This is a genomic window from Nostoc sp. (assembly GCF_036917395.1).
Classification (GTDB): domain Bacteria; phylum Cyanobacteriota; class Cyanobacteriia; order Cyanobacteriales; family Nostocaceae; genus Nostoc.
The window spans coordinates 57,672-115,342 of the sequence record NZ_JBALDI010000004.1; the positions used below are offsets into that span (position 1 = coordinate 57,672).

Annotated in this window: 45 protein-coding genes, 1 other RNA gene and 1 pseudogene (2 of these 47 cut by a window edge); 21 read left to right on the forward strand and 26 right to left on the reverse strand. The window is 42.9% G+C overall.

The genetic code is table 11. The features are described 5' to 3' along the window. From V7K46_RS02630 to V7K46_RS02645, 4 genes are all read right to left on the reverse strand, one after another. Positions 1 to 164, reverse strand: the 5' portion of a protein-coding gene (locus V7K46_RS02630) for a M23 family metallopeptidase (protein WP_335110771.1). Its footprint begins 751 nt before the window's first position; 164 of the gene's 915 nt are visible here — the first part of the coding sequence; it begins with the start codon at positions 162 to 164; its stop codon lies off the left edge, out of view. 233 nt (positions 165 to 397) lie between these two features. Beyond that, positions 398 to 835: a DUF6918 family protein gene (locus V7K46_RS02635; protein WP_335110773.1), complete on the reverse strand. Its 438-nt coding sequence runs from the start codon at positions 833 to 835 to the stop codon at positions 398 to 400. Positions 836 to 1,354: 519 nt separating this feature from the next. After that, on the reverse strand, positions 1,355 to 4,696 hold the full coding sequence (locus V7K46_RS02640; RefSeq protein WP_335110775.1) for an efflux RND transporter permease subunit: 3,342 nt from the start codon (positions 4,694 to 4,696) through the stop codon (positions 1,355 to 1,357). Between the two features lie 490 nt (positions 4,697 to 5,186). Then, complete coding sequence (locus V7K46_RS02645) at positions 5,187 to 6,839, reverse strand: mechanosensitive ion channel family protein (RefSeq protein ID WP_335110777.1); 1,653 nt, start codon at positions 6,837 to 6,839, stop codon at positions 5,187 to 5,189. A gap of 563 nt (positions 6,840 to 7,402) precedes the next feature. Between V7K46_RS02645 and ahcY the strand changes: the two genes are divergently transcribed. The 3 genes from ahcY (at position 7,403) to V7K46_RS02660 (ending at position 9,880) form a co-directional block, all read left to right on the forward strand. Next, positions 7,403 to 8,680 (forward strand): adenosylhomocysteinase, encoded by a 1,278-nt coding sequence (gene ahcY, locus V7K46_RS02650; protein ID WP_335110779.1) that lies wholly within the window; start codon positions 7,403 to 7,405, stop codon positions 8,678 to 8,680. Positions 8,681 to 8,920: 240 nt separating this feature from the next. Beyond that, positions 8,921 to 9,271 carry a hypothetical protein gene (locus tag V7K46_RS02655; RefSeq protein ID WP_335110782.1) on the forward strand — a complete coding sequence of 117 codons (351 nt, stop codon included), beginning with the start codon at positions 8,921 to 8,923 and terminating at the stop codon, positions 9,269 to 9,271. Positions 9,272 to 9,445: 174 nt separating this feature from the next. Further along, complete coding sequence (locus V7K46_RS02660; protein ID WP_335110784.1) at positions 9,446 to 9,880, forward strand: hypothetical protein; 435 nt, start codon at positions 9,446 to 9,448, stop codon at positions 9,878 to 9,880. 221 nt (positions 9,881 to 10,101) lie between these two features. Here the strand turns inward: V7K46_RS02660 and V7K46_RS02665 are convergent, their stop codons facing one another. The 5 genes from V7K46_RS02665 to V7K46_RS02685 all read right to left on the reverse strand — a co-directional run bounded on the left by V7K46_RS02665 (position 10,102) and on the right by V7K46_RS02685 (position 13,993). Beyond that, positions 10,102 to 10,524: an HNH endonuclease gene (locus V7K46_RS02665; protein WP_335110786.1), complete on the reverse strand. Its 423-nt coding sequence runs from the start codon at positions 10,522 to 10,524 to the stop codon at positions 10,102 to 10,104. Positions 10,525 to 10,529: 5 nt separating this feature from the next. Beyond that, entirely contained in the window at positions 10,530 to 10,847 is a 318-nt protein-coding gene (locus tag V7K46_RS02670; RefSeq protein ID WP_335110788.1) for a hypothetical protein, read from the reverse strand. 96 nt (positions 10,848 to 10,943) lie between these two features. Then, a complete protein-coding gene (locus tag V7K46_RS02675) occupies positions 10,944 to 12,203 on the reverse strand; it encodes a bifunctional sterol desaturase/short chain dehydrogenase (protein ID WP_335110790.1) in 1,260 nt (419 codons plus the stop codon). Positions 12,204 to 12,330: 127 nt separating this feature from the next. Next, complete coding sequence (locus V7K46_RS02680; RefSeq protein ID WP_335110792.1) at positions 12,331 to 13,275, reverse strand: fatty acid desaturase family protein; 945 nt, start codon at positions 13,273 to 13,275, stop codon at positions 12,331 to 12,333. A gap of 94 nt (positions 13,276 to 13,369) precedes the next feature. Beyond that, entirely contained in the window at positions 13,370 to 13,993 is a 624-nt protein-coding gene (locus tag V7K46_RS02685) for a Uma2 family endonuclease (RefSeq protein ID WP_335110794.1), read from the reverse strand. A gap of 265 nt (positions 13,994 to 14,258) precedes the next feature. Here V7K46_RS02685 and V7K46_RS02690 point away from each other — a divergent pair, with 265 nt between their 5' ends. Further along, entirely contained in the window at positions 14,259 to 14,453 is a 195-nt protein-coding gene (locus V7K46_RS02690; protein WP_335110796.1) for a hypothetical protein, read from the forward strand. A 16-nt stretch (positions 14,454 to 14,469) separates the two neighbouring features. On the opposite strand, the gene V7K46_RS02695 is transcribed toward V7K46_RS02690, so the two are convergent. Then, positions 14,470 to 14,847, reverse strand: a complete 378-nt coding sequence (locus tag V7K46_RS02695; protein WP_335110798.1) for a hypothetical protein — start codon at positions 14,845 to 14,847, stop codon at positions 14,470 to 14,472. A gap of 124 nt (positions 14,848 to 14,971) precedes the next feature. On the opposite strand from V7K46_RS02695, the gene V7K46_RS02700 reads away from it, so the two are divergent. Together V7K46_RS02700 and V7K46_RS02705 are read left to right on the forward strand one after the other, a co-directional pair. Further along, positions 14,972 to 15,169, forward strand: a complete 198-nt coding sequence (locus V7K46_RS02700) for a hypothetical protein (protein WP_335110800.1) — start codon at positions 14,972 to 14,974, stop codon at positions 15,167 to 15,169. A 236-nt stretch (positions 15,170 to 15,405) separates the two neighbouring features. Beyond that, positions 15,406 to 16,392 (forward strand): alpha/beta fold hydrolase, encoded by a 987-nt coding sequence (locus tag V7K46_RS02705; protein ID WP_335110802.1) that lies wholly within the window; start codon positions 15,406 to 15,408, stop codon positions 16,390 to 16,392. A 347-nt stretch (positions 16,393 to 16,739) separates the two neighbouring features. Here the strand turns inward: V7K46_RS02705 and V7K46_RS02710 are convergent, their stop codons facing one another. Together V7K46_RS02710 and V7K46_RS02715 are read right to left on the reverse strand one after the other, a co-directional pair. Further along, a complete protein-coding gene (locus V7K46_RS02710; RefSeq protein ID WP_335110804.1) occupies positions 16,740 to 17,666 on the reverse strand; it encodes an NADP-dependent oxidoreductase in 927 nt (308 codons plus the stop codon). 17 nt (positions 17,667 to 17,683) lie between these two features. Next, positions 17,684 to 18,244, reverse strand: coding sequence for a DUF1269 domain-containing protein (locus V7K46_RS02715; protein WP_335110806.1), 561 nt, complete (start codon positions 18,242 to 18,244; stop codon positions 17,684 to 17,686). Positions 18,245 to 18,641: 397 nt separating this feature from the next. Between V7K46_RS02715 and V7K46_RS02720 the strand changes: the two genes are divergently transcribed. Beyond that, positions 18,642 to 18,929 carry a hypothetical protein gene (locus V7K46_RS02720; protein WP_335110808.1) on the forward strand — a complete coding sequence of 96 codons (288 nt, stop codon included), beginning with the start codon at positions 18,642 to 18,644 and terminating at the stop codon, positions 18,927 to 18,929. Between the two features lie 219 nt (positions 18,930 to 19,148). On the opposite strand, the gene V7K46_RS02725 is transcribed toward V7K46_RS02720, so the two are convergent. The 3 genes from V7K46_RS02725 to aroF all read right to left on the reverse strand — a co-directional run bounded on the left by V7K46_RS02725 (position 19,149) and on the right by aroF (position 25,211). Next, positions 19,149 to 22,517: an efflux RND transporter permease subunit gene (locus tag V7K46_RS02725; RefSeq protein WP_335110810.1), complete on the reverse strand. Its 3,369-nt coding sequence runs from the start codon at positions 22,515 to 22,517 to the stop codon at positions 19,149 to 19,151. Further along, the gene (locus tag V7K46_RS02730; RefSeq protein ID WP_335110811.1) at positions 22,514 to 23,944 is read right to left on the reverse strand and encodes an efflux RND transporter periplasmic adaptor subunit; all 1,431 of its coding nucleotides are present in this window, start codon (positions 23,942 to 23,944) and stop codon (positions 22,514 to 22,516) included. The genes V7K46_RS02725 and V7K46_RS02730 overlap by 4 nt, the downstream gene beginning before the upstream one ends. A 394-nt stretch (positions 23,945 to 24,338) precedes the next feature. Beyond that, the gene (aroF, locus tag V7K46_RS02735; protein ID WP_335110813.1) at positions 24,339 to 25,211 is read right to left on the reverse strand and encodes a 3-deoxy-7-phosphoheptulonate synthase; all 873 of its coding nucleotides are present in this window, start codon (positions 25,209 to 25,211) and stop codon (positions 24,339 to 24,341) included. Between the two features lie 844 nt (positions 25,212 to 26,055). Here aroF and V7K46_RS02740 point away from each other — a divergent pair. The 3 genes from V7K46_RS02740 (at position 26,056) to dnaN (ending at position 28,872) form a co-directional block, all read left to right on the forward strand. Then, positions 26,056 to 26,550, forward strand: a complete 495-nt coding sequence (locus tag V7K46_RS02740) for a hypothetical protein (protein ID WP_335110815.1) — start codon at positions 26,056 to 26,058, stop codon at positions 26,548 to 26,550. Positions 26,551 to 26,837: 287 nt separating this feature from the next. Next, a complete protein-coding gene (locus tag V7K46_RS02745) occupies positions 26,838 to 27,485 on the forward strand; it encodes a pentapeptide repeat-containing protein (protein ID WP_335110817.1) in 648 nt (215 codons plus the stop codon). A 223-nt stretch (positions 27,486 to 27,708) separates the two neighbouring features. Then, positions 27,709 to 28,872 (forward strand): DNA polymerase III subunit beta, encoded by a 1,164-nt coding sequence (gene dnaN / locus V7K46_RS02750; RefSeq protein ID WP_335110819.1) that lies wholly within the window; start codon positions 27,709 to 27,711, stop codon positions 28,870 to 28,872. A gap of 240 nt (positions 28,873 to 29,112) precedes the next feature. Here dnaN and V7K46_RS02755 read toward each other — a convergent pair whose 3' ends face one another. The 7 genes from V7K46_RS02755 to V7K46_RS02785 all read right to left on the reverse strand — a co-directional run bounded on the left by V7K46_RS02755 (position 29,113) and on the right by V7K46_RS02785 (position 39,598). Beyond that, entirely contained in the window at positions 29,113 to 32,985 is a 3,873-nt protein-coding gene (locus tag V7K46_RS02755; RefSeq protein ID WP_335110822.1) for a GAF domain-containing protein, read from the reverse strand. Positions 32,986 to 33,241: 256 nt separating this feature from the next. After that, a complete protein-coding gene (locus V7K46_RS02760) occupies positions 33,242 to 34,429 on the reverse strand; it encodes a TRC40/GET3/ArsA family transport-energizing ATPase (RefSeq protein ID WP_335110824.1) in 1,188 nt (395 codons plus the stop codon). A 423-nt stretch (positions 34,430 to 34,852) separates the two neighbouring features. After that, a complete protein-coding gene (locus tag V7K46_RS02765; RefSeq protein ID WP_335110826.1) occupies positions 34,853 to 35,596 on the reverse strand; it encodes a peptidoglycan-binding domain-containing protein in 744 nt (247 codons plus the stop codon). Between the two features lie 245 nt (positions 35,597 to 35,841). Continuing rightward, on the reverse strand, positions 35,842 to 36,018 hold the full coding sequence (locus V7K46_RS02770) for a hypothetical protein (RefSeq protein WP_335110829.1): 177 nt from the start codon (positions 36,016 to 36,018) through the stop codon (positions 35,842 to 35,844). 495 nt (positions 36,019 to 36,513) lie between these two features. After that, positions 36,514 to 36,912: a hypothetical protein gene (locus V7K46_RS02775; RefSeq protein WP_335110831.1), complete on the reverse strand. Its 399-nt coding sequence runs from the start codon at positions 36,910 to 36,912 to the stop codon at positions 36,514 to 36,516. Between the two features lie 843 nt (positions 36,913 to 37,755). After that, positions 37,756 to 38,982, reverse strand: a complete 1,227-nt coding sequence (locus tag V7K46_RS02780) for an ABC transporter substrate-binding protein (RefSeq protein WP_335110834.1) — start codon at positions 38,980 to 38,982, stop codon at positions 37,756 to 37,758. A 64-nt stretch (positions 38,983 to 39,046) separates the two neighbouring features. Beyond that, positions 39,047 to 39,598, reverse strand: a complete 552-nt coding sequence (locus V7K46_RS02785) for a 2'-5' RNA ligase family protein (protein WP_335110836.1) — start codon at positions 39,596 to 39,598, stop codon at positions 39,047 to 39,049. Positions 39,599 to 39,765: 167 nt separating this feature from the next. On the opposite strand from V7K46_RS02785, the gene V7K46_RS02790 reads away from it, so the two are divergent. From V7K46_RS02790 to queF, 6 genes are all read left to right on the forward strand, one after another. After that, positions 39,766 to 40,101, forward strand: a complete 336-nt coding sequence (locus tag V7K46_RS02790; protein ID WP_335110838.1) for a KGK domain-containing protein — start codon at positions 39,766 to 39,768, stop codon at positions 40,099 to 40,101. A 201-nt stretch (positions 40,102 to 40,302) separates the two neighbouring features. Next, positions 40,303 to 40,569 (forward strand): YciI family protein, encoded by a 267-nt coding sequence (locus V7K46_RS02795; RefSeq protein WP_298908409.1) that lies wholly within the window; start codon positions 40,303 to 40,305, stop codon positions 40,567 to 40,569. Positions 40,570 to 40,606: 37 nt separating this feature from the next. Then, positions 40,607 to 40,703: signal recognition particle sRNA small type (gene ffs, locus V7K46_RS02800), an RNA gene on the forward strand. Between the two features lie 25 nt (positions 40,704 to 40,728). Further along, a complete protein-coding gene (locus tag V7K46_RS02805) occupies positions 40,729 to 41,112 on the forward strand; it encodes a phasin family protein (RefSeq protein ID WP_334726014.1) in 384 nt (127 codons plus the stop codon). 144 nt (positions 41,113 to 41,256) lie between these two features. Continuing rightward, on the forward strand, positions 41,257 to 41,655 hold the full coding sequence (locus V7K46_RS02810; RefSeq protein WP_273769104.1) for a hypothetical protein: 399 nt from the start codon (positions 41,257 to 41,259) through the stop codon (positions 41,653 to 41,655). Positions 41,656 to 41,736: 81 nt separating this feature from the next. After that, positions 41,737 to 42,147, forward strand: a complete 411-nt coding sequence (gene queF, locus V7K46_RS02815; RefSeq protein WP_334870633.1) for a preQ(1) synthase — start codon at positions 41,737 to 41,739, stop codon at positions 42,145 to 42,147. Positions 42,148 to 42,165: 18 nt separating this feature from the next. Here queF and pstS read toward each other — a convergent pair whose 3' ends face one another. The 3 genes from pstS to V7K46_RS02830 all read right to left on the reverse strand — a co-directional run bounded on the left by pstS (position 42,166) and on the right by V7K46_RS02830 (position 45,661). After that, positions 42,166 to 43,245, reverse strand: a complete 1,080-nt coding sequence (gene pstS / locus V7K46_RS02820) for a phosphate ABC transporter substrate-binding protein PstS (RefSeq protein ID WP_335110841.1) — start codon at positions 43,243 to 43,245, stop codon at positions 42,166 to 42,168. A 208-nt stretch (positions 43,246 to 43,453) separates the two neighbouring features. After that, positions 43,454 to 44,854: a cytochrome c biogenesis protein gene (locus V7K46_RS02825; protein WP_335110843.1), complete on the reverse strand. Its 1,401-nt coding sequence runs from the start codon at positions 44,852 to 44,854 to the stop codon at positions 43,454 to 43,456. Between the two features lie 66 nt (positions 44,855 to 44,920). Continuing rightward, positions 44,921 to 45,661: a cytochrome c biogenesis protein CcdA gene (locus V7K46_RS02830; protein ID WP_334726017.1), complete on the reverse strand. Its 741-nt coding sequence runs from the start codon at positions 45,659 to 45,661 to the stop codon at positions 44,921 to 44,923. Positions 45,662 to 45,846: 185 nt separating this feature from the next. On the opposite strand from V7K46_RS02830, the gene V7K46_RS02835 reads away from it, so the two are divergent. Then, entirely contained in the window at positions 45,847 to 51,729 is a 5,883-nt protein-coding gene (locus V7K46_RS02835; protein ID WP_335110846.1) for an AAA family ATPase, read from the forward strand. Between the two features lie 167 nt (positions 51,730 to 51,896). Beyond that, entirely contained in the window at positions 51,897 to 54,482 is a 2,586-nt protein-coding gene (locus tag V7K46_RS02840; RefSeq protein WP_335110848.1) for a GAF domain-containing protein, read from the forward strand. Positions 54,483 to 54,802: 320 nt separating this feature from the next. Here V7K46_RS02840 and V7K46_RS02845 read toward each other — a convergent pair whose 3' ends face one another. Then, positions 54,803 to 55,678 carry a class I SAM-dependent methyltransferase gene (locus tag V7K46_RS02845; RefSeq protein WP_335110850.1) on the reverse strand — a complete coding sequence of 292 codons (876 nt, stop codon included), beginning with the start codon at positions 55,676 to 55,678 and terminating at the stop codon, positions 54,803 to 54,805. Between the two features lie 333 nt (positions 55,679 to 56,011). Here V7K46_RS02845 and V7K46_RS02850 point away from each other — a divergent pair. The 3 genes and pseudogenes from V7K46_RS02850 to V7K46_RS02860 all read left to right on the forward strand — a co-directional run. After that, positions 56,012 to 56,161: pseudogene (locus tag V7K46_RS02850) on the forward strand (ABC transporter); the annotation flags it as partial. Between the two features lie 47 nt (positions 56,162 to 56,208). Beyond that, a complete protein-coding gene (locus tag V7K46_RS02855) occupies positions 56,209 to 57,477 on the forward strand; it encodes an HlyD family secretion protein (RefSeq protein WP_335110852.1) in 1,269 nt (422 codons plus the stop codon). A gap of 36 nt (positions 57,478 to 57,513) precedes the next feature. Next, positions 57,514 to 57,671, forward strand: partial view of an ATP-binding cassette domain-containing protein gene (locus V7K46_RS02860; protein WP_335110854.1) — the beginning only. Its footprint extends 1,840 nt past the window's final position; the window shows 158 of its 1,998 coding nt (coding positions 1-158); it begins with the start codon at positions 57,514 to 57,516; its stop codon lies beyond the right edge, outside the window.

The following is a 57,671-nucleotide window of genomic DNA, read 5'->3' on the forward strand; positions in this document are numbered from 1 at the left end:
TGAGTCGGCCATATTAAGCTAGAAGCAGGGATAGGGATTTGTCCAATTGGGGAATCGTCTGCTAACTGTGTTAGGGCAGATGTAGTTGTAGTTAATATGAGGGTTAAGGATATTAACCCAATTAGTCCATAAGTGCAGTATGGAAAAACGGTAACTTTTTTCATGAGTTGCAAGCCTATTAAAACAATAATTCAGATAGTTTCTGATTATTTGCTGTTTCAAGCTAACTCAGAAAATATCAGGAAATTAAATACTGCACTTTTTTTATTTAGTAGCTATGGCATCTTTAAGACCTTCGCCAAACACTTTGGAGCTATAAGTGTAATATCTGCCTCGTATGCCAGCCACCGACGCATCGAACGGCGGCATACGTTTATTGTGATTCTTCCCTTCTGGCTCAGGACTTCGTGTAATTATCGATTACTTTGGCTAAGTCTGGCACTGCTTCTTCTACGTGCTTTTTGGCTGAACCGCGAAGTTTTTCATAGGTTCCTCGCACGATTTGGCGCTTTACGTTCTTGGCTCTAGCATCGGTGACACCCAGTAGTGCGTCTGCTGTATGAGAGCGATTCCCATTAAGGTATTCAATTGGATCGCCTTTCTCTACGCCTTCATTCCAGATGGGATCAAGTGCTGTGAAGCACTGCGGCAGAATCTGCTCAACGACGTAAGGGATATACCCTGGCTTAACCCCCTTTAGGGCGGCGAAGGCAGTTTTCAAAGCGATGCCGCTCATACCTGACTTGGATGCAAGCTGTCCTTCGATCATCTTGCAACAGTCATTTATCACCATAGCCTTTTTGGTCGGGTTCAAAAGTCCCTCACTAAGTCCCATTTCACTCTTCCTTATCTAAGTACTTAATTTCTATTCAACTAATTTTTTTAGCAAGCAGGAAATTACAGAAAATGTTATCGCGTTTGGGGTCTTCCCAAGTAGAGGAGCCAGCCTTGTAGTGAGGCAGTCCGGTCTTCTCCCAAAGGGAGAGGCTAGCGCCAAGGGGGTTTCCCCCAGGAGGAACTGCCGAAAGGGTCTGGCGACTTGAGCGGACTGGCCTCAAGTGGCGCGTGAATTCCATTCGTCAGGGCAGGCGTATTTTTACACTCATTGAGATCCTCCTCTTTAGTGCTTAGAAAATAAGGACTTAAGTCCTTACTACGAAATTGCTTACGTATAAATTTAAACTTGACACACTACTAGCGCTGGTAAGCCTTCTTAGGTTGCCCTCATCCCCTAACCCCTTCTCCTAAGTTGGGAGAAGAGGAACTAGAGGGGATTTAAGTACTGTGGCGCGGTTAGTTATTACACAACCTTTGTGTTCGCGTAGGGTTTCGTAGAGAGGGCGAATGGCAAAAGTCAGGTTATCCCATCCTGCTGAGACCTGAGTTGTGTCTCTGGCTGACTTGAGCCAGCAGGCAGAGCTTTATGTTCAGATGCCGAAGCTCCATTAGGAGAATCTGGAGGCTTTGAACCTCCCGATCGCTTCTGAGAAAATATAGCCTGAGCCAGGGTTTTGACTAAGATGTAAAGAATTGGCACTAAGAACAAACTCAAGAACGTTGAAAGCATCAGCCCTCCAAAGAGCGCTGTCCCTAAAGACCAACGGCTGCTGGCTCCAGCCCCTTGAGAGATCACCAAGGGCAAAAATCCTAACAGCGCTGCAAAGGAAGTCATTAAGATGGGTCGCAGACGTTCTTGCCCTGCTTTCACCGCCGCCCGTGTGTAGCTCATACCCTGCTCATGCAGCTGATTGGCAAATTCCACGACTAAAATTGCATTCTTTGCTGCTAAACCAATCAAAGTCACCAGACCTACCTGGCAATAGATATCATCCACTACTTTGGGGAAAAGGCTACTTGCCATGAAAATATTGGAACGTAGCCAAATCGCCGTCATCGCTCCCAAGACTGCTAAGGGAACCGTCAGCAAAATAATCAGCGGGTCAATGTAGCTCTCATACTGAGCCGATAGCACCAGAAAGACAATTATGATTGCTAAACCAAAAATCAGACCTGTAGCTCCCCCAGATGTCTTCTCCTGCAGATAAGTCCCTGTCCACTCGTAACCAAATCCCTGAGGCAAAACCTCTGCTGCAACTTGCTCCATCGCTTTAATTGCTTCTCCAGAACTAGAACCGGGAGCAGGAGCGCCCTGGACTTTGATTGACCTGTACAAGTTATAATGCGAAATGGTTTTCGGCCCCACAAAGGGAGTAACTTTAACCAGATTGCTCAACGAAATCATCGCCCCACTTGCAGAGCGAACATACAGCTTGCCGATATCGTCTGGATTAGAGCGGAACACTCCATCTGCTTGGACATATACTCGATACTGTCGCTGTCCCTGCACAAAGTCATTCACATATTGCGACCCCAAGTAACTTTGCAATGCCCCAAAAATGTCGTTGAGATCGACGTTGAGAGCTTTGGCTTGATTGCGGTTCACTTGGATGTCAAATTGCGGAGTATCTGCGGTGAACTGAGTGAAGACTCGTTGTAAAACAGGTTTTTTATTTGCCGCCGCAATGAATTTGTTAGCAGTATCAACCAGGGTTTGAATCGGCGCACTTCCGGTTTTGTCTTGAATGATAAACTCAAAACCACCCGTAGTACTTAGCCCTCTAACCGGAGGAGCATTCACAGCGATCGCTCTTGCATCTGTAATTGCAGAGAGCTTTTTGTTCATCCTCTGAAGTATTCCATAGACAGACTGAGATTCTAGAGTTCTCTCTTTCCAGGGTTTCAGGTTAGCAAAGGCAATGCCTAAATTAGAAGCATTACCATCGAAACCAAAGCCACTGATCATAAAACTAGCTTGAACTTCGGGAAGCGATGTTACTTCCTTAACAACCCGCTCCATGACAGATTCAGTGTATTTCAAAGAAACCCCATCAGGCCCCTGGACAACTACAAAGAAGTAACCCTGATCTTCCTCTGGAATAAATCCAGTAGGCACTGCTCTGTACATCAAAACTGTTGCTACTAAACCAGTGATGAAAACCCCAATTACAATCGGCTTGACATGGGTAAGGTAGCTAACAAACCCGACATAGCGGCGTGTGAACCAGCTAAATCCCCGATTAAACTGCGTAAAAAACCAGCCTAAAGGGCCCCGTGGAGTCTGAGCTGGGCGCATCAGGATGGCTGCTATAGTCGGAGAGAAGGTTAAGGCATTGAAGGTCGAGATGCCAATGGAGCAAGCAACAGTTAACGCAAATTGTTTGTAGACAATCCCAGTAGTGCCCGGAATGAATGCAACTGGAATGAATACCGCCATGAGTACAAGTGAAGTGGCAATGATTGCTCCAGTTAACTCTTTCATAGCTTCGACAGCAGCATCATAGGGCCTCATGCCCTGCTCTAATTTGACTGCAACTGCCTCCACCACAATAATGGCATCATCAACGACGATACCGATCGCCAGGACGAAACCAAATAAGGTCAGTGTATTAATCTGAAATCCTAATACCAACAGAGCCGCACATGTCCCAATCAGGGAAACGGGGATCGCAACAGTGGGAATGATCGTGGTCCGCCAGTCTTGCAAAAAGACAAAAATTACCAAGACCACCAGAATAATCGCCTCAACCAGAGTGTGTAGAACTTCTTCTAAAGAAATTTCTACAAATGGAGTGGTATCAAATGCCAACTGTGCTTTTAGTCCAGGTGGAAAACTCTTCGATAGTGTTGCGATCTGCTCTTCAACAGCATGGGCAACGTCCAGGGCATTACTACCCGGAAGTTGATATATCCCCAAACCCACGGCTGCCTTGGGAGTATTTCCTGGTAAGGTGAATTTGGCATCAGCGAGATAGCTCTCTGCTCCCAGTTCAACTCGACCGACATCTCTGACCTTAACTAAGGTGCTATTAGTGTTGCTATTAGTGGTGCTATTAGTGTTGCTATTAGTGTTGCTATTGGTGCCACCTTGACTTACCTTTAACACCATATCCTCAAATTCAGCCGCATCTTTAAATCGGCTGGTTGCCCGTAAAGCAAATTCAAAGCTTTGATTATCTGGTGCTGGTTCCTTACCAATCGCCCCTGCACCCACCTGAATATTTTGTTCTTGCAGGGCAGTTACCACATCTTGAGGAGTTAGTTGATGTTGGGCAAGCTTGTTGGGATCAAGCCAAAGACGCATGGCATATTTGCGCTCTCCAAAAATCGTAGCTTTTCCTACACCAGGAAGCCGTTTGATCTGATCGAAAATAAACAGATCAACATAGTTACTAATAAAAATGTTGTCATACTCATTATTTTCTGAGTAAAACCCAAAGACGAGAAGCAGACTGCTCGATGCCGTTTCAACGGTGACACCTGTTCGTTGAACTGTATCTGGCAATTGAGGGTCAGCAAGGGCTTGTTTATTTTGAACGTTTACTTGAGCAATATCGCTATTGACATTAGTTGGAAAGGAGACAGTTATATTGCTAAAACCATCATTACCCGTATTAGAAGATATATAAGATACATCTTTAACACCATTAATTTGTCGCTCAATAATGTTGGTGACAGTACTTTCTGTTGTTTGAGCATCCGCACCAATATTGTTGGAGCTAACGGTGATTTGCACCGGGGCAAGGTCTGGTAGCTGAGAAATCGGCAGGATCGGAATACAGATGCTCCCCAGCAGCAAAATGATGAACGTACAGACCGTCGTCAGGACTGGACGTCTGATGAAGGTATTGACAAACATAAATCAAGGAAAAGTTCAAGACTCGTTAGTAAGGTAGTAGCTTTTTATTAATATAAGAATTTATTAAGGTTTAGTGTAGGCGATCGCGCAAAATTAGTTACAGAGTACTGGATATTGGGCATGTTTTCCCTGAAGTTGACACCAATGTACACCAATGTAAAGATATAACCTCCTACTGTGTGTTGTATCTAACCGATAAACCTCTGCCAATACGGTTTGGTTAATCATCCCACCATCTGCGGCGACCCCCTTAAAAAGTGGGTAAAAAAAGGCTTATGAGCAAGCCTTTTTCAGGGGTGTCACTTGCTCCCCTTGGAGGGATCTTCAAAATCTTAAACCGTTAACCGAACCGCATTGAAACCTCTCCAAGAAGGACAGGGATGCGGAAAAATTTTTCTTAGCTGAAAGAGGCAGATTCAAAGCCTCTCTCTGGTAAAAGAGAGGTCATTTGGGTTAATTAACTGAAAAATGCGGTAATGAATTAAAATTTCTAATTATCTTTGCTATTACCCTGAAAATTTAACAAATGATCATCATTCACCCAAATTGCTTGTTGAGGCACAGAAATGGAAATTTCAGCTTGGTCTAGGGCAACTTTCAGGCGGCGGCGAAACTCCCGTGCTACATCCCATTGTTTGAGAGGCTGTGTTTTAATCCATACACGAATAATTAAACCGCGATCGCCAAATTGATCTATTCCCAAAACTTGCGGCGGCTCCAAAATTTGAGGCTGCCATTGTACTTCTTGATTCATCTGAGAACCAACAGTTTCAATCAATTTCAAAGCCTTTTCTGTATCGGCTTGGTAGGCGATCGGGATTGTTAAATCGGCTCGTGACCAACGACTAGAAAGATTGGCAACAACTTTAATTTCACCATTGGGAATCGTGATCAAGCGCCCTTCCGAATCCCGCAGTTGGGTCATCCGCAGATTCAGATTTTCTACTAAGCCTCCCACGTCTCCCACAGAAATCACATCGCCTAAAGCGTACTGGTCTTCTAGAATGATCAAAAAACCGTTAATCGCGTCTTTAATTAAGTTTTGTGAGGCTAGAGACACTGCAACACCAACTAAACTGACACCCGCTAGCAAGGGAACAATATCTATCCCCAATGCCACCAGCGCTAGCAAGAAGCCTACTCCTACCCAGATGCCAGTAGCGATGCTTTTAGTCACGCCAGAAAATGTGGAAACTCGCAATTGCAGCCGTTCAGAACTTTCTGGTGTCAATAAAGCACCACTGCTGATCAAAGTGGTGGTGAAGCGGTCAATCAGGGCGTAGGTCAAACGGATCGCTACATAGGTTCCCAAGAACACGACACCTAATCGCAAAGGAAATTGGGCGGCTGTGAGAATTCCTAGCTGAAATGGTCGTGTATAGGGAAATAGACCCAAAATAAAGAAACTTCCACCTCCCCAAATTCCGGCTTGAGTTAGCTCAAACAATCGTCTTTTGACTTCTTGGAGATGCTGCTTTTGCCGTTGATTCAATTGTGTTGCAATTGGTTGAGCTGCTGCTACTGCTGGTGAAATTGGGGAGTTTAGGGGCCCTCTGGGGGGTTGGGAGGCAATGAAGTGTAATAAATGGTTTTTGGAACGCCTTTGCCAGCTATATACCCCCCAACTCATGATCATCATTGCCAGTCCAATGCCCGCAGCAATTTTACCTTGGTCAATTAAAGATTGAGTTTGTCTTTCTTGCTTTGCTTGTTCCAAGTCATCTGGTAACGAATTCTTTATTTGATCTGCCGATGTCCATATATCTACCTCTCGCAATCCAGCATCCTCAGAAGTGATCGTCATCAGATATTGGTCGTTGACATAAATTACTGGTAAGTCGTTTACTTTGCGAACTTCGACTTCTGTTTTTTTGGATGACTTAATGTAACTTTGGCTAATTTTCTCCAACTTCTTTTGAATATCTTCTGAACGCTCAGGAAAGTTGGCTTTTGATGCCGCTATCTGAAATAACCGCCGACCATCTAAATAAATCCAGCCTGAAACAATTCTATTATTTGAATCATTACTCACACTGCTGGGAGTTTGCAACTGCGGTAAAAAAGGAATCTGGGCTGTGGCTTTTGGCACAGATACAACGGCTATGGCCATTGAACTAGCGATCGCTAAAAATTGAAAGCGCACTTAAACACCTCCTTGAGTAAAATCTACTATTGACTGCTTCTATAACCATCCTCCGCAATTACTTTTTGTAAATGTACCTATCTAAAGTTGAAGTTTTACCATTAGATGATTAAATTGTAATATTTTTTATATTCTCTATCTTTTGATAGATGACAATATACTTTAATTAGTATGTTAAACTGAGAAGAGTCTCACTCTTACCAAAGATAAAACAAAAAGGAAGAAGCTGGGAATGAAGTTGACATTCCGCTGATCAAACGTCAAGCTAGTTTTGAGGACTATTGACCGTGCCAATTTAAGATTTTAGATTTTGGATTTTGGAATTGAAAATTGGTTTAAGCCCCACCCCTTGTGGATGGAACAAATCCAATCATCCGCTCGATAACCCGCTAACACTGCGCTATCGTCAATATGGTCTGTTTCAATCCAAAATTGCAAATCTAAAATCCAAAATTGTTTGACTAGTAGTTTGCTAATTCCAAGCAAAAATTGCCAGTAGTAGAATAACCTAGTAGAGTGCGTAAACTTTACGTAACTTTTTTAATTTTTTGAGGTAACTTTTGATGACCGCAACTTCTCCCCGATTAAAGCACGAGGTTAAAGACCTCGGCCTAGCTGCCTTGGGAAGACAGCGCATTGAATGGGCTGGACGCGAGATGCCAGTTTTGCGGCAAATCCGCGATCGCTTTGCCCAAGAAAAGCCCTTTGCTGGCTTAAAGCTTGTGGCTTGCGCCCACATTACAACCGAAACAGCACATTTGGCGATCGCTCTGAAAGCCGGTGGTGCAGATGCGCTTCTAATTGCTAGCAATCCCTTATCAACGCAAGATGACGTAGCAGCTAGCCTCGTCGTCGATCATGAAATTCCTGTCTTTGCCCAAAAAGGCGAAGATAACGCAACTTACAGCCGCCACGTTCAAATCGCCCTAGATCACCGCCCCAACGTCATTATTGATGACGGTAGCGATGTGGTTGCCACATTAATCCAAGAGCGCCAACACCAAATTGCTGATTTGATTGGCACCACTGAAGAAACCACAACGGGAATTGTGCGCCTCCGGGCCATGTTCAAAGATGGCGTTCTCACCTTCCCCGCAGTGAATGTCAACGATGCTGATACCAAGCACTTCTTTGATAACCGCTATGGTACTGGACAATCGACCCTAGACGGCATTATCCGCGCCACAAATATTCTGCTGGCTGGTAAAAACATTGTCGTAGTTGGTTACGGTTGGTGTGGTAAAGGTACAGCCCTCCGCGCCCGTGGTATGGGTGGTAACGTGATTGTTACCGAAATTGACCCGATCAAGGCAATTGAAGCTGTAATGGATGGTTTCCGCGTTCTGCCAATGGCAGAAGCTGCTAAAGTTGGCGACTTGTTTGTTACAGTTACTGGTAACAAGCACGTAATTCGCGCCGAGCATTTCGATGTGATGAAAGACGGTGCGATCGTTTGTAACTCCGGTCACTTTGATATTGAACTTGACTTGAAATACTTGGCTTCTCAAGCTAAGGAAATCAAGGAAGTGCGTCCCTTCACCGAAGAGTACAAACTACAAAGTGGTAAATCAGTTGTCGTTCTCGGACAAGGACGTTTGATTAACCTAGCTGCGGCTGAAGGACACCCCAGCGCGGTTATGGATATGAGCTTTGCCAACCAGGCTTTAGCTGTTGAATACCTTGTGAAAAATAAAGGTAAGTTAGAACCTGGCTTGCACTCAATTCCCATTGATGTGGATAAAGAAATTGCCCGACTCAAGTTGGAGGCGATTGGAATTAAGATTGATACGCTAACACCAGATCAAATTGAGTACACCAATTCTTGGACTACTGGAACTTGATGATTGATTAATTGATTTTTTGGGATAGGCTTTTGGGCTTATCCCTTTTTTTATTCGTTTTATGTTATGGATTTATTTAACGAACCACGAAGGTGTGAAGAGCGCGAACGAAGAAAGGAAGAAGAGTAAATATACGATAGCTTATAATAGCGCTGGTTTTCTCAAGATTACAAAGAATGCTGTATCACCCAATATTTCACTAGATAGACACATCTACTCACATATACCAAAATCACTCTGATGGATCTCCTTGATATATTACGTTCTAAAATTGATTCGCTTGAAGATGGAGATCATATACCTGGATTAAAAGCAGTTCTTCTTCATATTGAAACTGCTTCTCGTCATCTTCTGCGTGGTCAAAAGCAAAATGAGGAAACGGCTTTTACTGACTCAATCTACCGAACTAACCAAGCATTTGAAGGTAGTCTTAAAGAAGCTTATAGAGTTTTAGCTAGTAAAGATCCTGAAAGAGAGCGCCCTTATGATATTGAACAATATTTTGAGAAGAATAAAGTTTTTCGCCAACGAGTTTTAGCTCAGTTCACTAATTATAGAACTGAATGGAGAAATCCTTCTAGTCACGATTAAAAACTTGATTTTGATGAAAATGAAGCATTTTTAGCAATTGTTTCTGTATCTGCTTTCGCCTGTCTCGTACTTGACCAAATTTCTGAGTGTCTATCTTACAATAAAATAAAACTAGAAACTGAAACAAAACATTCTGGCATTAAAACACGACTTTCAAGTTATGAAGGGAACATTTTGGATTTAACAGCTGAATTGCTAAAAGAGTTTTCACGTCAACATTGGACTGGTAGCAATGAAAGTGCAAGACAAACTGAAGCAAAAATTATTGGTGCTTTGTCAGGGTTTTTTGCTTCAGCTGCTCCTAATCTTGAGGTTCGTTCAGAAGTAAAGCTTACATCTAATTCATCTATAGATTCACGAAAAGTTTTAAGAGTAGATTTAATTGTATCCAACAAAAAAGAGCAAGTAATCATTGAGTTAAAAGGAAGCAAACAAGGATATCGTAGTGGTCTTTTACAACTAGAACACTATATGCGTGAAAGCAACATTCTGTGGGGAATTCTCTATATCTACCTTTATAAAAGTGGGGAGTTAGATATAAACCAGCATCTTTTACCAGAAATTAATGGTCGAATTCTAGCTTTAACACCCAGTGAATGGATAAGATAACATCATGCTGTACAAAATAGCTTCTTCAAGTGTTCGCTGAATTTATCAAAAATTAATACTGACACTAACACTCAGGGAATACAATTTGCGTCTACACAGACAAAACCCGGATGGTGCGGGGGTTCAAAAATATTGTTTTTAGTCCACGCAGGTGGACTTTGTTTGTATAGCCGCGATTTCTAATCGCCAGGACTTTTCAAAAACCAAAAAAATGCTCATCATTAATCATTAGGAGGATGCCAATTTAAACTAATCCAAATTGCTCTAGCTTGTACAATATCTTCATTATTTAATCTTAAAGCTAAAACCGTTGCTCTTCCACAAGCAGTTATCCCAATAATATGAGTGCCACCATTTGCCCACTGAAAATGATATAACCATCTTTGTTGACGAGGATTAAACAAAGATACAGACTCATTATTTACAGGCTCATTAGCAGTTGTTTTTGCTCCTTTAAATTCATTGCAGCGATAACAACAAGCAGATAAATTTTCTCGTTCATCACTTCCCCCTAATGAACTAGGCAAAATATGATCCATAACTAAAGGCATACCTATTAAACGGCTAGATGTGCGACAGTATTCACATTTATATCCAGCCTCATTAATAACTTGTTGACGAACCGATTTGGGGATAGATGACACTGGGATTAATCTACTAATTGCTGAAACTCTGGAATAGAATAGCCTTGCCATTTTAAAAGTGCATAAGAGTATGCTTTTTTTAGCATTAAATAATCAGCACTTACTCGGAGCGATCGCAACAATAATCTATCTGATTCACTTAATTGATTATTTTGATTTTTTTCTAAAAGTTGTAAATGTAGTTCTTGTTGACTTTCTGTAACTTGACTTTGACCAATAGTTAATAAATCCTCAATCGTTAATTTTCGCATAGCGATTAATTCTGCTTGTAATTCCAGTGGTGCATAATCAACAGCAGGAGGAGCATTTGTTTGGTTGGTCATAATTTTTGTAAGAATTACTTAATTTTTAGTATAGCTAAACCACACTTGCTCAGGGGCAATTTATGAATTGCCCCTACCTCAAAATCAGCGTTTCGGCTATTGTTTGTGTAAGTCGTGTTCACTTTTCGCTGTCCGGCTGAAGACTCGATAGTATAGCCATGTACTAGTTTCCTTCAAGGGAAACAGCAGATAGGTGAGAGGATTTATTGTCACAATAATATTTCGGAAGTCTCGCCGAGCCAAAAATAAGATCGCACGAGCAACTTGTTGTGCAGACATCACTCCATAAGGATTCAGTTGACTCTTAAATGGGCCAAGAATTAACTTGCGAATTACACAATCCCCGTCCAAACGCTTGAGGGTAACAATATCTCCTAACGCTCTTTTGCTGAGTTCATAAAGCGGACTCAGCGCTGGAGACACCTCGGCCTCAGAAGTGTTTACCCAAATTTCCTTCGTTGCTTTTGCTTGTGAGCCTGTCACAGTTGTCAAAAATACATCCATCAACCGCAATGCTGAAAAGGTATTTACCTCATAGGAGGAGTTGATGGCCTCTGGTGTGCGGCTGGCGTAAACATTGATTCCGTGGTTGATAATTAAAATATCTACTTTCTCTAAACTATCCCTCAGTTCAGCTTCATTACCTAACTGCCAGGGAACCACTTTCACCCCAACTTGCTCTACTAATTTTTCTGGATTGGTGGTTAATGCGACGACTTTAGCATTATTCTTTACAAGTTCAGCCGTTAATGCTTGCCCCAATGCTCCTGATGCTCCGGTTAAAGCGATGGTTTTCCCCTTGAGAGACAGTCCTGTACCAAGAATTTTATCCACTAGGGGAAAGACACCACTGTAGTAAGCGTTGACATCATCAAAATGATGCCGCCAATGGTAAGACCGATTCACCCACCAAATGGATGGAATTGTCTCTAAAGGGCCAGGTAGGTGGTTGTAATCTGTATCAATTTTTCCCTGGAAATATCGCACAGACGCGCCATATAAGAAGGTGCAAGCATAAACTACTCCCAGCCATAACCCCATTTGCTGGACAATTAAGGCAATTACCACCAATACCACCAGCAGTAGACTCGACTCTAAAATGTCGTGATAGAGTTGGGATTCTTGATAAACTTTCAGCGAAACTACCGATAAATCGCGGCGATAGGCCATGTGGTGCTTGTTGTGCCATTTAGCAAGCCAATTGACTTGGTGACACAAAGCATGGTAACTGTCTCTCAAGACCTCAGCGAGTAAAAGTGAAAAAAGTCCCCAAGTAGCAAACTGTAAGCTGGCATTTAGCCAAACCCAATTAATTTGTAATCTTGCTTCAATTCCAATCAAGTTTTCAGCTAGCATTTTTATCACGTTTGTCTATACTCGTTTTTCTTAATCATTCTTCATGATCATCTGATAAAGGTGCATTAAGGTCGAGCCTAGAGCAAACAAAAATCAAATAGACTTATTGTCATCCTACCAACTACCCCTATTTAGCCACAATATCCCAGTTGACTTTCAGATAGCCAGGTTCAATATGGGTAAAGTGTTTGCTCAACTGTTGATGTGCTTTTGGTAGGGCGTGGAACGGAATTGATGCGTATAAATGATGCTCTGCATGAAATGGCATATTCCACATGAAAAATCGCGCCGGACAGAGGGTTAGCGTTGTGCGTGTATTGGTAAGCAGATTTGCGTCAAGAGTGCAACCTGTATGTTCTGCCAGCAGAATAAACCGGAGAATTGGTTGACCGACAAGCATGGGTAGCAGCCAATAGAGGAAAAACCAAGGCTGACCAACTGCAATTGAGATAATGATCGCACCTGCATAAATACCTAATTGCCAACGTGTGGAGCGAATAACTTCGGCTCGTGCTGCTTCTGGCACAAATGGAAAATCGTCAAATTGAGCAGTTGCAACCTGAAAATGCCCACGTATTTTACCCCACCACCACGGTAAACCGCTAATTATCAACAAGTATTTACCCCGGTTGCTCGGTTTGGGATCGGTCAATTCCGGATCTTTGTCAGGAACGCGAGTGTAGCGATGATGCCACTTATGATAACGACGAAAAAACGTGCTGTTGTAAAATGAGAGCAAGCCGGAAAACCAAGCTACAGCATCATTGAAACGATTGTTAGCGAAAGCTGTTCTGTGAACACATTCATGCATCGGTGCAAACATCGAAGCCAGACTGAAGCCGTAGATTACCAGTGCTGGTATAGCCACCGACCAATTGCCAAAGTTTGTTGCCCATAAGTAGCCACTCAAACCCATAACAGTGAGATGAAAAGCCAGTTGAACTAGTCCTTTGGAGTTGGAGCGATCGTTTAGAAGACTTAATTCCTGTATAGTGAGAATTTGGTAGAGTTTTTGCTCATTATCAGCTTTGCGTTGCAATAATTTAGATTGAATAATTGCTTTATTAGACATAATTTTAAGTAGGTCGGCGTAGGTTCGCTTCTAACTGCTGAATGCTGACTCGTGAATTCTGACTCCTGCTGTAATTTTAATAGATACCGTGAATTTAGCTGACCACACCAGCGCGAAAAATTTGTTCTGCGGTTAAATTCAACTCTGGGAAAGTTGGTGATTGGATACGGTCATTACCTCGAAATTTATTAATTAGATACTCACCTTCTTCTAAACAGCAAACCAAGATAGTAGGTTGCTTTGGCTTGCCAATAAATTCCCTACCACCCAATGCGGCATAGTCCACAATCCAGTATTCAGGAATTCCCATTTGTTCATAGTCAGCGTATTTTTTGTGGTAATCATCACGCCAATTAGTACTCACTATCTCTACCACTAAAGGAATAGATGAGGCAAAGCTTACAGTAGATGCTTTTTTCCATAGAAGTTCGTTTACTAAATTGGGCTGATTTAGTATCAGGACATCTGGTGAATAAGCTGATTCGTTTTCGAGTGGTTTGACGAATACCGTTTTTGGGATGAGATAAGGAAGATTTAAGCGGTCTAATTCAACACTAAGTTTTCTTACTAAAAATCCAACGACCTCTTCATGGTCGCCTGTTGGTTGTGCCATCTCAACAATTACTCCATCATGCAGTTCATAACGTCGTTGTGGGTGATCTGGGTATTGAGCAACAAATTCATCGAATGTAACTAGTTTGCGTAAAGCTTGAGTCATGGCTTTATTCCTCAGGGAGGGAGAGCATACTTCGACTGCGCTCAGTAACCAGGGAGCAGGGGAGGCAGAGGAAAAGAAAAAGGTTTATTCTTCTAAGCGTATTGCACCAGAGATAGGGACACAAGGATGCGGAGAATATTTACAATCAGTAATTAATAAGACTCGTGAATGAGTCTTTAATACTCGCTGACGAGTCTTTGATACTCGTGAATGAGTCTTTAATACTTGCTGACGAGTCTTTGATACTCGTGAATGAGTCTTTTATATGGAATATTCTAGTTCTTACACTCTCAAGTATCACACTACGGATTTTCGATGTTTGGAGACTGTAGATTTACGATCGCACCAACCACCCAACCCAGGCGATCGCAATTATGGGAAAGTTAATGGAAGTGAACTTTCAAAAATAACTATGATACATAAAAAACTCCCCTCTGGAATGAAGGGAGTCAAGAGTTAGTGATTAAAAATTAGCTTTACTGGCTGAGTAATCCAATAGCCATTTCCAAGTGAATTTTAGCTTTGTGTAAGTTCAGCAGGTTCTCTTGGTCATACCTATCTGGGTAATTCATTCTTTTACCTTCCATTGTGATTTTGATCAGTGCTGCTTGCTCATCAGTGGGTGAGTTCATCTCATCTATCACTCCCTCAAAAAACTGAATAACGCTCAAACCGGGAGATTTTAATCCCTTTGCTTGTCTTAGCTGCTGTAATGCTATTTGGGGGAATACCAGCAAAGATGTGATGTATGAAACTTTGTATCCGGGGTTTCCTGTTGGCTTGATACCGTATCGACGACATAAGTCACGTAACTCTGGAACAGTTTTGATTTCAAGTTGCGATCGTGTAAACATGGAATTACCATTTCTCAAAAGTGGTATCAGTGGGTAACAAGTTTCGTTGGCTTACATACCCACTGATTAATCATTAAACACATGCTTCCTTGTGTTTCAGAGATTATTTTCATATTTATATACAATGCCTAATCCCAAAGGGAACCCGAAGAGTTTAAAACCGTTTACCACAGATAGAGAAGAACCGTTGACTGAGAAAATGAATATACGTATGACTAAGGAAATGAAGGAAGAGGTACAGCAACAAGAGAACCCTCCTGAGTTTTGCAGAGAAGCTATCCAAGAGAAGCTAGATAGAAATAAAGGTAAGAGTAACCCTTAATCATTTGATCAGCCGCAACAGGAGCAAAAGCATTCCACCCTGACCCCCTTGTGCTAGATAATGGTGACGGTGTTGGAAAGAGCTAGAGAAGATACCGTTGATAACTTTTCACTTTCTTGATGATAAGCCCCATTAATTAGTTTTCAGTGAGGGCAGCATCTGGCTTTTTAGCTTTTGTAATTCATTTGCCAACATGAAAAGAGCTGCTTCAACCCGAAAAAAGGAATTGAGGAAACATGACTTTAGTAACTCACCGTTTCATCGAAACCAACGGCATCAAGATGCATATTGCCGAACAGGGGCAAGGTCCATTGGTCATCTTGTGTCACGGCTTTCCAGAATGTTGGTACTCCTGGCGGCATCAGTTATCGGCATTAGCTGAAGCAGGGTTCCACGCAGTAGCACCAGACCAACGTGGCTATGGGCAGACCTCAATACCGGAACCAATTGAGGCATATCATATTTTCCAGTTGGTAGGTGATATTGTTGGTTTGGTTCATGCGCTGGGTGAGGAGCAAGCAATTATTGTTGGACACGATTGGGGTGCGCCCGTTGCCTGGTATTGTGCCCTACTCCGTCCAGATATCTTCCACGCTATCTCCCTGCTAAGTGTGCCCTATCAACCCCGCAGTTGGTCAGACATTCGACCGACAGAAGCAATGAAGTTGATGGCAGGCGAGCAGGAGTTCTATCAACTATACTTCCAAGAACCAGGTAAAGCTGAGGCGGAACTAAAGTCTGATGTTCGCGCTACTATACGTTCAATTCTCTACTCCGCCTCAGGAGATCCACCACCAGAAAAACGTTGGCGCTTCCTGTTTAGCAAGTCGGAGAAGCCAATAGACACAAGTTACGCATCGGAGCAACTTCCGGCTTGGTTAACAGACCAGGATATCGACTTTTTCACCTCTGAGTTTGAGCGGACTGGTTTCCGAGGCGGGTTGAACTGGTATCGAAACATCGATAGAATCTGGGAACTAACACCGTTTCTGTGTGGCGTAAAGCTGCACCAGCCAACATTGTTTGTGGCGGGAGAAGCAGATGCAGTGATCACAATGTACCGTGAAGCATTCGACACCCTAGAGGAAAACGTGCCCAACCTGAGGCAGAAAGTATTGCTACCAAAGGCTGGTCATTGGATTCAGCAAGAACGCCCAGTCGAAGTTAACAGATTGCTCATCGAGTTTCTAACAAACCTCCAAATCAACAAGTCGATTACCTAAAAGTTAGTAGAGAAGGCGGTAGCCTGCGGCAAGCCACTACGTGTCTACGATAAATTAAGCTTTTGGGCGATTTTTGCGTAAGTCCTAATCAATTGAAAACTGTGGATTTGCCTTATCTAACGACAAGCTGCTACGCGTCTACGCAATCATGGTATTAAGCAAAGAGGGTTGAAGAAGAATGCAGAATTCAGAATTGGTGAATTCTGAACAAGAAAATGGGGGATTGGGCGGAAAGTCTGAGCGCAGGTTTCCTCCGATTAAAACTTTCTAAGACGATCCGCCACTTTCTTGTAGACAAAATAGCAAGAAAAAGAGCAAGTAAGTCTTTTCTTAGCCCCTATAAAGGATTAAGCATTGATTTGCAGCACGATTTTGCCCCGGACATGACCGCCCTGACTCAATTTCTGAGCTTGACGGGCTTCAGACAAAGAAAACGTCTGAGCAACAATCGTCTTAACCTGCCCGGAATCGAGTAAACTAGCAATCTCCTCCAGCAGCGAGGTCGAGGGTTTCATATTCATCATCTCTGCACGGATACCTCGTTCTTCAGCTTTTTGAGCATCGGGGGGAGCGGCAGTTGAAACCAGAATGCCACCCGGCTTCACCACTGAATAAGACCGCGCTTGTGTGTCACCGCCTAAGGTATCTAGAACTACATCAACATTCTCAACAACTTGTTCAAAGGGTGTGGCGTTATAGTCAATCACTTGATCTGCACCCAGAGATTGAACAAATTCTACATTCGCAGCTGAGGCAGTTCCAATAACGTGCGCTCCTTTCCATTTAGCAAATTGCACTGCGAACATGCCAACTCCGCCCGATGCAGCATGAATTAGCACGGTTTGACCTGGCTTGAGATCAGCATGATCAAACAGCCCTTGATAGGCAGTCATTGATACCATCGGCACTGATGCCGCTTGGACAAAATCGAGCGAATTCGGCTTGAGCGCGATCGCATCTTCTGGAGCCGTTGCGAACTCGGCATAAGCTCCCATTCCTAATTCGCCATAAACTTCTTGACCGACTTGGAACGCTTTGACATCCGCGCCGATCGCTTCCACAATACCTGCGACATCCATTCCCGGCGTATATGGCAAAGGCATTGGAAAAGCCTCTTTGAGATAGCCTGCCCGGATTTTCCAATCGATCGGATTGATTCCAGCCGCCTGAACTCGAATTAGTACTTCATTGGGTTGTGGTTCGGGTTGTGCGATCGCTTCTAGCGTCAGCACGTCTGACTCGCCATAGTTATGAATGCGGATTGCTTGTATCATATTACTCATCCAGATTGTTATAAACTGTCAAAAATGATCCAATCCTGAATCCCTTGGGTTTTCAAAACGGTTTGAGCTTGTTGAAGTTCATCGTTCGTTCCCTCAAGGACTATCAAATACTGTCCTTGTGCTAACCGCTCGTTGTAAAGCTTGACTTGCTCATCTGGGATGTTCGTGCCGATCGCAGCTCCGAGTAAGCCGCCTGCTACAGCTCCATAAAACGCTCCAGTCGCCAGTCCCACCGAGGCAGCTCTTGCTCCAGCCAAGACGATCGAGCTAATGCCTGGAATCGCTAAGGTTATTAGTCCACCTCCTAAAAAGCCGATAATACTGCCCCAACTTCCAGCATCTAATGCACCATGCTCGATCCGCTCGATCGTGCGATCGCGGACAAATTGAGTTTCAGACTGTACAGTTGCCTCTGTTGCTTTAAGCGTCACATCTTCTGAGTTGACGTGTTGAGCAACAACTGAAACTTTGTTCATCGGAAAATCAGCCGCTTTAAGTTGATCAAGGGCTGACTCAGTGTGTTGGCGATCAGGAAATATCCCAGCTGCATTTTTATGTTCTAGCGCCATATTTAATGTCCTGGTTGAAAGTTTGCGTAGGCACAGCCCGCCGCAGGCATCGCAAGCCCAATTAATGCTTACGAATTACTTTTCGAGGTAAGAAAATCAATAAGCAAAAAACCTCCTTGGGTTTACTGATTACTGTTAGTTATATTAAAGCCAAATGCGGAGCAAGGATGGCATCAGAGTGTAATTAACTTTATGGTCAACCTTTTAAAACCTTTTAAACCGCGTCCACCTTGAAAACTGTAGTTTTTTCCGTATGAAAAGAAAAAACTTTCATCCCCCAGCCCCTTCTCCCAATATTGGGAGAAGGGGAGTCAAAAAGAAATCCCTCTCCCTACTTGGGCTACGGTATACACACAAGTATGACCAGCATAGGTTTCAATTCTAGTTGTTTCGTAGGGTGCGTTATGAAGACGCCAAAATAACAAATGCGTTCGTCGAAATAACAAATGAGTTCGCCGAAATAACAAATGAGTTCGCCGAAATAACAAATGAGTTCGCCGAAATAACAAATGCGTTCGCCGAAATAACAAATGCGTTCGCCGAAATAACAAATGCGTTCGCCAAAATAACAAATGAGTTCGCCGAAATAACAAATGCGTTCGCCGAAATAACAAATGCGTTGCCTAGCAAGAACCGCAGGCATCGCCATGATTGCAACAATTTAGCTTTGTCTACGCCAGCGTAACGCACCCTTCTCCTATGGTTGACGCTACGCATAGCAAGATCCCGAAAGGTACGGGTGACGCTCCTGGTCGCTCTAAGCGAACGCGAACAGCGTCTCGTTGGCGCAGCCTCTCGTAGAGAAGCCGTGCCGCAGGCTTTACGCTGCGCTAACAGCAGTCGCACAGAATTCAATTTCTTTTTCTGGCGACTGATGCCTTTATTCTTTGTTGTTAATTACGAATTATGCTGACTGTTTGCGCCAATTGTGTTTTTTAAGCTTTGTTTGCCAAGACTCCATGTAGGTGTAGAAAACGGGCGTTAAATAAAGTGTGAGAAACTGCGAGAACACTAACCCCCCAACTACTGCTAAACCAAGGGGGCGGCGTGTATCTGCTCCGGCTCCCAAACCGAGGGCGATGGGCAGCGTACCCATGAGTGCTGCCATTGTCGTCATCATAATTGGGCGGAACCTCACCAAGCAAGCTTCATAGATAGCATCATAAGGGGTTTTGCCGTTTTGACGGGCAATAATCGCAAAGTCAACCATCATGATGCCGTTTTTCTTTACAATGCCAACCAGTAGGATAATGCCCACGAAGGCGTAAATATTCAAGTCAACTTGAAATAGCAACAGGGTCAGCAGTGCCCCAAATCCAGCGGAGGGCAAGCTAGAAAGGATAGTCAGGGGGTGAATAAAGTTCTCGTAGAGAATCCCCAACACGATATAAATCACGAAGATGGCAACCAGCAGTAGCAGTCCTAAGCTCTGAATTGATGACTGGAATGCCTGCGCTGAACCTCGGAAGCCTGTACTAATAGTTGGTGGCAGTGTTTGACGAGCAAGTTGCTCAATCTTCCCAGTGACGTTACCGAGTGACACTCCTGGCTTGAGATTAAAGGAGAAGGTGACAGAAGCAAGTTGCCCTTGATGGTTTATAGTCAAGGGGCCCACATCTTTGGTCAAAGTTGCTACAGCGTTGAGAGGTATAAGTTGTCCACTGGGGGCACGAACTGAGAGTAAATCCAGGGCATTGGAATTTTGTTGATATTTTGGTTCCACGCCCATAATTACTTGGTACTGGTTATCGGGGGCGTAGATGGTGGAAACTTGGCGAGTACCATAGGCATTACTCAGGGCAGTTTCGATTTGATTGGCGGTCAAACCTAGAGCTGAAGCTTGGTCACGGTTGATGTTTACTTTTACTTGCGGATTTTTGATTTGCAAATCGCTATTGACATCTTGTAAATCTGAGAGCGATCGCAGTTTTTCTTCTAAAAGTGGAGCGTACTGGTAAAGTTCCTGAATATTGGGTGTTTGCAGAGTAAATTGATACTGCGCTTTTGTCTGTTGTCCACCGACATTGATGGCTGGGGGATTTTGCAAGAAAACTTTGATTCCAGGTACACCTGACAACTTCGGTCGAAGTTCTTGGACAACTTCATCAGCACTGAGACGGCCTTGAGCGCGGGGCTTGAGTTCGATTAAAATTCTTCCAGTGTTAGCGGAAGCATTTGGCCCACCTGCCCCGACGCTGGAGTTGATAGAATCGACATTCGGATCACGGTAAGCGATCGCAGCTATTGCCTGTTGATGTTTTACCATCTCATCAAAGGATATATCCTCTGATGCCTGAGTAGTTGCAGTGATTTGTCCAACATCTGCGTTGGGAACAAACCCTTTAGGCACAATTATAAATAGATACACTGTCGCTACAAGAATCGCTCCTGAAATCACCATCGTTGTGCGGTGATACTTGAGTGATTTCTTCAAACTCCAATCGTATCCGCCCAATATCACATTAAAAACGTTTTCTGAAAAGTTGTAGAGACGACGGTTAAAATTTTTAATTTTGGATTTTAGACTTTCCTGCGGAACGCTACGCGTAGCTTGCTTCCCCGTAGGGGTACGGCGTGAGCGCTCAGTCGAACGATTTTGAATTTTGGATTGGGAATTGAGAATTTCTCCCTCATCTTCCCCTATTTCCCCTGCTTCTTCTGCTTCGTGATGTTCTTCACTCTCTTGCTCATGATGAGGTGGACTCAAGAATCTTGAACACAGCATTGGCGTCAAGCTGAGGGAAATTACGCCAGATACCAAGATTGCAACGCTAATAGTAACAGCGAACTCACGGAACAGTCGTCCCAGAATGCCTTCCATGAACAGTATAGGGATAAATACTGCTACTAAGGAAATGGTCATAGATAAAATTGTGAAACCAATTTCTGTAGAACCATTTAGGGCTGCTTCCATCCGGCTTTCGCCCATCTCCATGTGGCGGACAATGTTCTCCAGCATAACTACGGCATCATCAACCACGAAACCTACTGAAAGGGTCAACGCCATCAGTGACAGGTTATCGAGCGAGAAGCCCAATAGCACCATGACCGCAAAAGTCGCTACTATCGAAAGCGGTACTGCCAAACTGGGAATGAGTGTAGCAGAGATATTGCGGAGAAACAGAAAGATTACCAGCACCACCAGGGCAATGGTGAGCAACAGCGTGAATTGGACATCATCCACCGACTCGCGAATTGACTGGGAGCGATCATAGAGAATATCTACGTTCACAGCCGCCGGAATCTGTGTCCGAAAGGTGGGTAGCAGTTTCTTGATAGCATCCACTACTTGAACGGTATTAGTTCCCGGTTGGCGCTGAACTGCCAGAACGATCGCCCGGACGCCAGAATTTTGGATTGAGGATTTCTCCCCTGCTCCCCTGCTCCTCTGCTCCTCTACTTTTCTGCTCCCTGCTCCTTGCTCCTTACTCTCCTTCTTGACAGGAAAATACCAGCTTGCTATCTTGTCATTTTCCACACTATCCAAGACTTGACCCAATTCTCCTAGCTGCACTGGTGCGCCGTTCTGATAAGCCACACTTAGGGAGCGATAGCTGGCAGCATCGTTGAGTTGACCGTTTGCTTGGATCGTAGAATTCTGTTGCTGACCGTAAAGTGTCCCGGTAGGCAGATTGACATTTCCGTTAGCGATCGCATCAGCTACTTCATCAATTCCGATTCCCTTTACACTTAGTGATTCGGGGTCAAGCTGAATCCGTACCGCATACTTTTGGGAGCCGTATACCTGCACTTGCGCCACTCCATCCACCATTGACAGGCGTTGTGCCAGCAATGTTTCAGCATACTTGTCTACAGTTGAGAGGGGCAGAATAGATGAATTGAGGGAGATGTAAAGAACTGGCTGATCCGCCGGATTCACCTTTCGGTAAGACGGCGGATTAGGCATATTTGTGGGCAACTGCCTCGCTGCCTTAGAAATAGCAGACTGTACATCTTGTGCTGCCCCGTCTATATCCCGATTCAGGTCAAATTGCAGCGTAATCTGGGCACTACCCAAAGAGCTGGTAGAGTTCATTGAACTCACTCCCGCTATACTAGAAAACTGCTGCTCTAAAGGAGTTGCTACCGAGGCAGCCATCGTTTCTGGACTAGCTCCGGGCAGATTAGCTGTTACCTGAAGTGTCGGATAATCCACATTGGGCAGATCGCTAACGGGTAGCTGTTGGTAACTGATCAGCCCAAATATCAAAATGCCAACCATAACTAGAGTTGTCATGATTGGACGCCGGATGAATAGCTCGGAAATGTTCATTGCGCTCCCTGCCTCTTGCTTCCTACTTCCGGTTTCACTTGGACTGTGGCACCAGCTACTAGGTTGAATTGTCCATCAGTAACTACTTGCTCACCTGATTTCAACCCTTGCTTGATCACCGTTTCGTTCTTAACGGTGTCACCGACGCTAATTGGACGCATTTCTGCTGTTTTGTCGGGTTTGACTACATACACAAACTGCCCCTGCTGTCCACTCTGTATCGCCTGAGAAGGAATAATAATGGCATTTGGTTCTTCGCTCAGTTTGAGGACTACATTGACAAACTGCCCTGGAAAAAGTCGCTCGTCAGCGTTGGCAAAAGTCCCCTTAAGTTGAATCGTACCTGTTTGGGTATTGACTCCACTATCAACAAAGGTGAGTTCGCCTCGTACCGGATGCCCTGCATCTTTAGGAGGTAAAGCATCGACTTCTAACTTGCCGTTAGCACTGTATTTTTTGATGTCTGGCAGCAGTCGTTGAGGAATCGAAAAGTTGACGTAAATCGGGTGGATTTGGCTAATCGTAATCAGCGAATCCTCGGCATTTGCAGCATTTGCCTTGACTAAGTTGCCTTGAGTTAGTTTCAAGCTACCCGTGCGTCCAGCAATTGGTGCGTAGATGGAACTGTAGGAAAGCTGAACTTTGGCATTGTCGATCGCAGCTTCATCTGATGCTACTGCTGCTTTGGCATTTTGTACATCTGCTTGGGCTGCCGCCACCGCTGCTTGGGCATTTGCTACTCCACCTTGATCTGCCTTCACCGTCGCCTGTTGAGCCTCAGCAGTAGTCTGGTACTGTTGAGCCTGTTCTTTACTGATTGCCCCTTGCTTGAGCAAACTAGTATAACGTTGAGCTTGCACATCTGCATTTGTTGCCTGCGCCTTATCCTTGACTACATTCGCTTTTGCTTGGTTCACATCGGCAATGGATTTGAGCACATTTGCCTGTGCCTGTTTCACCAGCGCTAAATCTTTGGCTTTGGCAGCATTAGCTTGCATCAGCGCGGCTTGTAGAGGGCGGGAATCAATTTTAAATAACAAGTCTCCTTTGTTAACGTTCTGTCCTTGCTGAAAATAGACGCCAGTAAGTTGTCCGCCCACCTGAGACTTGACAGATACCGTGGAATATGCTTCTACTGTTCCCGTAGCCGATAGTTGTATTGGAATCGTTTTTTGAGTCGCAGTGGCAACCACCACTGGCACAGCTCGTTTTTTTCCTGCTTCTTTTCTACTAGATTCGGCTTCGGAAGCATTACAGGCACTACACAAGTAGGCCAGACTTAATATAAATAGCGAGAACCGCCCTCTTTGAATAATGCTCTGAAAACGAGGAACAGTTTGAGCAGCCAAGGACGAAGGCTTTTTCGTCTGAATAGGAGCTAAACAGCGCATATCAACAATCTGGGGGAAAGGGGCAAGCACAGACACGTACTAGCTTGTCGTTAGACATCGCATTTTCTGCAAAATGGTTGGTTGCGATTAATTCTAATTAGAGAAGCATAATATTAGTAAATCTAAACATTAGTGTACTAATAATTTATTGTTTAGCCTACCCCTTTTGGAGAGAAATTGTTGTTAAACTCTTGTGACTTTGGTACTAAGCTGTTGTGACTTTTGTACTAAGCCTAAGCCGTTGTGACTTTATTTGTATATATATAAGATTATGTTGCAAAAATTGTTTGAGAACAAATGGAATAGCCTAAACACCAACTTTATTTTACGAAAGCGTAGTTTACCGCCGTAGGCATCGCTGTTTGTCGTTCAGCCAAAAGAAATCTTTTGACTGAGACATTCAACAGAAGCAATCGCCCCCAACTAAAATTTAAGCAGCACAAAAAATCGGAGCAGGTTGTAAACCCGCCCCGATCGCTTCTGATATACTGCGCCCAACGGCTGTTGCTACAGGCTTTAAACTATCAACTAGATGCACCATATCTTCTAAAGAAAGTGCTTGACGGGCATCAGAAACAGATTTTTCTGGTTCTGGGTGACATTCAATAATTAATCCATCTGCACCGCAAGCGATCGCAGCCCTAGCCACAGGTGCCACCAGTTCCCGTTTACCGACGGCATGGGAAGGATCTACAATCACAGGCAGGTGAGTGATTTGCTTGAGTGCTGCCACTGCCCCTAAATCTAGGACATTGCGAGTGTAATCATCGAAGCTGCGGATACCGCGTTCGCACAACACCACATCAGGATTACCGTGACTGAGGATATATTCAGCAGCCATGACGAATTCTTCAATTGTCGCTGCTAAACCACGCTTGAGCAGTATTGGTTTACCAGCTTGTCCTAAAGCTTTGAGCAAGTCAAAGTTTTGCATATTGCGGCTACCAACTTGAAGCATATCAGCGTCGGCGGCGACTACTTCGATTTGGGAAATTGACATCACCTCGGTGACAACTGGCATATTGTAATGCGATCGCACCCTTGCCAAAATCTTCAATCCTGACTCTCCCATACCCTGGAAGGCGTAGGGAGATGTGCGGGGTTTGTAGACACCACCACGCAACCCCTGCACGGATGCAGTAGAGAGCTTTTGGGCGACTATCTCCATTTGTTCTAAACTTTCAACGGTGCAGGGGCCGCCGATAATTACCAGTTCTTCGCCCCCGAAAGCGACTTTTTCTGAAAGTTTAACAATTGTCTGATGGTTTGGATGGGATTGTCTGGCAAGTTTGGCATTAATCATGGTTCATTCTCCTAAAAAATTAAGTATTGGGCACTATACCCCGATAAGAAAAAAGCCCAGAACCTTTGAGGAGTTCCGGGCGCGTTCTGATTCATTGGCATGACGCTATTCACCCGGAATTTATTCTGGGCCAAAAGTAAAAGCCATAAAACCAGCTAGTGAAATAAGTCATGACGATGAAATTCTCCTTAAAAAAACAAAAACCGCAGAGTTCGTTCTGCGGTTCACCGGGCGGTTTCCATTAGGAAACTCGATTCACTCCCGGTGAACCACCCTAAACCAAAAAGAAAAATAAGAATTTGTGTTAAGCATTTGCGAGGCTTTTGCTGGAAAATTCAATAACTATAGCTATGTAGCGTAACAGTAACAATAACAGAAAAAGTCGGCGGTGTCAAGACCCCCATAAACGATAAAAAAGCGATAGACTCAGTACAACTGTGGGAGTCAAAACTATTGACATGCTCACGCCTGCTGAAGCCACGGTGATTCCAACTTCAAAAGACGCGAGTTTTCTGGTTCTGCGAGTCGGCTTACTTGGGTATCGTTGCCGTTACCCAAGCAGAGGTCATCCACTTAAGAGATGTTAATTCCCGTATCTTCTACGGTACTCAATCCAATCCGAAAAATATTCACCGCAGCATTATGATTCACGAGCTAAAACCGTTCCACATAAACAGGCGTGAGTCCTAGTGCTTAGAGGGATTGAGAAGTTAAAATATATAATTCTCCTGACTTGTTACCTCACCTTGCCAAAGCTGATTGCAGACAATTGACAATCACCATACATTATTCTTACCCAAGTCCTCATTGACCAGATTAACTTTTTAGGATCATCAGTTTCATTATGCCCAGTTCCAAAATCTTAACCCAATCTTTCGACTATTATGGAGTTTACCCCTGCCCAGTCTGTCGGATAGGTAAGATTTCTCATATGCCATTAATGGAAGCTATGGCTTGTGACTTTTGTCAAGAGATTTTTACAGTCAACCTAGAACTACAGCAAATCAAAATGCCTTCTAGGCAACCACCCTTAGTTTGGCGTTGGAATGGGTTTAGTTGGACAGAAGCCCAGTTGGAAGGTATGGAATTAGGTTGGGGTTATGGAGTAGCAGCAGCAGCTTTTGTAATTCTTCCCACTACTTTAATTGGCATAGTAGCTTACTATTTTCCTGCTAATCTCAAGGAACCCATTACCTGGATGCCATATATTTGGACTATATTAACTTTCTTATCACATTTATCAATTATTGTTTGGATTTTTATTGAAGTCTATCAGATTCCAGTTGCAGCATATTTGAGAGCGATCGCTCGATGGAGAAATGGGGAGATGGAGAGATGAGGGAGTGGGGAGGCTGGCGTTGCAGAGGGGAAGTTGTAGTAAGTGTTTCTCCTTTGCTCCTTTATCTCTTGTGCCCCATGACGCCAGTCGCCTCTTTTAAGGGAGACGCTGCGCGTAGCAAGATCCCCGTAGGGGTACAAGTCGGGAAACCCTTGACGCTCGATTACTCGCTACCGCTACGCTAACGGCAGTGGCTCCCCAATGCCCCATAATCAATGACATAATGATTCAGCGGATAGATCGACTCCATAACTCATAATTAAGTTGATTGTCCACCAAAATATCGTATGAGCGATCTGGAGCAGTACTATAGAATTTTGGAATTAGAGCCTGGGGCAACACTTGACGAAGTGAACCAGGCTTACAAAGATTTAGTCTTTGTTTGGCATCCCGATCGCATTCCCAAAGACAATCTCCGTTTACAGCAGAAAGCACAAGACAAGCTGAAAGCTATAAATGAAGCTCGTGAAAAGTTGCGCTCTCTAAAAACCAAACCTCAAACCACGCTTAACTCACCGCCACCTGAAGCACAAAAACCATTTCAAACAACCCAGCAACCACCAAAGAAAAGCTCAGACTTGAGTGGCAAAGACTACAGTCGGGCAAATTTGAGCAATAAAGACTTATCTGGCAGAAATCTGAGTTATGCCAATTTGAGTGGTGCTAATCTCAGTGATACTTTTATGCACAAAGTTAACCTCAGAGGTGCGAATTTATCTGAAGCAAATTTATTTCGGGCAAACCTACTTTTAGCGGATCTGCGGGAGGCGAATTTACGTGCTGCTAATTTGATTGGAGCGGATCTCAGTGGGGCCGACTTGCGGGGAGCCGACTTGACAGGAGCGCGGATTCGCTCTGGTGAGCGCCTTCTGGTTAAATTAATTGGTACTAACTTAGCTGGGGCAATTATGCCTGATGGTGCAATTTACCAATAACTGAGGTTGCGGCAAAACACAGAATTGATGTGACACTTGAGGGTGCGGAATGTGGGATATATTCCTGGTGTATTCCATACTGAACTTTTAATACACCCGCGATTAATGCAATCGTACTTGTCAGCAGCTTCCGGTAGCTGGCAATTATAGGCAACACGCCTACCCCTACTCGCCTATGAACAATAACGGTGTTAGGATATCTTTCACCAGCGGAATCTGACTTATGAAATTAGTTTGCTCCCAAAGCGATCTTAGTACAAACCTCTCACTCGTCAGTCGTGCAGTACCTTCACGACCAACCCATCCTGTACTTGCCAATGTGCTGCTACAAGCGGATGCTCAAACTAACCAGGTAAGTTTAACAGCCTTTGATCTCAGCTTGGGAATCCGCACCAGCTTTAACGCTGAGGTATGGCAAGGAGGTGCGATCGCACTTCCTGCTAAATTACTTGTAGACATCACCTCTCGTCTTCCAGAAGGCGAAATCACTCTAGATGATGAATCAGCCCTCACAGGTGTAACACCGGGTGGAGAAGGTTTAATTGTCACACTTACACCCAAGAGTGGACATTACCAAGTCCGAGCAATGGGGCCTGAAGAATTTCCGGAACTACCTGTAATTGAAAATACAGAAGTAATCCATCTCACCACCACCGCATTAATTGAGGGATTACGGGGTTCATTATTTGCTACTAGTGCTGACGAAACCAAGCAAGTACTCACTGGAGTGCATTTAACAGTTAAACAAGATACCCTAGAATTTGCAGCTACCGATGGACATCGCCTAGCAGTGGTAGAAACTAGCAACGAGCGTCCTCTAGGCGGAACTAGTCAACTAGAAGTGACAGTACCAGCTAGAGCATTACGCGAACTCCAACGAATGCTAGCTCATAGCGCCTCATCAGATGAACCCGTAGCTTTATATTTCGATCAAGGTCAAGTTGTATTTTCATGGCAAAATCAACGCTTGACTAGTCGCACTTTAGAAGGGCAATATCCTGCCTATCGACAACTAATCCCGCGCCAATTTGAGCGACAAATTACAATTGAACGGCGGCAATTTGTAAGCACTTTGGAGCGGATTGCGGTGTTAGCTGATCAGAAAAATAATATTGTCAAAGTCAGTATTGATAGCGAAGCTCAAGAAATTACCTTATCTTGTGAAGCTCAAGATGTAGGAAGTGGTAGAGAATCAATGCCGGCCCAGGTTTCTGGGGAAAATATAGAGATTGCTTTTAATATTAAATATTTGATGGAAGGCTTGAAAGAGTTACCATCTACCGAAATTCAAATGCATTTGAATCAAAGTCTAACTCCAGTGATTTTTACGCCATTGGGTGGTTTGAAAATGACCTATTTAGCTATGCCTGTGCAACTGAGAAGTTAATCGGACTTCTATCAATGTCTATGTGAGGCTGTACATAAACGCCCTGAGACTAGAAGCTTTTGTCGTTACCCACATTTTTGTAAAAATCAAAGTATTACGCTCACCCGACATCCCGCTCTGCACTGAAGTGCAAGGCTGATAGCCTAACTCCACTCAAGTGGACTAAAATCATCTACTCAGTCCGCTTTGGTTTAAACATTGTTTCTAATTAAAACTCTATCTCTTTAGTGGCTCCCAAACCTACGGGAGTTGATTATGCGATTTGGTGATTTGTATAATCGGAATTTCAATCCAAAATTCTGTACCTAACCCTGGTTGAGAATCACATTTAAACACACCACCGTGTTTATCCACCACAATCTGATAACTAATTGACAACCCCAAGCCAGTGCCTTTCCCCACTGGCTTAGTAGTGAAAAATGGGTCGCAGATTCTTGCCTTTATCGCTTCGGGTATTCCTGAGCCATTGTCTGCAATGCGAATTACTACGCTATTGACATTGCCTTCAAGCTCACCAAGAGCAGTACGGATAGTAATTTGATGGCTATGAGGTTTCGATTCAGATTCCCTGTAATCTTCTAGGGCATCGATCGCATTGCTTAAAACATTCATAAATACCTGATTCAGTGGGCCAGCATAGCACTCTACTAAGGGCAAGTCACTGTACTCTTTGACTAATTTAATAGCCGGACTTTCCGGTTTTGCTTTCAAGCGATGCTGCAAAATTAGCAAGGTGCTATCAATGCCCTCATGAATATTAACTGGCTTTTTTTCTGCGTGGTCAAGGCGGGAGAAATTCCGTAAGCCCAAGACTATTTGACGGATGCGATCAATCCCAATTTTCATGGAAGATAGAGTTTTCGGCAAATCCTCGATGATAAATTCTAAGTCTATTTCTTCTGAGCGATCGCGAATCTCAAAGTTGGGGTCAGGGCAGTTTTGCAAATATAGGTCTAGTATACTGAGTAAATCTTGGGTGTAATCATTGACATGGTTGATGTTGCCATAAATGAAGTTCACCGGGTTATTAATTTCGTGAGCAATACCAGCTACCAATTGACCCAGTGAGGACATTTTCTCAGTTTGGATCAGTTGGGTTTGAGTTTGCTTTAAATCATGCAGAGCTAGAGCCAGCTTTTCTGTCTGCTCTTTGGTCTGATTATGCAATTGGGCTTGTTGGAGTGCAACCCCAAGCTGATTAGCAATTTGAGTAATGAACTTAATTTCCGAGGCTTCCCAGTGGCGGGGTGCAGAGTTCTGGTAAGCTGCTAGCAAGCCCCATAGCTGTTGCCCGATAAATATAGGTGCGATCGCATATGCCTTTACTTGTAATTGCTCCAAAACCGCAATGTGACACTCCGAGTGACCAGACTGATAGATATCATCAACTATATAGCTTTCATTATTGCGATATCGTCCACCTTGGGTTTCTTTTAAATAGCTATCTTCCCAAACTGTCTTGAGATCAGAACCTACAAGTTTTACCCAACCATCACCTACAAACTCAGCGATATATTCACCACTCCAATCTGGATGAAAGCGATAGACAGCCACACGATCCGCTTGCAGTGATTTGCAAATTTCTTGAGTGGTAGTTTGAAAAATCATATTTAAGTCAAGAGATTCCCGGATTTTCGCAACAACTTCAAACAATACCCGTTGTTGTTCTGCCGCTTGTAGCAAATCAACAGCCTGATGCTTGGTTTGTTCAAGTAAATCAGCTTGTTCCAGTGCTACAGAAAGCTGTGCAGCAACTTGGGTAGCGAACTGGATTTCTGAGGATTGCCATTCACGCGGTTGGTAACACTGGTGAATGCACAACAAACCCCACAGTTCATTACTTTTAGCCAGTGGCAAAACTAAATTGGCTTTAACTTCAAGTTGCTCCAGCATTTGGACATAACAAAAATTCAGCTCAGAGTTGTGGATATCAGCGATCGCGTGGATGCGTCCTTGACGATAGAGGGCATCATACTTCTTCTTAAAGCAGTTGTCTTGAATTTTTAATGTTAAAGCAGAAGTAAACTCTGGCAAAAGATCCTCTGAAACAATTTCACCTTCATCGAGTTCGGAATTCGGGTCAAAGCGATATACTACCACTCTGTCAGCATTCAAAGAGCGACGGACTTCACACACAGTTGCGGCAAAAACTGTATTTAGATCAAGAGATTCCCGAATTTTGGCAACAACTTCAAACAATATATGTTGTTGTTCTGCCGCTTGTCGCAAACTTAACGTCTGCTGTTTTGTTTGCGTGAGTAATTCTGCTTGCTGAAGTGCTACTCCCATTTGGGCAGCAATCTGACTGAGAAAGTTAACTTCAGAGGCTTTCCATTGCCGGGGGCCAGTGTGTTGATAAGTTGCCAGCAAACCCCAAAGTTTTTGCCCAACAAAAATCGGAGCAAGCACAAAAGCATGAATTTGAAACTGTTCTAGATTATCGATATGACACTGAGCAAACCCCATACTGTAGATGTCATCGACTGCAAATGTTTCATTGTTGCGGTAACGTCCTCCTTGTGTGTCTTGTAGGTAGGTATCATTCCAAACTGTATTAATACCTAGTTCAGACTCATTCGACCAGTATGGATTAGCAGCCTCGAAATCGCCGACAAATTGACCACCCCAATTAGAATCGAAACGATAAACAGAAACGCGATCGGCTTTGATTAATTGACAAACCTCTTTAGTGGTTGTTTGAAAAATGGTATTTGTGTCAAGAGATTCCCGAATTTCGGAAATGACTTTAAATACAGCCTGTTGTTGTTCAGTTGTCCGTTGTAATTCAATTGTGCGTTTTTTAACTTGTTTTTCTAAATTTTCATTGAAGGCTTGCACTTGTTGGTATAGTTCATACTGCTGAACTGCTGAAGCAAAGTGTTTACCGAGGTCTTTTGCTAGTTCAATCTCTTCAACTGTCCATTTTTGAGCTTGTGCTTTTTTAGATTCGCGCCAAACCTCAAAGGATTGTCGGGGGTACAGTTGCCTTTGATCGCTGTCATACTGTCCCGCCCACAGGGTTTCTGTATCGATTTCGTCGCGAAAAATACTTAAATAGCCCAGTAACTGCTGACGATACTGAAGTGGGATCATCAACATGCTACGAATTTTAGTTGGTTGAAAAGCAACTTGCAAAGTTCGTAAGCTAGGAGTTTGATATATATCTAAAATCGGCCAAACATCGTAGTTACTTGACTTGTAGTATTCCTGCCAGACGCTATACTGCTCTATAAGTGGATATATGGTTTGTTCTGGCATCACAGGTTGCTGTCCACAAACATAAAGCTTGATACAACTATTTCCTGGTATTAAGCATTCTGTTAAGCTGGTCAGGTTGCCATTGTGGGAATCAAAAGCTGCATTTCTAATACAAAGCCTACCACCAACACCATCAAAGGCAGCAACAGCCGCTTCTAGGGCTGGCTGTAATATAATAGTGGGTAGTGAATGCAGCAGGGTAGCAATGCGGTTAATGATAGTTTCTCGTTCGGCTGTTTTGCGGACTTGAGTGAGCAGGGTACTTTGAGCGATCGCTACTGAAAGTTGATCTACTACCATCTGTATAGCTTCCAGTTCATATTCTGAAATCTGGCGTGACTCAGAATGGTGAGATACCAGCAGCCCCCAAAGTTGATCTTGATAAATAATCGGCGCTACTACAGAAGATTTGACCCCCATCGCACTCAAGTACTCAACATGACATGGATCTACAGGGCGGTAACGGATATCTTCTGATATAGTTTCTCCATTTTCCAACTCATGCAAGTGACTTTGACCAATCTCTTGAGTATCAAGATTAACAACAGAACGCACTCGTGATTTAATAAATAGTTCACGGGCGGTGGGCGGAATATCATCAGCAGGAAAGTTCAGCCCCAATAGCGACGGCAACCGATTTTCGTTAATTGACTCAGCAATCACTTGACCACTATCATCGGCATGAAATTTGTAAATCATCACTCGGTCAGTTTTTAGTAGCGATCGCACCTCTGCCGTTGTGACTGTGATAATTTCTTTCAACTCTAAGCTTCGTCGGATACGGTTTGTAATGCGGCGTAGTAAACTTTCTTCATGGCGACATAAGGGCAAATCTTGTTCAGGGTTGGAGATCATTGCTTATAGCAAAATAAATTAATAATTTGTAAACTGAAATAATTAAATCTAAAGCCATTTTGAAATTTATTTCATCAAATTGTCTTCAGTGAAACTACTGCCAAATCCCGAAGACAAATATTTATTTAACTTTTAAAAAAATTTACCAAAAACTCATAAAAACAGACGCTAAAAAAATTGCGTCTGTACTAGCTATAAGAAAAGATTCTTGCTTTTTAGGTTTGAGTTTTTGTCAAATATTACCAAAGCAACAAAACTAAACTCTTATGTTGTCAGTAAAACGAATTTTAAGATAGTCGTCTTCCATCCTTGCTCCTCCTGGTTGTAGTGCTGCTAAGGCTTGCGGCAAAACTAAGTTACGACGGTGGTTGCCAATAGTAATGTTTAATTCGTCCCCATTTTTGCTCAGTTGAACTTGGTTTTTAGGAATACCAGGTAAGTAAAGTTCTAAACTGTATTGGTTTTGCTCTTGCACGACTCTCATAGTCGTTTCTTTATAATAAACCTGAGTTGGATCTTCATCTTTATAAAGGGTTTCCTTCAGGCGTTCTAATGAAGCCAATCCGCACATTTCCTCAGAAAAAAGTGGAACTTCTTTCACAGGTAGAGGGTGGAAATTATCATGAATTTCCTGGCGATATTGTTCTTGACTTTCCTTCCAACGTTGGAAAAATGGGTCTTGGACTTCACTTGGAATAATCCGATTAGCTACTACTAAATCTGTTGCAACATTATACAAACTCAAATAAGCATGGGCCCGGAGAGACTCTTTAATCACCATCTTTTCAGGATTAGTGACCAGACGCACTGAGGTTTGAGTATTGTCTGTTAATACTTTTTCCAGAGCTTCAATTTGTTCATAAAACTCATAAGGTGCATCCATCACCTCTTTATCTGGTAGCGAAAAACCAGCAATTGGTCTAAAAAAAGGTTCAACCAGAGGTCGAAGTACCACGGAGATGTTTTGAAATGGTTTGTAAAAACGGCGCATATACCAGCCACCGACTTCAGGTAAACTCAACAACCGCAGTGCTGTGCCAGTGGGGGCTGAGTCGATAATTAAAACATCAAACTCACCTTCATCGTAATGGCGTTTCATCCTTACCAAGCCAAAAATTTCATCCATGCCTGGTAAAATTGCCAATTCTTCTGCCTGTACGCCGTCTAAACCCCTTGCCTGTAAAACTTGGGTAATGTAACGTTTCACAGCACCCCAATTTCCCTCTAGTTCTTGCAGCGCATCCAGTTCTGCACCCCACAGATTTGGGCGAATTTCCCGGGGTACATGTCCCATTTCTATGTCAAAACTGTCTGCCAGGGAGTGAGCGGGATCTGTACTTAAAACCAATGTTCGATAACCTAATTCTGCACAACGGAGTCCAGTTGCAGCAGCAACGGAAGTTTTGCCCACGCCGCCTTTGCCAGTCATTAAAATTACACGCATAGATGCTTCTGTCCTACTTGAGGATTTTTTACATTTATTTACATTATCGACTGTTTAAGGAAAATAAATTAGTAGGCAAGGTTTTGAGTTTATCAAACTGATTATCAATAGTGTCAGTTTATTGATAGAGTTCTAACAGAAAACGGTATTAAGCTAAAGCCGTAACGCACCCTACTGGCGTGGCAAGACTAAATTTGTACATTAGATGGTTTTTTGAGGCTAAAGCGCTACTACCAGCCTTTAGCTACTACACCATTTTAGTCTTGCCACGCTACTACTTAAGATTTACTGAATTTTGAATTCTAACTCTCGGAACTTCTGAATCTAAGGAATCTAAAGATTGAAAATCCAGAGCAAAGGAAACCTCTGCTCCGTTCGCTTAACTCAGAGTTATCTCTGAATTGTGCTGTATATCCCATTTGTTTACTTCTTATTCCAGAGACTTAAAAATGCTTGAGAGATAGCTGGGGTAATCTGACTTTGTAAGTGATTTAGTGCATCACGATGGTTTGCATTGTTGTCATCATAATAAATGAACACATTCGTCAACTTGACAATCTCAGGATTTTGATCATTTGTCCCCCTCCATTTATTAGTAACTTTGTATAAAACGTCCTTGGGTAGATTTTGTTGTAAGTTATTTAGGGCTGCGATGTAAGAAGGATTTTGAGGATTCTTTTTGAATTGGAAGCACAAATCTATCAGCTTAAGTTGTGATTGTGGCTGTGGCTGGGGCTTATTTGTTAGAGTAGGTTGCTGTAGAATTTGACGCTGTTCAATAGTGGCAATACCATTTTCAGTTAAACCCTGAGATTTCTGAAATTTCTTGACTGCTGTATAAGTGGCTGGCCCATAAAAGGGCTTGTCTAGAGGAATTTCGGCATTAGTTGCAAAACCGTGAAACTTCAATCTATTCTGAAGCCCTTTGACTGTATCTTCCATTACAGTTCGAGTCTCTGAATCAGCGTTACCATTTACCACAAGTTTTTGTGAGTACTGTTTCTGAAACTTTTTAATCGCTTCTTCGGTAAGATCATCAGTCAAGGAGTTATTGTTCCTCTTCCAGGGAGCAAATTTTGTGATATCAGGCTTAGGATCAATCTCAGGAGCTAAATATCCCAGCCCGATCAATATATGACGGATGACTTCAGGGCTACTAACGGACATACTTCTTGGTTCCTTTGCTATTAAACTACCATTTAATGTATCTTGTTTTACAAAAACTAAGTAAATAGAAAAAAATAAATCTAACATATCTTGTTTACAAGGCGTTCTAAAAGTTAAGCAATGTGTGATGACAAGGTGCAACTCTTTGAGACGTTTGGCGTAAGTGACTACACACTGGTAAAAAGAAAGGTGGTTTTAAGTCTTAGTGAGCGATCGCGATCGCTTATTCTCAACTATTGATGATACTACGCAATGTTTCCTTTACACCAGCTTGCAAGCGGCTCTCCGTACTTGGGCGATCGCTCTTTGCTATTTTGCCACGTTTGTAAAAGAAAGTTGCGATTGGCAACGAAGAAAAAGGGGTAAGCGATCGCTTCGGATTGCTTCCAAATAGCGATCGCATCTATTACAGCAGATTTCAAGTTAGTTAAGTACAATGCTTTGGTCTATAAGCCAGATAAAAAACCTTTTTAACTCCTAACCAAAGGTGGAGCGTCTTCGGCTTTGCTCTAAAAGGTTGTTTTAAAAGTGTTTCGCTGGTGACTTTAGGCACTTCCAGATCCCCTTTTTAAGGAGGATTTAGAGGGATATAAAACTTTTGATACCGAGAAGAGAACTTTTCAAACATCCTCTAAGGGACTGACAAAAAATAAATTATCCAAAATTATTTGTACATTTTTAGGGGCGTAAGGTAAGGCCTTGCGCCCCAAAGATGGGATGTTTTTTTAACTGGAAGTCCCTAATGATAAGTAGCTGCACAAAAATATTTACAGTCATTACCAACGAAGTAAAGCAATCCTAAACCGCAAGCGAATTGCAACTTTACAAGACGCTACGCGTAGCTTGCTTCTTCATAGGAGTACGTTTCACTTCGTTACACTTGTAATGATATTGTGTAATTAATTCTGTCCGACTACTTACTTAGCGGTTTGAGCGCTCTTTTTTGATTTTTGTTTTACGCCACCTTTCAAGCGGGTTATCCTGCTTTTGCGGATGCGCTCGCTTTTGCGAATACCACCCGCCATCTCATATTCGATGCTATCGTTACCGTACTTGAAAGCAACTCCCATCAACATTTTCGCAGTAAGATTACCTAAGCTTGTTTCCAACTCTTCAATCTCGGTTCGGTAAGAATCAATCATCGCTAGAGCGCTGTTATACTCATCAATTTTGGTGCGTAACCGCTCAATTAGTTGTGTGAAGTTTTTTAAGTTGTGAGTATCCCCAAAATCTATGGTTGGATCAATCGCCTTCAGTCCAGAGGCTCTTAACTCAGCCTTTTCTAGAATGCGGGATATTAGTTTTTTACGAGTCATAAATTTACTCTTATCAAAAGCTTATAAAGCTAGCTTGCCCTACAGTGACTATATATCGCAGCAGTATAATCCGCAAAAAATTGTATTTTTTTAACTAAACTAATTATTATTTTTCGTGGTTTATCTTCAGCTTAACGGCAGATCGAGTGTTAATAACGACAACTTAAGTTTTAATAACGACAACTTCAGCATTCATAATAACAGCTTAAGTTTTAGTAACGGCAAATTAACTTTTCCTTATAAATGCTTCAGTTTTAGTAACGATAACTTCAGTATTCATAAAATTATATTAAGATTTAGTAATAAAAACTTAATTTTTAATTATATACAATTAAGTGTCGGTAATGACAACTTGAGAATTTATAATAAAAACTTAAGTTTTAGTTATAATAACTTAAGTTTTTATTATAATAGTTTGTGGCATAGTAACAACTCGTAAACTGATACTAACCCTCTCCTAAGAAACCGCATTTGCTTGGGGTTGAGGAATAAGCTCAAAACCCAATTTCTGTGCCCTTTTGTGGAGATGATTGACTGTTCGCTCACGATAGCGCTGCGCTTAACTCAACCTACGATTCTTCTTAAGTGAACCGTATTACTACGTGAACAGCATCCCTCTTATTTCAAGAACTGCTGCGATCGTTGTTAGCTATTTCACCATCTTGGCAAAAGGGAACTGCGATCGCATTACCTAAGAGAAAATTAGTCACTAAAAGCAATGAAACCGCGCTATTCAAGGGACACTATAAAAAGTGTGCTAACAAACGCTATGGTAGTCAGTTAAATAACAAAAAATGCAAGCTTCAGACAAAAGTATTGTCAATTACAACTGATATTGGCACTCTAATTAGCCTTTAAAAAAGAAAACTTACCATTGACACCGTTTGGTTCCATCTTGAGTTGTGCAACGTAAAAATCTTTTTGAATTACATCACCTGCTGGTGTAAAAGCAATTTCACCGAGAGGAGTTTGATATTTTCCTCTTAGTAACTCCTTATTCAATTCTGTACGCAACTGTGGCAGTGTCAATTTGTTAATGTTGCTTTTTTTATCTAAAGATTGAAAAGCTTCTACATATATCTGTAACGCAGCAAAAGCTTGAGCACTTACTTGGGGTGGTTCTCTATGATATTGTTCAAGGTAGGCTTTGCGAAATGCGGTGTTAATTTCACTGGCATACACAGGGCTATAAGCTTGAGCCACAATCACGCCATCACAAAGCGCTCTGCACACAGAAAATATATGGGATGTGTTAAAACCATTGCCACCAACAATTATTCCTTTATAACCAAGTTCTCGTAATTGTTTAACTAAATTACCTCCATCTACAGCTAACCCGGATATAATCGCTAAATCTGGTTTTAAATTAATAGCATCGCTGGCTTGAGCTTGAAAATCGGTATCTGTAGTTTGAAACTTTTGGACTGTGACTAAATCCAATCCTAAATTTTTAACTGTTTTTTGAAATATTTCTGTTTCCGACTTATTAAAAGCGTCATTTTGAGCGTAGAATACAGCTACTCTTTTAAGATTAGGATTTTGCTTGAGTGCAGCTTTCACTGAATAAGGAGCGACGACAGCAACAGATGAAGAAACACGAGTTACATAATCACCAATTTCGGGAATGCCTTTAGCAGTGTTTGATGCTCCAATAACTGGGACTTGATTGCGTTCTGCTATGGGATCAGCGCTAAAAGCTTGTTGTGATAAGGTAGGGCCAACAATGCCAACAACTTTATCTTTGCTAATTAAAGTTTGAAAAGCGTTAATGGCTCCAACTTCATCGCCACCAGTATCTTGATATACTAATTTAATTGGTCTACCATTGATACCTCCTTTGTCATTAAAATACTTCTGGGCAATTTTTACTCCATCAGTTCCTTCTTGACCAAGTAATGCTACATTGCTCGTTTGTGCAAAGGCGATACCGATAGGAATAGCATTAGCTGCACTTGTCATCGCTGTTGGATTATTTGCGGATGCATCATTACTGCCACTTTTACCACAAGCTACCAGCAGCATAGAGCATGTAAATAGTAAGGCAGTTTGATGTGTAAGCGCTTTTTTCATAAATACATGACCATGATGTTTATTAGGATAATCCTGGGTAGAAAATATCTAAGTAATATATTACTCATTGTTCGGTAGGCAAAAAACCAAACTCCGATTTAATATTCCAGCGCTTACCGTCGTGAAGCAGTAGCGTTAGTTTGTGGACAGTAAACTCAAAATGCAACTGACGCTTTTCAAACTCTGGCCAAGCAGCTTTAAAGTTTTGCTTTGTTAAATCCCGAAACGCAACCGTCATGTGGGGCGCAAAAGGGCGGGTTTTAGAAACCTTGTCAACAATTCCCAAGTTGCTTTCTGTATAAGCCATTAAATCAGCTTGCAAAGTCAAAAGTTCTTGACTTCTGACTACATTAATGTATATGACACGAGGTACAAAAGCATTAAACCCCCTGAGTGTAATTGCTACTGGCTGTTGTTCACTAGCAAACTCCTTCAAGGATGCTTCTAGCAGTGACAAGTTAACATCTGCCCATTCAAAGGGCGGTTGCAGGGTAATATGAGGCGGAGACTTTAGCGCCCCGCTACTAGCATAGTGATCGGCAAAGTACTGCTTAATCTGGTTGGCGTAGTCTTGAATGTCTTGCGGTGGTAGAAGGGCGACAAAAAAACGGCTCATCTATTATGTATATTAATTATTTTTATTTTGACTCCTGACTCCTGATCTGCGATCATCTGAACACTGTTTTTATTCCTTAGTAATTGGTGCTTAGTGGGAAAACTTAGGAAAGGCGGATCGAGTTAGCGCTTGATCCGCCATGTTGTGTTAACGAAAGAGAAAACTAAATGAGCGATCAAATTATTCTGTCCGATGAGGATGTTATTTCTATGGCTCAGGATGCTAACTTAACTGAGGCTTCAACATCGACAGGTGAAGAATTGATGGAACGTCTGAAGTATTTGGTGCATAGGAGCAGCAACTTAGAAGAGGACAAGGCTTCAGACTGGTTTGGAGATGGTGTCAACTGTAAGCTTTTACTAGCTCAGGGTGGCGGCTGGGAGAAAGGGAAAATCCGAATTCTCTTTGAATTTGTTCCTGACAAGCCGACACCAACAAAACCACTGATTCCCACTGACTCGACATCTTCACTGGATGATCTGCGATCGCACTTAGAGGTCTAATAGTCACAGATGCGTCGCTAGCAGTAGGCGACATATCCATGAGAAAGCCGTTCTTGCCAGAGCAGGTAGGATGGCTTTATTCGTCTTGGTCTTTAAATCTTCAGTAAATTACGATAGTTCGTGTATATTGCTACTCAAATACTACTCAAAAATAGTAATAACTTAAGCAGGATGTCTGTTGCAACTGGAGTTAAGAAGCAAATGCCGTGGTTTGTAAAAATTGAAGAAGGCAAAGTCGATAAACCTACCTTTGACCAATATGTACCTGCCCACAAAGCCTACATTCAGGACTTGATTGCTAAAGGACACAAAGCGCGAACAGGCTACTGGGCAGAGCAAAGAGGCGGGATGTTGCTGTTTGAGGCAGCCTCAAAGGAGGAAGCAGAAGCAATTGTAGCTGATGATCCATTGGTGCAACATGGCTGCGTCAACTATCAGCTTTACGAATGGCGAATTGTTATGGAATAACACACACTTACTGACTTTTAATGTTATGCTTTTAGAAGACCTGGATCTATGCGATTGCAACACCCAAATCTTGTCAGAACCGGAAGGTAGCAGCAACACGGGAGGCTTGTGATAGGCGTAGTCTCCGGGTCGCCCTATTTTTAGGAGCGTTCAGCAACAATGGCTGGTTTTGGAGATATTGTTCAAAAAGCTTTTTACCTCGGTGTTGGATTAGCTTCTTACGCAGGTGAGAAAGCAGGGGGGAAATTAGCCCAAGTGCGATCGCAAGTCCAAAAACTGGCAGATGAAATGGTTGCAAAGGGCGAAATGAACACAGAAGAAGCCCGCCGCTTCGTTGAAGATATGATGAAGCAAGCCCAACAGGCCCAAGCATCTGGTGAAACCTCACCAGAAACACCCCCTTCTGAACCTCGCCGCATTGAAATTTTAGAGGAAGATGAAGAACCAACGGTGAAAGAGGGAGCAACTGATGAGAATGTGGATAAATTACGCCAAGAAGTGCTAGACCTGCAAAATGAGTTAAAACGATTGCAACGCGATTAATAAAAAATATTCTTTCCAAATATTAGTAATAAGTGGCACTTCAGATAGAAACTTGAGTAATATACATTGCTTAATGTGTACTCTAGTGCTTACAGCCAGATAACACAAACCGTCCTGTTTATAGCCTGTAAGGGTGTCAAGTTTATGGAACAGTGGCAAAAAGATTTAGCAGAAATCGTCGAAACAGTGGCTGATGAAGTAGAGCGTTTCTTCCTGGGAATGAGTGAAATGGTAGACGCTTTTTTTGAGCTAACGGAAGAAATCACCGAGCAAGTCCCTAACATTGTCACTGAAGTCGATCAGTATTTACAGGATTTGGCTGAACCAATGTTGGAAGCTTACTGGGAACTGGAAGACATTGTAACAGATGTAGATCCGGGCTTTCCTTATTCAGTTGAACCCACAGCCGAAAAAAATCCTGCCTGCATCGGTTGTACTCACTACCACGGTCAGGTTTATGGTGGTAATTTATTAGTTTGTGCTATGCATCCTCACGGTTGTGAAGATGAGAATTGTCCAGACTGGGAGAAGGAAGAGTATTGAGCTGAGTAAGGATTTACGATTATATTAGTCTCCCCATCTCCTCCTTTGCCCAACCTAGCAAATAATCATATTTAATAATTTATGAGTAATTCCTCAGCTGAAAGTGTATCCCAGGCAAGCCTAGAAATGAAGTATGGCGAACGCGACATTGCCGAAGGTAAACTAATTACCTTTCCGAATCCGCGTGTGGGTAGGCGATATGACATTAATATTACTTTGCCGGAATTTACTTGTAAATGTCCGTTTTCCGGCTATCCTGACTTTGCGACAATTTACGTTACCTATGTGCCTGATGAGCGGGTAGTGGAATTAAAGGCACTCAAACTTTACATTAACAGTTACCGCGATCGCTACATTTCTCACGAAGAATCTGCCAATCAAATTTTGGATGATTTTGTAGCTGCTTGTGATCCGTTGGAAGTCACGGTGAAAGCAGATTTTACGCCTCGCGGCAATGTACATACTGTGGTTGAAGTGCGTCACCAAAAGTAATATCATCACTGATTAGCTTTATTCAGCAATTTTCTTGACGGCAGATTGCACTTGAACCACAACTTTTTTAGACAAAGGAATATATCCGAGTTCCAAACTGGATTTTTGCCCCTCAATCACAGCCCAATCAACAAAGTTTTTCAGCACTTGAGCTTTGACTCGGTTTGGATATTGGTGATAAGTTAAAAGCCAGCTGTAAGTGACGATGGGATAAGACTGGGCATCTGTAGGATCGGTGATAAAAGCAATCAAATTATTGTTGGGTAATTTCACTGCCTTTAAGGTTTGAGCTACAGATTCTGGTGTCGGCGTAATATAATTACCAGATTTATTTTCTAAAGCAGCCATAGGAAGTTTATTTTGTTTGGCGTAAACGTACTCTACATAGCCAATAGCTCCTGGTATCTGTTGAATCAGGGCGGTAACACCTTCGTTACCCTTTCCAGCAATTCCCACTTGCCATGCTACAGCTTTACCAGCCCCAAGTTTCCTTTTCCATTCTGGACTTATAGCACTTAGGTGTTGCGTCAACACGCTCGTAGTTCCACTCCCATCAGTTCGGTGTACGACTTGAATCGGTAAATTGGGCAAACTTACTCCTGGATTAGCTGCGGCTATTCTAGGATGATTCCAATTCGTAATTTTTCCGAGGAAGATATCTACGTAAACTTGGCGTGGTAGCCTTAGAGTCGTTGGCACATTGACTTGAGGCGACTGCTGTGCAACTTGTGTGAGGTTATAAGCCAGCACAATAGAACCGGCAGTTATTGGCAAAGCAATCACTCCGCGTTTTATCTTGGCTGCTTGTTCATTTGTAATTCCCACATCACTAGCTGCAAAGTCCACAGTACCTTCAATAAGTTGTTGCACTCCAGCACTGCTCCCTATAGCTTGATAGTTAATTTCCACATTGGGATTTTTCTGGTTGTAATCTGAAAGCCAGCACTCGTACAAAGGCGCAGGAAAACTTGCCCCAGCACCAACGATAGAAATATGCTTGATGTTTCTATGATCCGCAGTGCAAGAAGCAATACTCAACGAAACAGCGATTAGGGGTAGAAGGTAAACGCGTCCCTTTGATTGAACTTGAGCAGACATAGAAATCTTTTGTTCCAATGTTTAATAAACACCTCTAATAATTTTTCAATTTGTAGCTATGTAGGCGTAATTAATTGTAAATAACTTTGAAACGCATAGGCACTTCGCCTTCCCGCAGGGTAGGGGCGCAGAGAGTTAATGCAAAGGTATACAAAGTTATCACTTATGCTCTGCGTTCCTCTGCGATTTACTTTGCACCGCTTTGCTTTTAAACTTCAATTGGCGTCTCTTTCTCCTCACCTTTTGGCTGTGAACTCAGCCGATCTAAAATCTCCAAAACCTCTTGTTCAAAAGCAACTTGGGCGCGATTAGTTTTACCACCCACATACAAGCGATCGCCTTTTTGCAATGCCCATATTTGCGAGTGGGAAAAGTAACTCATCACCACACCCAGCATTAGCAAGCCAAACCCTGAGTAAACAATTGGTATGCCTGGATCGGCTTTAATTTGTAAGCCAGTGCTACCAATCACATCCAGAATTTTCAGCTTCACGCCATTGACTTCGGTGGACATCCCAGTGCGGACAGTATCAACGAGTTTGCCAGTGGGATCATAAATTAATACCATCCCTTGCAAGTCTTTGGCTAACAGGGAGACACCCTCACTCAAATCAGGTTTAGTCGGAACCCACGTTCCCCAAATGCGCCCGTTACCGTTGGTGTTCAATTGCGCCATCGGTAGCTGAAAAATCGGGCTGTTGTTAAATTGGACGCGAACACCTGCAATTCCCCAATCAGTTTGATAGAAAGTTACGCCATGATAGCGCAGAGGCTCGTTGACAAAAATCTTCTTGTGGTCAACTTCCTTTCCCTGATTATTCAAGACAGACATATCCGAATAAAATTGATCAATGCCGCCAGATGGAGTGTAGTCAATCCAAAAACGATTGACTCGTACAGACCAATCTTTCGGGACTTGGGCTGCTGCTAAAGGGCCAGCATCTACAATATTTCTCACCTGAAATGTATCACCACTGGCAACCATTTCTTGAGCAAGAAACCCAGTCATCGCCCCCCAAATTCCGCCTAGCAGAATAGCTACGATGCCAATATGAACGATAATTGGGCCGATGCGTCCGACTATTCCCTTGCGGGCATAGAGAAGATTTTCTTTTTCTTGATCTGGAAAAATTTTATAGCGGCGTTTCTGTAATATTTCGCACAGAGAATTCAAAGAACCAGTATCTAGTTCTGCACTTAAAGCTAACTTTTGAAATTGCCGTGGTTCTTCGTAATATTTCCAGCGCTGGGCAGCTTTTAAGGCTGGTAACTGACGAGTAAAAGAACAAGCAGTTAAGCTAGTGCCAAATAAGATGAGTAATGCCAGAAACCACCAGGTACGATATACGTGGTCTAACCCAACTACCTGAATTACCTTCCAAGTTAAGAAACCAAATAAAGCTGGATGTTCTGGGTAGTTAGCCTGATAGAATGCAGGTGAGCGACCTTGCTCAATTACAGTTCCGGTGGAACTAAAGATTGCAATCAATAGAAATAGTGCGATCGCTAGTCGTAAGTTGGTCAGTACAGGCAAAAGCTCCTGCCGTAAGAATTGCCCAGGTACTGTCCACCATTTTAATTCTTTGTCCGCTGAATCTTCTATAGTCATTATGTGTAAAATTTTACAAATGTATTGATAATATAAATCTCAATCAAGCACTATCAAGGATTGAAATTAAAAACTGCCAAGGGGAATCCGAGAAATTAAGGAAAATACACCGAATCCTACCAACAGCGCCCCGCTGACTGGGTTAATCCAACCAGACCAGCGACGCAATTCCAGTAACTTTTTAATTGAAGCTGTAAAAGTACCCGCCAAAATCAATGGTGCTACATAACCGCCTGTGTAAGAAAGTAGCAAAACAGCGCCTAAAATTAAGTCTTGTGTATTGGCAATCCAACCTAGTAAGCTAGCTAAAACAGGCGTACTACAAGGGGATGCGACTAAGCCGAAAGTCAGCCCCAGCAAATAGGAACGCAATCCTGCTGGTAAATCTGGCGAAATCCAATTTGTTTCACCCAAGGATGGAAATTGCAGAGGTAGTGCTTCCAGTAAGTTCAGCCCCATGAGAATGGCGATAATGCTGACGATAATCGGCAAACCAATTCCCACTTGACCGTAGACTTTTCCCACCAAAGCTGCTAAAATACCTAATCCTGCCAATGTAGTTGCTAATCCGAAAGCAAACCAAGTTGATTGAGCAGCTGCTTGCAAACGGCTTTTGGCTTCATAACCACCGATGTAACCAATGGTAATTGGCAGCATAGAAAGCATACAGGGTGTGAGACTAGTGAGCAAGCCAGCTGCAAAGATGATACCAATACTCGCCACACTCAGGTGTGTCAGTTGGTTAGAAACGAGGCTGTTGGCAAATTGTTCTAGTTGGTAAATTTGGGTTTGCAGGTTATCAAGCATGGGGAGTTAATGAGCGGAGAATGCTTACTCTGCTTGAATTTTAGCTTATTTTGGGTTTATTGAGTCAGCAGAATTGATTATCGTAACCTAATATTATCTAAATTTAATCTGCCCAAGGAAATGTATCTAAAATACAATTAAGCTCGGATTATCCCTGAAGAAGTACGCCTGGAGTATTTGGCATAATGATTGCATTACCTGGATTTGAAATTGTCGCTTTGTTAAAAGCAGGGGTAAAAGCAGTCATATACCGTGGAATTAAGGTTAAAGATCAGTGTCCGGTAATTATCAAAGGGCTACGTCCAGAACAGTGTATACCCAATAATATTGAGCAACTTAGACATGAGTATGCGATCGCTCAAAGGTTAAACATCGCAGCAGCAGTCAAAGCTTACGCCTTAGAGATGCACCAGGGAATCCCTTATCTAATTATGGAGGATTTTGGGGGGCGATCGCTTGACTTGTTGCTAGACCAATTTCAACAGCCTGTTCCATTTTTGAAGATTGCTATTGAAATCACCAGCACACTTGCACAAATTCACAGCCATCACATTGTTCACAAAGATATTAAGCCACAAAATATCTTAGTTAACCTCGAAACTAATCAGATCAAAATTGCCGATTTTGGAATTGCTGCCTTCATTCCCTATGAGCAGCAAAGGGTTAGCAGTTCCAGTCGCATTGAAGGCAGTCTACCATATCTGTCACCTGAGCAAACCGGGCGGATGAATCGAGGGATTGACCATCGCAGCGATTTGTATTCACTGGGAGTCACCTTCTATGAAATGCTCACAGGGCAGCTACCGTTTCAAGGTAAAGACCCCTTAGAGTGGGTGCATTGTCATATCGCCAAATCTCCGCCATCCCCGAAAAAGCTAAACTCTGATATTCCCCAAATGCTTTGTGAGATCATCATAAAATTGCTGTCCAAGGTTGCAGAACAGAGATATCAGAGCGCTTTAGGTTTGCAATTTGATCTGGAACGGTGCTTAGAGCAATTGGAGACAACCACAGAAATCCAATCCTTTGTTTTGGGTGAGCAAGATATCTCAGAACGCTTTCAAATTCCCCAGAAATTGTATGGACGAGAACAAGAAATTGCAAAGCTTCTCCAAGCATTTGAGCGAGTTGTTAGCCAAGGAAAACCAGAGATTGTATTCGTCTCTGGCTATGCTGGGGTTGGGAAATCTTCTCTGGTGAAAGAGATTCACAAGCCGATTGTCAAAGAACACGGGGTTTTTATCTGTGGTAAGTTTGATGAGTACAAACGAGATATTCCTTATTCCACCATTGTTCAAGCTTTTCAAACACTTGTTCGGCAAATTTTAACTGAGCCTGAAGATAAACTTGCTACCTGGAAAAAGCGAATACAAGCAGCATTAGGGAACAATGGTAGACTAATTGCTGATCTAATTCCCGAACTTAAACTAATCATCGGAGAACAGTCTCATATACCATTGGGGTCTGCTGAATCTCAAAATCGATTCAACTTGGTGTTTCATAACTTTATCAGCGTCTTTGCTCAAAAAGAGCATCCACTCACTGTTTTCCTAGATGATATGCAGTGGGCAGACAGCGCTACTTTAAATTTGATTCAAACTATTATTACTGGCTCTAGTATCCAGTATCTCTGCTTCATTTTGGCCTATCGAGATAACGAAATAGATATTGTGCATCCCTTCAATTTGATGATGGAGAAGGTTTACCAGTATGGAGCAAGAATAACTGAAATTATACTGACTCCCTTGAATCTTATTTATGTAAATCAGTTGATTGCTGATACATTGCATAGTTCAGCAGAACGAGTAGAACCTCTTGCTCAATTAATTATCCAAAAAACTGACGGTAATCCTTTTTTTGTAAATGAATTTCTAAAAACACTGCATCAAGAAAATCTGCTGAATTTTGATCGCCAACATCGTGTTTGGCAATGGAATCTAGCTCAGATTGAAGCCCAAGGCATTACAGATAATATTGTCAGTTTGATGATTGGGCGGATGCAAAAACTGCCACCCCCAACTCAACAGGTGCTTAAGTTAGCCTCCTGTATTGGTAATCGCTTTGATTTAGAAGTTTTAGCGATCGTTGGTGAACAATCTATTGAGGAAACGGCAAATGGACTTGTTGAAGCAATTTTAAGAGGATTAATTATCCCCATTGAGTCAGATGAAAGTACCCAGAAAAACTATCGTTTCTACCATGATCGAGTTCAACAAGCTGCTTACGCCTTAATTGCCGATGAATCAAAGTCGGCAGTTCATCTGACGATTGGGCGACTTTTGCTCAAAAATGCTAGTCCGGAACAAGTGAACGAGCAAATTTTTGATTTAGTCAATCACCTCAATCTCGCTGTGAATCTGATTAGTGAACAGACAGAAAAAGATGAATTAGTACGATTGAATTTAATTGCTGGTAAGAAGGCAAAAGCCTCCACAGCCTACACTGCTGCTAAAATATTTTTTAGCGTTGCCATGAATCTTTTAGCTGAGAATGCCTGGATTCGACAATATGAGCAAACATTTACTCTATTTAAAGAACAGGCTGAGTGTGAATTCTTAACAGGAAATTTAGAGCAAGCGGAAGAATTATTTGAGCTACTATTGCTCAAAGCAGAATCTCATGTGGAAAAAGCCAACATATATATGCTGCAAATCCGACTCTACCAAGTTGCAGGTAGGTATGAACAGGCGCTGACACTGGGATTAGAAGCTTTAAAACTTTTTGGGGTGACATTCCCTGATCCAAATGAGCAAGTGGAAGCAGCTAAAAATTCCTATGGGCGCTGGGAGGCATCCGCTAAAAAGCAACTCGAAGAATCCTATCCTCAGCTATTGCCACGACAACAGCTTGTCTCTAACGGAACGTTTTTTACCACAGGTGAACACCTAGACTTTCTATCGGTTGTTAAAGCATCTCAAACAATATCTAGTGAAATTTTGCTTTCACGGTTGTTGAAGACATTAATGCAGATTGTCATCGAGCAAGCAGGAGCAGAAATCGGTTATTTGTTGCTTGAAACCGAGCAAAATATGGTAATAGAAGTAGAAGCTAAGGTTAATCCCCAGGCAGCAAAGCCCAATATTTCTCAAGCCGTATTAGAGGGCGACATTTCAGAGGTTATTCCTCAATCAATCCTGAATTATGTTCAGCGAACTCAAGAAACAGTGATTTTGCCGAATGCCACTGAACTGAATCTGTTTTCTAGAGATGAGTATGTAATTCAAAAGCAACCTAAATCTGTACTTTGTTTGCCGATCGCCCGTCAGTCGAAACTACTTGGGATTTTATATTTAGAAAACAATCTCATCCCCAGCGCTTTTACACAAAATAAACTTGCTGTACTGGAGATTTTGACAGTTCAAATTGCCATTTCTCTAGAAAATGCTCGTCTTTATCAAGGTTTAGAAAACAGCCAAGAACAACTCAACCTGGCGTTGAAGTCTGCCCAAATCGGTGTTTGGAGTTGGGATATTACCAATGATCAGTTTAACTGGGATGAGCAAACTTATCAACTTTTTAGGTTAACACCTGAAACCTTTGTTGCCACCTCCGAAGCAATTTTAGCTCGCCTGCATCCAGATGATCGGGCATTGCTGGCTCAATCTTTGAGTCGAGCGATTAACGAAGGCGTGGAGCATGATTTAGAATATCGAATTATTTGGAATGACGGCAGCATCCGCTACCTAGCCTGCCGGGGAAAAGCCTTTTTCAACGAAGCAGGTAAAGCCACACACATGAGTGGTGTTGTGCTTGATATCACCGATCGCAAACAATCTGAAGCCAAACGTATTCAACTGATTCAAGAGCAAACCGCCCGTCTGGAAGCAGAAGCCGATCAGCAACGAGCAGCGTTTTTGGCTCAAGTCAGTGCAACACTCGCCTCTTCCCTTGATTACGAAAGCACGCTAACAAGTGTGGCAAACCTGGTTGTGCCCTACTTCGCCGATTGGTGCAGTGTTAATCTCCTGCAAGACAATCAAGCAATTAATCAAGTAGCAGTTGCCCACCGAGATCCAGAGAAAGTGAAAGCCTGGGAACTCTATCAGCGTTATCCCAGAGATTTGGATGCAGCGGAAGGTGTGGCTAAAGTGCTGCGTACAGGACTTGCAGAAATGGTAACTGAAATTTCAGATGCAGCCCTAGCAGCAGCCATCGAAGATCCAGAACATCTGCGAATTCTGCGTGAACTTGGTTTAAAGTCATGTATAATATTGCCCTTGATGGCACGTGAAAGAATTTTTGGGGCAATTTCCTTTGTGACTGCTGAATCAAAACGTCGTTACAGCATAGCTGACTTATCACTGGCAGAAGATGTTGCCCATCGAGCTGCGATCGCCATCGATAATGCCCGCCTTTACCAAGAAGCGCAGCAAGCACAAACAACAGCAGAGCAAGCATTAGAGCGAATTGCCCGTCTCCAGTCGATCACATCTGCCCTTTCAGAATCGCTGACACCAGCCCAAGTATCTGAAGTCATTGTTGAGCAGAGCATGGCTGCCTTGGGAGCTAGTTCAGCCCTCGTCGCTTTGCTGAATGAAAACAAAACAGAACTGGAAATTGTGCGTGCGGTTGGCTATAACCAAGATTTGCTGGACACTTGGCGGCATTTTGCCATAGATTCACCCTTTCCCTTAGCAGAAGCCGTGCGGACTGGGCAACCTATTTGGGCACAATCGAGACAAAATCAGATAGCTCGTTACCCTCATCTAGCTGAAATTTACGCTCAATATGACATTGATCCCTGGATTTCTATTCCATTGATGGTAGAAGGTTGGGCAGTTGGAGGTATAACTTTGGGATTTGCCCAGCCTCAACTACTTAGTGGAGAAGATCAAGCGTTTATCTTGGCTGTTGCTCAACAATGCGCCCAAGCGATCGCTCGCGCCCACCTTTACGAAGCCGAACGAACGGCGCGAAACGCTGCTGAATCAGCAAACCGCATCAAAGATGAATTTCTCGCCGTGCTGTCCCATGAACTGAGGACACCGCTTAATCCAATTCTGGGTTGGACAAAACTGATGCGAACCCGCAAACTTGACCAATTAACAAGCGATCGCGCCCTCGAAACCATTGAGCGCAACGCCAAGTTACAAACCCAATTGATTGAAGATTTGCTCGATGTCTCCCGCATCCTTCAGGGTAAACTTAATCTCAACTTCTACCCGATTAATTTGGTATCAGTCATTGAAGCTGCGATCGAGACAGTGCGTTTATCAGCACAGGCTAAGTCCATTGAGATTCAGACAATTCTTGAATCTGGTGTCGGGCAAGTTTTAGGCGATGCCAATCGATTGCAACAAGTCATTTGGAATATCCTTTCCAATGCCATTAAGTTTACTCCCACTGGGGGACAGGTAAAAATTAAATTAGAGCAGGTTGGCTTACAGGTACAAATCTGCATAACTGATACAGGGAAGGGGATTGTACCTGAGTTCTTAGCTTATGTCTTTGATTATTTCCGTCAAGCAGATAGTGCTACAACTCGAAAATTTGGCGGTTTAGGTTTAGGATTAGCGATCGTCCGGCATCTTGTAGAACTTCACAGGGGAACTGTTCAAGCAGAAAGCTTGGGTGAAGGACAAGGAGCAACTTTTACCATCAGACTTCCATGCTTACAGGATGAAAGCAAAGGAATCAAGGATGCAAAAGATAACTTCTCACTTCTGGCAGATCAGTCCTCACCCTTGTCTGGCTTACAGATTCTCGTGGTGGATGATGATGCAGATATGCGAGAATTTTTATCCTTCATGCTAAAGCAGTATGGTGCAACTGTGACCACTGTAACTTCAGCCATTGCAGCTTTAACTGCACTGAGTCAATCCCAGCCAAATTTGATCATCAGCGATATTGGGATGCCAGAAATGGATGGTTACATGCTGATGCGACAGGTGAGGAGTCTAAAACCAGAGCAAGGCGGGACAATTCCAGCGATCGCCTTAACTGCCTATGCTGGTGAGATGGATCAGCAGCAAGCGATCGCTGTCGGATTTCAACAGCATATTTCCAAGCCTGTAGATCCACAGGAATTGGTAAAGGCGATCGTGTTATTAAGGACTGACAAAAAATAAATTATTCAAAATTGCTTGACTTCTACCTGACTCCACAGGATGACGCTAGCTAAACAAGCGATTAAACTATGGGTAATATCAAACAATTGTTGCTTTTAGCACCACTTACATAAATTTAATTTCATTGTTAAATCTAAAATCTTATCCTGCTATATAAAATACCGATTATGTCAGTGTATCAAGGAAGTTGTGGGGAGACCGCCGATATGATAATTGGTGTTCACAACCAAGAAAACCGCGAATTACAAGCAAATTCGGCTCCTGTAGGTGCTCTTGCCACAAGACAAGGAACTTTTTCTACGTTTCTTGCTCCCCTGACTCAGGATACTTTTAAACAGGTCGTTAAGGATGTCGAGCAAAAATTACAGATTGTCCATCAAACCCTGTCAATGCTGGATTCTCACGGGTTTGAAACTCTTCTGCAAGAAATGTTGCATTCGATTACCTTAAAAACCGGGGAATTACTGGGGGCAGACCGGACGACGATATTTTTATTGGATGAAGAAAAACAAGAACTCTGGTCAATTCTGGCTGAGGGAGAGGGCGATCGCTCTTTAGAAATTCGCATCCCCGCCGATAAAGGCATTGCTGGGGAAGTCGCCACCTCCAAGCAAGTTATCAATATTCCCTTTGATTTTTATAGTGACCCGCGATCGCATTTTGCCCAAGAACAAGAAAAAAGAACTGGCTACCGCACCTACACCATGCTGGCTTTGCCATTGTTGAATGAACATAGGCAATTAGTTGCGGTAGTGCAATTACTGAATAAATTAAAATCTGGGAATAATCATGATGCTCCACTTGCAGAGCGCATTGATACCAAAGGTTTTATCTGTGCTGACGAAGAATTATTTCGAGAATTTGCCGCTTCGATTCGCCTAATTTTAGAATCCTCACGCTCTTTTTATGTAGCCACCCAAAAACAAAGAGCAGTGGCGGCGCTGATGAAGGCGATCAAGTCCCTCTCTCAAAGCAGTCTCGACTTAGAAGACACCCTGAAGCGGGTGATGGATGAAGCCAAGGAACTGATGAATGCCGATCGCAGTACCCTATGGTTAATAGACCGCGATCGCCATGAATTGTGGACGAAAATCACCCAGGATGATGGTTCAACTAAGGAGTTGCGAGTCCCCGTAGGTAAAGGCTTTGCTGGTCTAGTAGCTGTTTCTGGCAAAAAACTAAATATTGCCTTTGACTTGTACGACGATCCTGACTCGGAGACAGCCAAACAAATTGACCAGCAAAATGGCTATCGTACCTGTAGCTTGCTTTGTATGCCAGTATTTAACGCCGATCAACAACTGATTGGCGTTACCCAACTCGTAAATAAAAAGAAATCAGGAGATTTTCCCCATTATAATCCAGCTGATTGGCCCAAAGCTCCCGACTGCTTCCAAGCTAGCTTTGACCGCAACGATGAAGAATTTATGGAAGCTTTTAATATTCAAGCGGGAGTAGCGCTGCAAAATGCCCAGTTGTTTGCCACAGTCAAGCAACAAGAACAAATGCAACGGGATATTCTGCGTAGTCTTTCCAATGGAGTGGTTTCCACTGATAAAACTGGATTAATTATCGCCGCTAATGAAAGTGCTAAACGTTTGCTAGGACTGGGGCCAGAAGACCGTTTAGAAGGTAAATTAGTTACTGATGCGATCGGCATCAAAGAAGGTGACTTTAGCAAGTGGTATCAGGATGCTTTACACGCGGCCGACTTAAAAGGTCGCCAGCAATATTACCCCGATCGCACACTTTTAAGCACTAGTATCAAACAGCATAGTATTAATTTATCGATTAATACAATTGCCGATGCTAGCGACCAAGAGCAAATCTGTGGGGCGCTAGTGGTGATGGAAGATATCAGTGATGAGAAGCGGCTCAAGAGTACGATGTACCGCTACATGACCCAAGAATTAGCCGAAGAATTGCTGAAACTAGATGACGCTAAACTAGGAGGCGATCGCAAAGAAGTTTCGATTTTATTTTCTGATATTCGCGGCTACACCACTTTGACAGAAAACTTGGAAGCAGAAGAAGTGGTGAGTATGCTTAATGAATATTTTGAATCAATGGTGGAGGCAGTCTTTAAACATAAAGGTACCCTTGACAAATACATCGGCGACGCCATCATGGCTGTGTTTGGTTCTCCCCTACCCTTAAAAGAACACGCTTGGATGGCAGTACAAACATCCTTAGAAATGCGCGATCGCCTGCACGAATTTAATCAACGCCGCTACGCAGCTGATAAGCCCGGAATCAAGATTGGCATTGGCATCAATTCTGATACCGTGATTAGTGGGAATATTGGCTCTAGTAAGCGGATGGAATTTACCGCTATTGGCGATGGTGTTAATCTTGGTTCTCGATTAGAAAGTGTTAGTAAACAGTATGGTTGCGATATTATTATTAGCCATAACACTTTTAAACCATGCCAAGATCATATTTGGGCTAGGGAACTAGATTACATTCGTGTCAAGGGCAGAAATGAGCCAGTAGCCATATATGAATTACTGGGTTTGCGTTCTGATTCCATTGAAAGCGAAAAACTGCAAGTGATTGAGCACTATCATAAAGGACGCGAGTATTACCTTAAGCGCCAGTTTACCTTTGCCAGAGCCGAGTTTGCCAAAGTTTTGGCAGCAGACAAGCATGATAAAGCTGCGATGTTGCATCTGTTGCGTTGTCAGCATTGGTTACAATCACCTCCAACAGATGGAGATTGGGATGAAGGAGTCTGGACATTTCAGGAAAAATAAGTAGCGTTGCTAAATTGACGGCTGAAGGATGGGTGACCTTTTTTGAATTAAAAATTAAGAATTTTGAATAATAATAATTTTTAATTAATTAATTTGGGTACAGAGCAAGCACCCTGCGGGAATTAAAAATGTAAAATTAAAAATGCAAAATTAGGATTTATTCAATTTTTAATTAATAATTTTTAATTTTTAATTGATTGTGGTGGGTTCAGAGCCAACACTGATAGCGCAGCTCTCTTCTCTACAAGAGGCTGCGCCAACGAGTCCGCGTCCCTTGCGCGTCTCGTAGAGAGCGGATTGCAATTTTTAACTAATAATTTTTAATTTCGAGAGGGGGCTTTGGGTTTTACGAACTTGAGAGTCATGCGATCGCTTTCCCCAATGGCGAGGAAGCGTTGCCTATCTTTTTGTCCTTCGCTCAAGGTCGGAGGTAGTGTCCAGACTCCACCTGGATAGTCTTTAGTATCCTTTGGGTTGGCGTTAATCTCTGATTTGCCCACCAACTTGAAGCCGGCTTTCTCCACAGCAGCAATTACCCCATCAACAGACATATAGCCAGTTTTGATACTCTCTTGTAAAGAAATACCTGGTTTGGCACGGTGTTCTTCTACTCCCAAGATGCCCCCCGGCTTGAGTGCTTTGTAAGCCGCTGAGTAAACCTGCTCGGCATATCCAGCCTTAACCCAGTTGTGGATATTACGGAAGGTAAGAATCATGTCCACGGAATTGTCTGGGGCTAGGGAAAGTTCATTTGGGGGATTAATTTCAACGACTTTGACCTTACCAAAAATCTTTGGCTCACCTGCTAGCTTCTGTTGGAAAGCCAAAGCCTGTTTACTCGTGCTGGGAGCAAAGTTGGTAACTATGAATTGTCCCTTTTGCTGTAGAAACGGGGCGAGAATCTCGGTATACCAACCACCCCCCGGCCACAATTCAACCACGGTCATATTCGAGCGCAGACCGAAGAATTCAAGAGTCTGGGCTGGGTGACGGTACTTGTCTCGGTCACGATTTGCAGCAGAGCGATGACTGCTGGTAAGTACAGTTTGGAGCGTGGTTGTATGGTCAAAAGCTTTGGCTTGTTCGCTCTCGTCGGCTAAAACACTGGTGGGCATTATGAATGCCAACAAAAAAAAACCTAGAGTTAGGGCTTTTAGCAAGCCTTGGTGGCGGGTGGGATTTTGTGCAAATTTCATAACTGTTTTTTCTACTTTCCGCTTCAGCATAAAGGCAAATAGAGTTCTCATAAATGGTGAGTATTGCACACTTTTGTACTATTGTTTCTGACAAAACTGGAGGGAATGCAATGTGATGCGATCGCTGATAAATTTTCCTCTTTGAATCGAGGGCGATCGCAATCAAGAAGTTTATGCATGGCTCTGGGTTTGAGTATGAGTAACTGCTAGACTGATTAATTCACCCAATAAGGTGAATGTTTAGCCTTTTTGCAATTGCAGATACTGCATTAGCAAAGATGACAACATCTTTACCAAAGCTCGAAAGAGCGAATAATGCAGATTTTCTCCAGCGATGTTGTAGAAATTATGCAAAAATTAGCTAAATAATAAGGTTTGACAATTCTTTTAGTGACAGATGATAACCGGATTCTTGATATTGCCGATCGCATCGTCTATATGGAATATGGTATTGATGTCAGGGCAAAAGCGAACGCCGCTTAATCTAACCAATTTATAACCGTTATTCTGATATTCTTCCCCACTCGAATATGACTCAGTTAATCTCGCCACCCCAAGAACCGATTGATGGTGCTGTACCGGATAAAAAAAAGGGTAAACTGTCTCCTGCTCTGCTTATCCCCGTAGCCCTATTACTCATAGGTGCAGGTGTAGCAACTTGGTTTTTTCTCTTACCGCACTCGGAAACTAACGCGCTGCGATTGAGCGGTCGCATTGAAGGCTATGAAACTGATATTGGTGCAAAAGTAGCGGGTCGAATCGAGTCAGTAGCAGTGCGAGAAGGGGATGCAGTCCATAAAGATCAAGTGATTGTGAAGTTGGATGATGCAGAGATTCAAGCACAACTTCAAGGCGCAGATGCCCGTTTAGATTCCATTCGCAAACAAGAAGAACAGGCGCGGTTGCAAATCAATATCCTAGAAAGTCAGATTATGGAAAATCAGCTTTCTTTACAACAGGCGCGAGGAGATGCCAAAGGTCAGATTTTTCAAGCTGAGTCATCGGTTGCTTCCAGTCAGGCGCAACTAAATCAAGCGATCGCTCAAGTAGAACAAGCCAAATCGGAATTGAAACTCACGCAAATAAATCGCGATCGCTACACTAAATTGGTTGCTGACGGAGCTGTTACCCAGCAACAATTTGACCAAGCCCAAACAAGCCTTGAAACTGCCCTTGCTACCCTGAAATCACGTCAAGCAGCAGTAGATTCTTATCGAAAATTAGTCAATTCTGCCCAAGGACAATTGACCCAAGCCCAAAGCACAGCGTTAAATCCTTCTATTCGTAACGCCCAACTAGGTGGGTTACGCGCCCAATTAGCACAGACACGCTTAAAATTAGCCGCAGCTCAAGCTGATGTCGCTAATGCCAAAGCTTCCCAGCAAGAAACTAAAGCCCAGATTGCTTACCTGAATGTGAAAAGCCCAATTGAAGGCGTAGTCGTCAGCCGGAGTGTAGAACCAGGAGCAGTTGTTACCACTGGCAAAACCTTGCTCACAGTGATTGATCCCAAAACAGTTTATTTACGTGGTTTTATCCCCCAAGGCGAAATTGGAAAACTGCGAGTTGGTCAGTTAGCGAAGGTATTTCTAGATTCAGCACCCAAAGAACCCTTGAGTGCTAAAATTGCTGCCGTTGACACCGAAGCATCTTTTACCCCTGAGAATATTTATTTCCAGCAAGACCGGGTTAAACAAGTTTTTGGCGTCAAAATCACCATCGACAATCCCAATGGATTCGCCAAGCCAGGAATGCCAGCAGATGCTGAGATTAGCATCGTACCAGAGGCAAAAAAATGACCTTTGCTATATTCCAATTCCCCAATCCAAAATTCTATGACTACCATCACACCATCTGCTGATCTGGGCGATTCACTAAGTCATCCCCAAATTGGTGCAGAAGTAATTCAGGTAGAAGGTTTATCCAAACGTTATGGAAAATTAGTCGCGGTTAAGGGAATAGATTTTGCCGTCCAACGGGGAGAAATCTTTGG

What these genes read in the sequence shown, in the direction of transcription:
- V7K46_RS02635 (WP_335110773.1), bottom strand. Translation starts at nt 835, where the DNA reads ATGGGACTTAGTGAGGGACTTTTGAACCCGACCAAAAAGGCTATGGTG.
- V7K46_RS02640 (WP_335110775.1), bottom strand. Translation starts at nt 4,696, where the DNA reads ATGTTTGTCAATACCTTCATCAGACGTCCAGTCCTGACGACGGTCTGT.
- ahcY (WP_335110779.1), top strand. Translation starts at nt 7,403, where the DNA reads ATGACCGCAACTTCTCCCCGATTAAAGCACGAGGTTAAAGACCTCGGC.
- V7K46_RS02655 (WP_335110782.1), top strand. Translation starts at nt 8,921, where the DNA reads ATGGATCTCCTTGATATATTACGTTCTAAAATTGATTCGCTTGAAGAT.
- V7K46_RS02670 (WP_335110788.1), bottom strand. Translation starts at nt 10,847, where the DNA reads ATGACCAACCAAACAAATGCTCCTCCTGCTGTTGATTATGCACCACTG.
- V7K46_RS02675 (WP_335110790.1), bottom strand. Translation starts at nt 12,203, where the DNA reads ATGCTAGCTGAAAACTTGATTGGAATTGAAGCAAGATTACAAATTAAT.
- V7K46_RS02680 (WP_335110792.1), bottom strand. Translation starts at nt 13,275, where the DNA reads ATGTCTAATAAAGCAATTATTCAATCTAAATTATTGCAACGCAAAGCT.
- V7K46_RS02685 (WP_335110794.1), bottom strand. Translation starts at nt 13,993, where the DNA reads ATGACTCAAGCTTTACGCAAACTAGTTACATTCGATGAATTTGTTGCT.
- V7K46_RS02690 (WP_335110796.1), top strand. Translation starts at nt 14,259, where the DNA reads ATGGAATATTCTAGTTCTTACACTCTCAAGTATCACACTACGGATTTT.
- V7K46_RS02695 (WP_335110798.1), bottom strand. Translation starts at nt 14,847, where the DNA reads ATGTTTACACGATCGCAACTTGAAATCAAAACTGTTCCAGAGTTACGT.
- V7K46_RS02700 (WP_335110800.1), top strand. Translation starts at nt 14,972, where the DNA reads ATGCCTAATCCCAAAGGGAACCCGAAGAGTTTAAAACCGTTTACCACA.
- V7K46_RS02705 (WP_335110802.1), top strand. Translation starts at nt 15,406, where the DNA reads ATGACTTTAGTAACTCACCGTTTCATCGAAACCAACGGCATCAAGATG.
- V7K46_RS02710 (WP_335110804.1), bottom strand. Translation starts at nt 17,666, where the DNA reads ATGATACAAGCAATCCGCATTCATAACTATGGCGAGTCAGACGTGCTG.
- V7K46_RS02715 (WP_335110806.1), bottom strand. Translation starts at nt 18,244, where the DNA reads ATGGCGCTAGAACATAAAAATGCAGCTGGGATATTTCCTGATCGCCAA.
- V7K46_RS02725 (WP_335110810.1), bottom strand. Translation starts at nt 22,517, where the DNA reads ATGAACATTTCCGAGCTATTCATCCGGCGTCCAATCATGACAACTCTA.
- aroF (WP_335110813.1), bottom strand. Translation starts at nt 25,211, where the DNA reads ATGATTAATGCCAAACTTGCCAGACAATCCCATCCAAACCATCAGACA.
- V7K46_RS02740 (WP_335110815.1), top strand. Translation starts at nt 26,056, where the DNA reads ATGCCCAGTTCCAAAATCTTAACCCAATCTTTCGACTATTATGGAGTT.
- V7K46_RS02745 (WP_335110817.1), top strand. Translation starts at nt 26,838, where the DNA reads ATGAGCGATCTGGAGCAGTACTATAGAATTTTGGAATTAGAGCCTGGG.
- dnaN (WP_335110819.1), top strand. Translation starts at nt 27,709, where the DNA reads ATGAAATTAGTTTGCTCCCAAAGCGATCTTAGTACAAACCTCTCACTC.
- V7K46_RS02755 (WP_335110822.1), bottom strand. Translation starts at nt 32,985, where the DNA reads ATGATCTCCAACCCTGAACAAGATTTGCCCTTATGTCGCCATGAAGAA.
- V7K46_RS02760 (WP_335110824.1), bottom strand. Translation starts at nt 34,429, where the DNA reads ATGCGTGTAATTTTAATGACTGGCAAAGGCGGCGTGGGCAAAACTTCC.
- V7K46_RS02765 (WP_335110826.1), bottom strand. Translation starts at nt 35,596, where the DNA reads ATGTCCGTTAGTAGCCCTGAAGTCATCCGTCATATATTGATCGGGCTG.
- V7K46_RS02775 (WP_335110831.1), bottom strand. Translation starts at nt 36,912, where the DNA reads ATGACTCGTAAAAAACTAATATCCCGCATTCTAGAAAAGGCTGAGTTA.
- V7K46_RS02780 (WP_335110834.1), bottom strand. Translation starts at nt 38,982, where the DNA reads ATGAAAAAAGCGCTTACACATCAAACTGCCTTACTATTTACATGCTCT.
- V7K46_RS02785 (WP_335110836.1), bottom strand. Translation starts at nt 39,598, where the DNA reads ATGAGCCGTTTTTTTGTCGCCCTTCTACCACCGCAAGACATTCAAGAC.
- V7K46_RS02790 (WP_335110838.1), top strand. Translation starts at nt 39,766, where the DNA reads ATGAGCGATCAAATTATTCTGTCCGATGAGGATGTTATTTCTATGGCT.
- V7K46_RS02795 (WP_298908409.1), top strand. Translation starts at nt 40,303, where the DNA reads ATGCCGTGGTTTGTAAAAATTGAAGAAGGCAAAGTCGATAAACCTACC.
- V7K46_RS02805 (WP_334726014.1), top strand. Translation starts at nt 40,729, where the DNA reads ATGGCTGGTTTTGGAGATATTGTTCAAAAAGCTTTTTACCTCGGTGTT.
- V7K46_RS02810 (WP_273769104.1), top strand. Translation starts at nt 41,257, where the DNA reads ATGGAACAGTGGCAAAAAGATTTAGCAGAAATCGTCGAAACAGTGGCT.
- queF (WP_334870633.1), top strand. Translation starts at nt 41,737, where the DNA reads ATGAGTAATTCCTCAGCTGAAAGTGTATCCCAGGCAAGCCTAGAAATG.
- pstS (WP_335110841.1), bottom strand. Translation starts at nt 43,245, where the DNA reads ATGTCTGCTCAAGTTCAATCAAAGGGACGCGTTTACCTTCTACCCCTA.
- V7K46_RS02825 (WP_335110843.1), bottom strand. Translation starts at nt 44,854, where the DNA reads ATGACTATAGAAGATTCAGCGGACAAAGAATTAAAATGGTGGACAGTA.
- V7K46_RS02830 (WP_334726017.1), bottom strand. Translation starts at nt 45,661, where the DNA reads ATGCTTGATAACCTGCAAACCCAAATTTACCAACTAGAACAATTTGCC.
- V7K46_RS02835 (WP_335110846.1), top strand. Translation starts at nt 45,847, where the DNA reads ATGATTGCATTACCTGGATTTGAAATTGTCGCTTTGTTAAAAGCAGGG.
- V7K46_RS02840 (WP_335110848.1), top strand. Translation starts at nt 51,897, where the DNA reads ATGTCAGTGTATCAAGGAAGTTGTGGGGAGACCGCCGATATGATAATT.
- V7K46_RS02845 (WP_335110850.1), bottom strand. Translation starts at nt 55,678, where the DNA reads ATGAAATTTGCACAAAATCCCACCCGCCACCAAGGCTTGCTAAAAGCC.
- V7K46_RS02855 (WP_335110852.1), top strand. Translation starts at nt 56,209, where the DNA reads ATGACTCAGTTAATCTCGCCACCCCAAGAACCGATTGATGGTGCTGTA.